Consider the following 57,671-nt stretch of genomic DNA (forward strand, 5'->3'; position numbering starts at 1 on the left):
CTTGGTTCACCCGGAACAATTCAAAGCCAGCAGTAAAAAGACCTGACTTCCCTACTCTACACGCTATTTGGAGGCAGGATGAACTACCTTAAAAAGAGACATTTCAAACTGGGAAATCAGGCAGACACTTTAAATTGGGATAAACAAAAGGTGTGACTCCAAAGCTAAAGTGTCTCTTTTCTGCAAAGTGAAAATGTCCTGTTTTTCCTATGGTGATCAGACTCTGTTCTGGTCTATATGAGATAAACAATCGATGTTGGTAACCATGAATGACAAAGAGATCCTTCGCCTTGGCGCTATTCGTGATGTGTGCGCCAAACGCATTCGACGTGTTGATGCTGCACGTATCTTAGCAATCAGTATTCGGCAGGTTCAGCGCTTGGTAACTCGCTTTCGTCAATTCGGCGCAGCTGGTCTTATTCATCAACGCCGAGGTAAACCGTCTTCAAATAAAATCTGTGATGATGTCCGATACCGCTGCCTGAAACTGCTCAATGAAAAGTATCCTGACTTCGGCCCAACGCTCGCACATGAAAAGATCATTGAGCTTCATGACCTAAACATCAAATTAAGTCGAGAAAATAGCTCACCAGCTAATGAATGACTCTCCTATTTCATTGCTTAATTTGGGAATCCAATGTTGAGTTTGTTGGTATTTTGGTCGAATAATTCACTTTGCTGTGTGTATATTGAGCATGATTGGGCTTTTCACGCTGTTTAACATCCCTTGGTACATATTTATTATCAAAAAAATACCGTGTAGTGACACCGTAACTTATGTCAAATAAGATAAACAGTGGCTTATCTTGTTGCTGCGAACTTCTTTTTGTTAGACATCCATTCCACGGCACCGGCAACCATTAATGCAATCACGCCCGTGATCACATAGCCCTCTGTTTTTGCATTCATTTTTTTTGCTCTCTGTTGGTTTACGTAAAAGTCCCCTACAGAAAAGCAAGTGATTCGGTTTTAAGGCAAACATAAAAAAGCCCGCGAAACCTATAGGCTTGCGGGCTTTTGGAAATGTGATTTGAGACAAATATCAACCTATTTAAAATAATTAAATTTCAGGTGAAAATTCATTTGATTTTCTATCAACGTAATATCCTTTGAGCTTAGGATATATTTCCTTAAGTTTTTCTTCATAGTTAGTTGAATCTAACCCTAGTTTATTGAAATACATACAAGAGGATAAAATAGTTAAGCTTGCAATGGTAAATGGATCAAAATCAAGTGGTATGTCATATGACTTAGATAAATTTTGTGTCCCATGAACCAAATCAGATCTTAATTTATAAATACGCTTTGCGTGTAATTCCCACATATCAAGTTCACCATGATACCCAGCAATAGACAATGAAACCCGTTCACAGAACCTTTTTGTCAACTCCGCATCTTTTTTTTCGATGGATAATGTAACCAATCTTTCCATTGCAGTGACAAGCTTTACAACTTGAGAGTGTTCATTATTGTCTCTAGACGCATCTCCAAACCAGTAAAATGAATCAATTAAACGATCAGCAAGACAACTTTCAACAGTTGGTGTTATTGATAGCTGTATGAGATATTTAATAACTGCACCTAAATGGCTATTCAAATCTTCTTCTAAGCAAGACCAGAATTCTTTTAGATTATTTCCAAATGAGATTGAACTACATACATAGTATTCGTCATCCATACATTCAATATGATGATTACTACTACTCACGCAGGGATTCTTTTTTAAAACCATTTGCCTTGTATCAACATGATAAGTTGCAGCAAAAACTTTGATAACACCATAAATAAAATCAGCCACTTTTTGAGCTCGATTTTTACTTATCTTAATGGAACACTTTGGAATACTAATACATAAAAAACAGTTGTAATTAGACTCCTCATCATAACGAGATAATATTTCCAATCTATCTTCAGGTTTTATTTTTTGCTGTATGTTATTTTTATGTGTAATTTTCACGCTACAATAACAATATCATTAATAGGGGTAACTCCTTCTGCATGAATAGGAAATAAATAATCGACCTCTTTCATATTCATTCTTGCTCTTTTATATGATCTTGACAAAAGAGCATTACATCCTTTTATGTCAAATTTCCCGCTTTCACTTATGTGGATGTATATTGAGTCTTTAATGTTGTCAATATATTCATCAGCCGTCAATTCATAATATAAATTATTACTTTTAATTTGTCGTGTTGCAATATCCCTCAATTTAGCCTTTGCTAATGAAGATAGAAATATCTGAAATGGTTCTTGGCTTTTGTCTTTGTAATAAATATCGATAGGGATGTCGATAGTTGAAAATATGGCATCAAACTTACTATCAAAATCATTTATATACTTATCATATGACTCATCAAATAACTGCCTTAATCTAACAGCCTCACTAATAATAACATTAAAGTCTTCAACATCTTTCCTTGTTGCTGCCATTGTACTTCTCAACATAAATATAAGATAAACATTTACGAACCTAATTTTAAATTAGACTCAATTCAAGCACATAGATATAAAAGCATATAATTTTATATTAATCATTGATTTAGCCAATGATTTCAGTGAAATTCAACCATTCATTACCAGCGGATCACGCCTTTCTTGTACGCTTTCCCATCCTGCAAAATGTATTCGAGTTTTTGCAATGGGATGATCTCACTGGCGGGTATGCCTGTTTTGCGTTGTAGGTAGTGGGCACTGTCATCGGCTTTTTGCTTCATGACACATGCAAATAAACCGTGAAGCTTGCCGAAGAACAAACTTTAAACACTTCAGCATTTTTAACTTTGTATTATCGTGTTCTCGGAGGTATTTACCTATGCGTATTTTATTGATTTTATCGAGCTTGCTGTTATGTGTGCCATCTTACGCAAAATCTGTCGATGCTTATATTAATGACTATTCAAATTTTAGCTGTACAACCCTTGAGATAAAGAAAAAAGACATCAGGCAGAAATTCGGACATGTAAGTAAAGCAAAAAAAAACAAATACAAACGTCAATTAAAAGCTATTTCAATTTTAAACCGTGATAAAAGCTGCTGATAAGCTTTCTCTCAGTTTTTCTTATCTGGCTTGCCTATAAATTTCACTAAATCACTATTTACCAGAGTGAATCAAAAGCCCACTTCCATGGGCTTTCATCATCACTCTTCTTCCAAACACACTTCCTTCACCTCGAATGCGCTTTCTGGTGCAATATGCCCACAGTCGAGGCAAAGCAAATCACCGGAGTACCGTCGCTTTACCTTTTCACAGCAGATGTGGATCGAACGGCATTCTTGTTTTGGGCACTGGTACATAATTTCACTCCTTTGAATTATTGAAGCAAAATTACCATGATCACCCGATGACTAATGTGATTGTTTCTATGCTTCTCAAGATAATGGTTAAGGTGAATGACGTAAAACTACCGGTTTGTAAGGTCAAATTTGATCAGCAAAGTACGCCATAATTTCTGCTCTGGTGAGAGTTTTTGTCTTGTTTGAAAAGCAGTAATAGTCAGGTCGCGAGTCGCTAAAATACTGCATTTCCATTTCTAGGCCAGCCAAGTCAGAAAACAAACCAACGGGCATGTTGTACTCACCCGATACTTTGAATTTGAAGAACAAGTGTGTTCCGCAATTCGAGCAGAATCCACGGGACGCCCAGTCGGATGATTCATACATTCTGACCTTGTCTTCACCTTCTATCTTTACCTTTGTCCCACATTGCACCGCAAAGAACGGTGCACCGCCCCATGATCGACATGATTGGCAATGGCATACTGTGAACTTGGGATTAATCTCTTCTGCGGTGATGGTTACCTGTCCACATAGACAGTTTGCTTGTGAATGTGCCATTTATAATTCCTTCTCTCAATGCATTGACGATGAACATTGAGAAACTAACACACCAAGTACTGTATATAAAAACAGTACCAAGTGGAACTACGATTCCCTTCACATTCTCTTCGCACAGCCAGATTTGAGTGATGTGTGGAACGCTTACTCTACCTACTCCCTATCCTCTTGCTTCTTTCCGGCATTTGTCACGCCAAAGGGAATATGTACTGATGGCAGTACCGACGAGGACTGTAAGTGCAGTTGCTGATCATCAAAGAAGATGTGCGGCTTGAGGATTTCCAACACTTTCGATTTCTTCACCCCTCCCATGAAGAAGGCATCATTCACGAAAATGTCCCATGCGCGCATGGTGTTAATGACCCGTTTATGGGAGGGCGCATTTCTGGCGGTGACGATAGACACATTCAGCAACGGCACATAGGTAGGATCGGACAGTTGCTTTTCCGACTCCAGTTTTTGAATGTCTGCAATGCGTTTTAAGAACGGCATCAAGGGCCCAGGGTTATGTGGCACATCCACTAATTCTGATTCATGAGAATGGAAATCAGCCAACTGACCAGAGCTTTGGTACACCCCTTCAGATTCATCGTCCGCAATCACGCCGTCAAAGTCGAACGCAATACGCAGGTCTAAATCTTCCGTGTCATCGATAATTTCACCATTCAATATTTGTCCTGCAGGATATCCAGCCAACACTGCCTGATGGACATCTTGTGAATTGGCCGATAGGAACAACTCAATATCAAACGCAGGAATGTAACGGTATGGTGACTTGCCTTGCAAGAACACCGCACGTGTAATGCCTAATTCATAATGCGCGATGGTATTCATGACACGCAGACCCGTATCGGGATCATTACGTGACAGTAGAATCACTTCCACGGGTGGATCTTCTGGCCGTAGCTCGTTGAGCTTCAATAATCGTCGAATGAATGGAAATGCGACCCCTCGTTTAAGCGGCTCATCTTGCATTTCTTTTTGGTATTCACGATAGGCTTCTTCGCCTTGAGTTCTGAAAATGCTGTCAGATTCTTGAAGATCAAACAATGCGCTAGATGAAAGCCCAACAACCAATCTTTTTGTTAAATCATACGGCATAAACATTCCTTCTATTGGTGTGTACGGGTAAACAACACTGAGATCTCGCGTGTTACAGCGTCACACATAGCCGCTACACCGCTTATTTAGAGTAGTTAATGGTCACATCGTGTGTACATCATACAGCGTAGCGAGCTGGGTTGTCTTTCTATGTGTAGAACGCTTATATCTTACCAGTTTGTACGATATTTAACCTATATCTATTTGATTTAAATGGATTTACCGATGAAATCGATAAGAAATAACATCGATTTTTCATTATGAAAATTTAAAATGTAAACTTCTTTCAACAGGATGTATCCATAAATGGAGACAGACCCGCATGACCAACTGAGTAATTTATAAAACACTGTCAAATATTTGAACTGCGCCGGATAAATGACGCTGCACTATTTACACTAAATCATAAAATGCTCATTATGCGTATAACCAGACGGAGTTTATGGTTTTATCCACCAAGGAGTAATGATGAAAGATTGTGATCATAAAAGTGTTGTACGAATTAAACGTAATTTTTTTAGTAAATTACTGTTTAAGGCATGCTATCGATGTAATGAATGCAACAAGATAATTCGCCTGTAATTCATGGCTATTTTCTGCTCGATAGAATTCAGTATTTCATTTTTATCCATTCAAATTAACTCAGAGTAAAATAGACATTTCAAACAAATGAACGCCATTGCTGCTAACTAGATTAACACTATGATAATAAAGAAATTATCGATGTTTTTTATATATGCATAAACAGCTAACAATCAATTAGAAGCAGATAAATGGCGTTATTATTTCTCGACACAAAATATTTCTTCCCCCTTCTCTCCCCCTATTTCTTTATCAACGATTCATCACTCGCCATTCCATTTTTTAGCATCAACGACCAGACAAAATAATTGACCTAATTATCATTTAACTCCCATTTACCCTCTTCCCGTCACAATTTAATATGTCAACCCACTTGATCCATACGTATATAACTAAATATTATGCATTCCCTGATGACATACTCCATGTATTCATGTTACCGTGAGTATGTAACAATTTAGAACAAAAAAATTACATTTAATTGGCTGTCACTTTTTATTAGGGGTGGGATATGGATATCAAATCACAAGAGCTAAACAGTTTTGATGCAGACGTTATTCATCTATATCTACAAGAAATCGCGCACAAACCGCTGCTGTCAAAAACAGATGAAGTCCTATATAGCCGTAAAGCCCTGGTCGGTGATGATGCGTCAAAGGCCATCATGATTGAGAGCAATTTGCGTCTTGTTGTGAGTATTGCGAAGAAATACCGTAGCAGTGGCATGCTGCTGAGTGACCTGATCGATGAAGGTAATATCGGTTTGATCACGGCAGTGGAAAAGTTTGACCCAGAGCGCGGATTCCGTTTTTCTACCTACGCAACATGGTGGATCAAGCAAACCATTGAGCGCGCCATTCACAACCAAGCCCGTACTATTCGCTTACCGGTACATGTGTCGAAAGAGATTAATACCATTCTGCGTACACACAAAAACCTGATGAAGAAAACCAATCAGGAACCTACGCACGAAGAAGTCGCCGCTGCATTGGACCGCTCTGTGGATGAAGTCTCTAGCGTGTTAGCTTACGATGCGCCGGTTGTTTCTATTGACCAGCAAATTTCGGAAGATTCGAATTCACAGAGCATTGCTGCTTTCATTGCCGATGAAGCCGGTATGCAGCCAGACAATGAAGTGAATAAGCAAGATATCAGCCGCCTGGCAATTACGATGCTAGAGAGCTTGAATGCGCGTGACAGAGAAATTCTTTGTCGTCGTTTTGGCTTGTTGGGTTATGAAGCACAAACGCTACAGCAAGTAGCAGATGAAGTGGGTTTAACCCGTGAACGTATTCGTCAGCTACAGGTGAGCTCGCTGAAAAAACTGAAAAATACACTCAGCCGCGACAATTATAACATCGAGTTATTGTTCGCCGAATCCGCATAAGGAAGCCCTACCCGATTTGCCGTTCTACCGCACTCAGTCATGCCCCGCTTTAGGGGCTTGATGCTTTTTATATCACGACAAAGCGCTATTTATAGCGTTACCGCTTTATGTGCATCACCTTCATGTAATTGATGAATATCTGTTTCACTCCCTTCTGTTGCGCGTCACCGGTTATTACTTTTCTAAAAACGACAACATCATTTCTTGATATAGCATGGTCACTTCCTCGATAAGTAATCAGGCCAAATTGGCAAGGCTGTATATGATCACGAAGATTTCGACCCGCGTTCTCCACATACTGATCCCCCTGTTTCTCCTTATCTCATTCATCATCATGCCATTGCATGCTGAAGCGGGTGTAAAAAGTAAGGCGAAGCAGTGCAAAAAAGTACAAGCAAAAATCACTAACATTCAGAAAAAGATGCGATCTGGCTACTCTGTCGAGCAAGGGGCTAAGTACCATAAAAAGCTAAACAAATTGTACAAAGAAGAATTTAAATACTGCAGATAAACGTAAAAATAGGGATAACTGACTGCATTGCCTTTATGTCTCATTTATGAACGGGCATAATTGGACGTTTTTGATAATAATCAAAATAAGTCAGATAAGAGATCTCAAAAGTGAAAAAAGTGTATGTAATCCTCGCGGCATTCGCGTGCAGTATGTTGTTATCGTCATGTGCAAGTTACAGTGTGACGGAACAGGATATGCAGCATTATCTTGACGATAAAGCCAAGTTTGAACGCACAGTGGGGATAAAAGGCATTGCGCATGCAAATGTAAAATTTGATGATATTAAAGTCGGTATCGGACGCGTTGCCAATGATCGCGTGAATTTAGAGGCGAAATCGGAAGCCAATGTGACGATTTATGGTCAGAAACCGCAGACAGTGAACCTCAACGTTAACTTCAGTGCGGTACCGTATTACGACAAAGCCGAAGGTGCCATTTTTCTTAATGATTTAAACGTTGAAAACATCGACATTCAACCGAACTCATTGAATTTACCGACAAAACAGTTACTTACACCGGTTATCGAGATGGTTGGGCAGTTCTTGTTAACCCGCCCTGTTTATCGACTCAATGAAGATGACTTTAAGCAATCAGCCCTTAAATCGGCCAAACCTGAACTATTGATTAAAAACCATGCCTTGGTTATTCAAATGTAGAGGGTTTGCTAGCAGGGAAAGGGATCTCCCTGTCTTATCTATTACAAACTATCTGCTACGAATCTAACTGTTATTAACTATCGGGCCGCTATTCTTGCGGCCTTTCTGTTGTTTGTTCCAAAGGGGATTCTTCCATCGAAGGCGACTCCAAATATGCCGGATCCATGAATGACGAGTCTGAAAATGATGGTTTAATAAACGATGAATCCGAAAATGACTGTTCTAAAAAATGCGTGCCGGCGGCTTCATCAATGATCTGCACGGCTTGCTCAGCTTGAAAAGCTTTTCGCATCGCTTCTGCCGCATAGTCTCGCACGACATTGGCATTCGATGATATATACAACACGATAAACAATGTGATACTGACTACGCTGCCAATAGCAATTAACAGTACTTTCCTCAATAGCCTCTCTTCCATCTCGCGGATTTCTTCTTTGATCAGCTTGGCCACATCAAAGTTAGTTAAATTCTGCCTAACGGGATTTTTCTTCACCATATCTGTATTGAGCTACCTATCATTGAATCCGCCATTCTAGTGTTTAGCCCTTAACTTGACCTTAATCGATGGTGTTTATTGATATATGTGCATCTTTGATTTGTTTAACACCGATATAAATTAAATTATAGTGCATTAGATTGTGTAAAAAATACGACCCAAAGGCCGTATTCTTCATTATAACGCTATGTATACCAGTGCCGATTGACGCATTACATTGCCATTTTGTAGCCGACAAAGAGCAAAATCAGCAGCCAGACTGGACAGTTACGGTATTTCAGCAAGTAGAACCCCGCAACTACCGCTACCACATCGGCCACATTGGCAATGGATGATGTCAATACGGGTTGAATGAATGCACTACCCAGCAAGCCAACCACTGAGGCATTCACCAACAGAATGGCACTCTTCAATGTCTGATGACTAAACAACGCGTTCCAAGCCGGTAAGAACGCAAACAACAATAAACTACCCGGTAAGAATACCGCTATCGTTGCCGCTAAACTGCCAAGCACTGGGCTGTCGGTAATCACGGATGCGCCAAGGTAACTCGCCATGGTGAACATTGGCCCCGGCACTAACTGCGCCGATGCGTAAGCACTCAGGAAGGTATCCGGTGCAACCATCCCTTCTAGCATGGGTTCCAACAGCGGCAATACCACATGCCCACCACCGAAGACAAAACTCCCCGCTTGATAGAATATGTTGAATAAATGCGCGTATTCTGAGGTATGTGCAATGAATGGCAAGCCCACCAATAGCAACACAAACAGCACTAATAGCCACACGATCGGGCGAATTGGTGACGTTTCTGCCGGTTGGTTTGCTTGCGTTAACTGCCGTGCCGATAACGCATAACCCAATGCCGCCGCCAATAAAATTGGAACGATTTGCCCCAGTAAACCGGATGTGAAAAATACGCTCACGCCGGTTGCTATCGCAATACCCGCCGTCAGTTTATCGGTAATGTTCTTCTTAACCATCCCCCATAATGCATCTGCAACCACAACGACAGCCAATAATTTGGCCGCTTGAATGAAGGTGTCGATAAGGGTGACATCGTTGTATTGTTGGTTACCAATGGCTAAAAATGTCAGTAGCAAAAACGACGGAAAGGTAAACCCTGTAAATGCCGCCACTGCGCCTTTATATCCAGCTTTTTTATAACCAATAAACATCCCTAACTGGCTACTTGCCGGACCGGGTAGAAATTGGCAAAGTGCCACAGCGTGCGTGAAATCTTGATCGCTTAACCACTGCTTCTTTTGCACAAATTCACGTTGAAAATACCCAATGTGAGCCGCTGGCCCACCAAAGCTATAAAGACCGAGCAGAAAAAACTGCCACATTACCTTGAACATAGATCCTCCTATTGATGGCGTTATCATATCCACAGCAGCAGGATTAATGAAATCGTTAGTTTCAATTTTATATATTGATTACACTGATGATTAGTTGTCTCATTCACCCCCTGCTGAGATTACGCATTACATGCGGCGAATCAATGATATAATCAGCATAATTATCGAAATTTGGTCTTTCTTTATGCTTGAAAACCTGCAGCAGATGGTCATTCTTGCCACTGTCGGTCATGAACAAAACTTTACCCGCGCGGCTGAGCGATTATCGATTTCAAAATCTCAAGTCAGTAAGCAGATCCGACTACTAGAAGAACGTCTAGGCTGTCAGCTGGTACAACGTAGTACCCGTACGGTGGCATTGACGGATATTGGCTTGCAGTATGCGGAATACGGGCAGCAATTGCTGGATACCGTGAGTGAAGCGGAAGCCTTGGTTGCAGGATATCGTAATGAAATTAGAGGTGTATTACGTATCGGTATTGCGCAGTCTTTTGGCAACGTCAATATCACATCAGCCTTAGCCGAGTTTCAAAAAGCCCATCCTGATTTAGAGCTGGAAGTCAGCTTGTTTGACCATCGCCCTAACCTGCTTGAAGAAGGCTTTGACTGCTGGGTAGCAATACATGAACACCCGCCGGAAGGCATGGTGGCACGAAGACTGGCAAACTGCCATTTTACCGTTGTTGCTTCGCCTGAGTATGTCGATGCACACGGTGCCCCTAAAGTCCCAGGGGATCTGCGTCAGCATAATTGCATCACTTATCAAAGTCGTGAGCGTAAATACGAAAACTGGGAGTTCACCCGAGACGGTCTGCATCAATCAATTCGCGCCCGTGGTAATTACCGGATCGATAACGCACCTGCGGTGTTGGATGCGGCAAAATCTGGCTTAGGTATTGCCTATTTGGCCACGTACTTGATCACAGATGAATTTAAAACAGGCCAGCTCATTGCGTTGCTGCCTGAATGGAAAGCCGATTTGGAGCTCCCTATTTATGCGGTTTATCCACGTCGTAAATACCTTGCCCCCAAAGTCCGCTGCTTCATTGATTTTATGGCCGAACGCATGGCAACGCCTCCTTACAAAAACGCGTCGCCAATTGCGTATTAAGCGCCAAATCTCACTCTTGCCGTTGTGATTCATGCGGCTTCAGCTAAACCTTAAAGTAACACTGTCACTTTAAGGTTGGCTGGTAGCTATCATGACATTTCTACAGCGCTTCTTCTCTTCGTTATTTCGTGTCTCCACGCTTCAGCCCTGCCGTTTTCGTTGTCAGCACCGCCCTTTTATGCCGTTCACGTTAGCCGCAATCTTGCTGATGACAGGCAGCTTACTCATGGGGTGTGGCAATGGAAGTGACAGCGTCACTAACCCATTGCTTGATGGTGGTAATACGCAACCCGCCGCTAACCGGTCGGAATCCCTCTATGTGCCGGACGCGAAGCTGCTGCTGTCGAAACTGCCAGAAGTCCGTACCACGGTGCATTTCCCCAAAGAACAAAGCGCATTAACGGTCGCTGATCAGCTCGATATAGACCCCATCGCCGTGCGATTACGGCAACATCCTGACAGCTATGTGTTGGTGATTGGCCATGCCGATGACTTCACCGATGAAAACGACAATATTGCCCTGTCGTTTGAGCGGGCCTTCAGTGTGGCTATCTATATATCATCCGTCTTTGGGGTTGAAGAAGAACGGATTCAACTTGTCTCTGCAGGCAGCAGTGAGAAAGGATTAACGGATGCGACTGCGTTTCGTCGAGTGGATATCATTAGCCCTGAAGCCATTGTCAGAACGTTTAACCCGCACCCCAGGCCGTCATTTTAAGCTTTAGGCAATGATTGCTGCATGGTTTCATACATAGCGTTAGTTTAGTACCAAATAACAGACATAAAAAAGCACCACGCTGTCAGTGATCGTACCTCGCATTATACAAGGTCATCGCTGCCAAGGTGGTGCTTTCTTATTAAACGTGTCTACGACAGCTTTTTCAGTGCCGGCGTCGCGTACATCGTTTTAAGAATGTCGATCACGCCCAAAGGAAGATCCGCCGCTTTCTCATTAAAACGGGCTTTCTCAGCGTCTGTCACTGACTCATGCTCGATACCCGCAGCAATGTAGTTCGCAGGGAACAGATGGTAGTTCTGCGTGATTTGGCGATCAATTTCAGCCGCCAACAAATCCGGCGTTTCGAAATCATCACGGATCACATCACCAAAGCTCACATGAATGCGGCGTTTATGCCCCACGATGCCCTGAATGATGCTTTCGATATCTTCAAACTCACCTTTTTCATAACTGCCCTGCGTCTGCTTCTGGTAAAGCTCTTTCGCTTTGGCTACGTCACAAGGGTCATTTTCATACGAAATGGACACCGGAACAATGTTCAACTGCGACATGAACTCAGGGAAAGACAGTTTACGCTGGCGGCCTTCCATGAAGAACATTTTCAAAATCGCAGGGTCGGTTTTATCGTTACCGTCTTTTGCGCGCCCTTCTTTTTGCGCGATCCAGATTGAATTGCCCGTTTCAAGCGAATGTGAAATGTAACTCGACAGCAAACCCAGCGCTTTAAGCATTTCACGGGGGGCTTTCGCCGAACGACGAACAATGAAGCTCTTATTCAGGCGCATCAACTCTGTCGCACAAGGCTTTTTCAGCAGGTTATCACCAATAGCAATGCGTACCGTGTTGAAGCCATTGTTGAACATACACCAATTCACCATGGCGGGATCCATGGCAATATCACGGTGATTGGAGACAAATAAATAAGACTGCTTAGGATCAAGTTTCTCTAACCCTGTGTACGTGACGCCGTCACAAGAATGATTGATGGTGCCGTGCATGTACTTAGCCACCTGACGCTGTACGTCAGTCACGGTTTTCACATTCGACCATTTTTTGATCAAGAAACGTTTGATCAATGGCGTCAATACCCAGCCCAATACGCCGGATAACTGAGGAAAGCGATAATTCAAAATCGCATTAATGAAATCTTTATCATTGATCAGGCGTTCAATCGCCCCGCTGACTTCGTCATCATTGTACGGACGAATATCTTGGTAAATGTCGTTATCTATTTGCACAATTTGGCTTCATTAATTAAAAAACTGCGGTATTTTACGCAGAATTTAGAGTGATCCCAATGAGATAAATCTAAACCCTACAATGGTTGGAGGTCTTACCAGAAAAAACTGCGACAACTTTCGCCACTTTACCTAAGATACAACCAAATAACCGTGTATTATTCGACATTCCTACGGCATCCTCCAATAGTTTTCACTCTAGTGACGTGCTTCAGTTGACGCTAAGTGGAAAAAATAACAATATGTGTGGGCATTTTTGCTAGAGATTCACTATGAAACAAGCCATCGATTTTTCTACCCATCAACAATCTTTTCTCCATGTCGGCGCACGTCGAAAAAGCCCGCACGCTTTGATGTTGATCATCAGCCAAGGCTGTGTGCTGATTCGCTTAGGGCAGCAAGAGTTTACGGTAACGGCTGGCCAAGGCTTTTTTATTCCTTTTGACTGCTTACATGCCGTTACCATCCTGCCGGGCACGCACTACCACTCGTTGGCATTTTCTGCTCGCTTAACCACGCCGTTATGCCGTGAAGCGGGCTATTTCACCGTGTCACCGTTAATCGCGGCGGTGGCAAATGAGTTAGCATCGGCACAACAACGCGGCGATACACTACCGTTGAGTGGCGAATCTGGCAACTTGCTGCGTGTGCTCGGTGATCAAGCCACTAAGCTAAAAGTGAGAAGTGCATCTATCGCCCCTGGGCTGGCTGCCGATCACATCGGTGTATTGGCACAGCTGCTAAAAGGTGACAAGGTCACAAATGCCCCTGCCGCGACGACCATCGCCAAGTATATCGGTTACTCGCTCAAAGAAATTGAAACATGCCTGTTAATGCGAGAGGCCGCACGCTTGTCTCGCTCGGGTCGCAAAGTAGAGCAAATCGCTGAGGCGCTACACACGACACCAGAATTGCTGAACGCGATGGCGAATCCTATTTTGGGTGAATCACTGTAGTCTTCATCTTTCTTCGTTTCGACGCGGAGAGAGACAAACTGCGAGCGCCAACAAACTGAGCGCATGTGTACATCTATTCTGGCACAGTGAAAAATAGATGCGCAAAAAACAAAAAGCGACGATGATTATCGTCGCTTTTTGTTATTCATGATCCGTACTTTGTTTATGCTGTTACCGTGACGCTTGAACGAACAACGTGCCTATTACTGAAACGGGATCTCAACTTGGATGAAGACATCATCTAAGTCACTCTCTTCGTGCCAGCGGTAATCAAAACGCACACGTGGTGATTGGTTGTCTTCCCCTCCCACCCCAAAGCTCATCTGCAATCCGTACTTTTTCAACCAGTCTTTGGTGTTTTCGAATTCCATGTCATCATCTTTGGCATAACGATCAGGCAACCAAAAGCCCAAGCCGTAAAAGCTCGAATCCGAATTTGACGATACAACGGGAGAATCCAGTTTTTTCGCCCAATTATCCCAAAAGGTACCACGCGTCTGCGCGCCCTTATCTGACCATTCCATACGTAATACTTCGTCTCGTTGAGACGTTGAAGCCGGAATGGTGCTTTTTCCCGCCCCTGATGGCATCAGTGCGAGTTTTTCACTGGAACACGAAGCGAGGTGTGCCTTCTGCTGCGTTGCCGACAGTGCCGCAAACTCCCCATCGTCAAGGGAGACGCACGCGTTAACGTCAACAGGCATAATCGTTAAAGACAAACCCGCTAGAAAGTAAGAAAACAACATCTTTCTACTGCTACTACATGTCATGTAAATGGATTGACAAATCATCAATCTAAACAAAAACCTATTCAGTGTACCAATTATTATCACGTAACATTTTAGCAACCTTTTCGGTTGTTAAATGTGAGACAGTACGACTATTGACAATATGTTCACGAATATCACTGCTTCTCACACGGACGGTTTCAGGACAAGCCAACACTTGCCAACGCGTCATGATCGCATCCGCTTTGTAAAACTTACTAAAGTTCAGGAAGTTATCCGGCCCCAACACAAACGTGAGGTTCGCTTCCGGATACGCTTGCTGTAATGCTTCTAACACGGCAAACGTGGTAATGGCTTCTGTGCCCACCGCAATGTCCGACTCAATGCGTGACAACGTCACATTGGGCAATTGAATGTCTTCGATAAACGCTGACACCAAGTCACAACGTGATGAGTAATCTAACATTTGTTTTCCCCACGCATGGCGAAAACTGGGAACCAACAGTACCTTGTCAAAATGGCGAAGCCGTTCCAGCACAGAGCGATGACCAATACTGGGTGGGTTAAATGCGCTACCAAAGACGGCGATTGATGTTGTCATGTCTAGAATGCCCCTTTTTTAAGCCGTTTTGTTGATAATTCCATTTTATTATCACGAGAGGATTGATCCTGACATAGAGTTATCGCATGATTTTGCAAAAGGTTTAATGCATTTCACTTTTTTTTTGCATTGCATTACGTCATGTGGTTACAAAGCGGGCAATGCCCGGAGGATTCATTGACTATGGAAGAGATCATTCTTCAAGAAATGCGCGTATTGCCAACGATTGATGTCGAGTTTGAAATCGCGCGCCGTATCGCATTCATTCAGCGTAAACTCAAGCAATCACGTTGTCAGTCGCTGGTATTAGGTATCAGTGGTGGTGTGGATTCAACAACTTGTGGCCGTCTGGCGCAACTTGCCGTTGAAGCGTTGAACCAACAGGAAAATACTGACGCTTATCAATTCATTGCCGTTCGCCTACCTTACGGTGAGCAGCAAGACGAAGATGAAGCACAATTGGCGCTGTCCTTTATTCAGCCATCACACTCTGTGAGCGTGAACATCAAAGACGGTGTTGACGGCAGCCATGCTAGCACCCTATTCGCGCTTGAAGGCACGGGGTTAATTCCGGCTGATGCAGGCAAGGTTGATTTTGTAAAAGGCAATGTAAAAGCGCGCATGCGTATGATTGCACAATATGAAATTGCCGGCTTAGTGGGCGGATTAGTGCTGGGTACTGACCACTCAGCGGAAAATATCACGGGCTTCTACACCAAGCACGGTGACGGTGCGTGCGATCTCGCCCCTCTCTTTGGTCTGAACAAGCGCCAAGTGCGTTCATTGGCCGCAAAATTGGGCGCGCCGGATCAGTTGGTCTATAAAGTACCCACTGCGGATCTGGAAGAATTGGCACCGCAAAAAGCCGATGAAGATGCGCTTATGGTCACTTACGATCAGATCGATGACTTCTTGGAAGGCCGCGAGGTTGAGCAAGCAGTGACGAATCGTTTGGTGGGTATTTACAAGGCGACACAGCACAAGCGTAAGCCGATCCCGACCATTTACGACACAGAATAACGGTGTGATAGCACAGCATGTGAATACTGTGATTGGGTGAGCATACCAATCGTAGTCTTTCACGAAAGAAAACGGGCGCAATGATAGCGATATCATTGCGCCCGTTTTGCGCTATCTGATTACACAACCTTGTTGTAACTGTTCTTGAACTGTCCTTGAATTGTCGATGTAGAGTCGATATCGACGTGACTTTATGAGGCTTCAGAATGGCGTAGCAAATTATCCAGCTCCCACCACAATGCTTCACACAAGCCTTGACGATACACGGCCTTTTTAAAGGCGGCATGTTCCATTTGGTATTGTTCGTAGTAATTTTCTTTGCTGGATAAACTCGCTCGTACGTTGGCTAGCCGATCACAGGTTTTGACAATAAGCGCAAGTCGCGCGGATTCTTCATCGGTACTCAGCATAGACAAACGGTGGTTAATTTCATCTTTACGCGCCTGACGGTTGTCTAATTGGCTGTCTGATATGTACTTCACCGCATCTGCCACTACAAAGCCAAAATCAGCGATCAATTCATTGATGCTGGTTCCTGTATCTTCAAGCACGTCATGCAGCTGCGCGACAATCATCGCATTTGAACCAAAGGGACTGGCTAAGCGAGAAACAGCTTCGAGATGGACATAGTAAGGCAGGCTGCCATACATCTGCCCTTTATGCTTTGCCCGTGCCAATGTGCACGCCTTGAGATATCGGTTATTCATCTGCCCCCCAATCTGTTCAATGCCAGCCTTTCACTCTGTCCTTACTTTCCGTATGGATTCTCAGAGGATGTATAGGGTTGATTGTACCCAACCGACATGAAACATCTGGGATTTACGGCACGATTTGACGAAAAAACGGCCATCTTTCGATGACCGTTGGGGATTTTTCTAAAAGCGGAGCGAACAATCTTACTGATCGTTATTTTGCGCTTCTTGTTTTTGTGCTTCTGCTTCTCGGATTGCGTTCGCGACCATCATGATGGCTTCGCCGCTGCTGAACCCTTGCGCCATAAGCTCATGAATTTTATCTGCCGCTTCTTGTTGCTGGGCATGGGTCAGTGTCGGTGTGTTGTTAAACATAAATCATTTATCCAAGAAAAAAAGCCAGTTTAGGGATTTTGTCCCCTATTGTCATCTGCTTATTAACCCGGACGGCCATCAACGCGTGGGCGTGTTAGCACCGGATAATAGACAACAGTAAAGATCGCGTATGCCACGGCCCATAAACAGGCCGAAATCACATAACCGGATAACGTCAAACTTGGCCATAGCGCAATCATTACTGTGCGCACTAAGGTGGCCAATACAAGCATCACAAAAGCGACTTTCATCATCACGCCAATCTGTAGGCTGCGTCCGGTATGCCCTAACGAGACACGTGCAATCATGGCCAATACCATGCAGCCAATACCGCCGACCGTCAGGCTGTGGAGCGCAATACTTTCACTGACACCGCCCACCGTGTAATGCATCGCCAATAGGAACAGGCCGATAATCATGGCCGCATAGGCAAAATGCAACAACCACAGCAATGGCACTCGACAAGTAGAAAGCGTACGCCAACGAAGAAAACGCAGCAAATGACAAACGGCCGTTACGGTTAATAACAGTGGCAACGAAATGCGATTAATGGCGTCTGGAATAGGAAGCAGCACATTCAGCAGCAGTAACCAACTGGGTACTAACGCTGCTAATTCAAGCCCTTTAACACGGGTGATTTGTTCGGTATTCGTTCCGCGCCAGGTAAAGAATGGAATGACCCTGCCACCCACAATCAACACGATCAGGCTGATCACCATCACAGTCATCATCGACAATGAATGGGTCGAGGTAATAGGCAACGCTTGACCCACCCCCAAGGCATTGAGATGAAATAACGCATTCAGTACCGTCATCAGAATAATTAACGGTACAAAAAAGAGGTTGTTCCATTGCTTGCGGATAAGAATGGGGACAGCAAGAAAGTAAGCCGCAAGTGGCATCCAAAGTAGGTCAACCAACATCCATACCCAATGTGGGCTGCCAACTAACAAGGCAACACGCGCAATCAGCCAGCAAACAAAAATCGCGGCAAGCTTAGGCCCTCTCACGCCCGGATTTCCCGTCCAATTTTGTACGGCCGTTAGCAAAAAACCGATAATAATGGCACCGGTAAAGCCAAACAGCATTTCGTGACTGTGCCACCATATCGGGTTGCTATACATCCACCCCACAGGGTGTAACCGGCCCGCCCAAAACAACGCCCAGACCAGCATGGCAACAACAGAAAACGCACTGGCCGCTAAAAAGAAAGGTCGAAATGCGAGACGAAAAAGGGGCAAAATTTTCTGTTCTTTTTCATTATCAAGAATTTGCATCATGGCTCACTACACCGCACTTATAAGATGCATATATAATACAACTTATAAGATGCAAATGAAATGCACCTTATGGATATTTTACTCAGTGAGGCTATAGCCCTGAGTGATCAATCGGTCTGGTGATGCTCTGAATATCTAAAATACCTATCTCACCTTGCCAGCGGCTTTCAATCACGCCCACACTTAGCCAATAACGGCCATCGGGTAAATCTAGCTTGGGTAGCGTAGTGGGTAATTTACCGTCCACGTTTTCCGTCCAAAGCGGTGTCCATGAGGTGTCTTCTAAATCATAGACATTCATTGACAATACCGGCGAAGGACACGCGCGATCAGGCAGGCCGTTACGCTCAATGCGCCAACTGTTACTGTCTATCCAGCCTATTTGTTGCTTGCTCTGCGGTCGTGTCATCAATATCCAGGTTTTAAAGCTGACATCGCCATCGGCATTAATCACTAATTGATATAGCCCTTCACTGCTGGCCTTTTCCAACCGCCGAGTTTCCAATGAGAAGTAGCCGCCATTGTTGATTTTCGGTGTCGCTGACAGCACGACTTGATCGGGCCAGTGAATGAATTGGATCTCGGTAATACGTCGATCTGCCGTGCCGTTAATCGCCAATCGCGGTAAGACTTGGTTTTGATTCTGCACCATTTCACGCTGGATCACTAAGCTGGTAAGCCATGACGGTAATACCGCACGATCAAGGCTATGGCCGCAATCTTCTGTGATGGCCAGTTGCAAGAGCGCATTGAGGTTGTTTTGCTGATCAGCAGAGGGGGTTTGCTGCCAAGCTTGCACCATGGAGTCAAAGCTCTCATTGGTGTGCCCTTCCAGCAGTTTTTGATGCGCGACAGTAAAGATATCTTGGTTCATAAACCACTTCGCCGTTGCAGTCGGCACCAGAAATGCTGACTGCAACAGAAGTAATGAACACGTTAATGACAGTTTTGACATTATTACGCTGATTTCATCCGGTAGCCCACACCACGGAGGGTTTCGATTTCAATGCCCGGTAATTTTTGACGCAACTGCAAAATGTGAGTATCAACGGTACGTGTTGTTGGGTAGTGGTTATAGCCCCACACCTGATCCAATAGTTCATCACGCGTAAAAACGCGACCGGCATTTTTCGCCAGAAACACCAACAATTCAAATTCCGTGCGGGTGAGCGTAATACTGGATCCCGCCAACAACACTTCACGGCTATCCAGATCAATGCTGATCTCGCCCACTTTCACCACGTTGGTCATCGGCATATCCGGTGCCCCCGTACGCAGGTGAAGGCGAATACGCGCCAGCAGTTCTTCCTCGGCGAACGGCTTGGTCAGGTAATCTTTAGCCCCTGAATCAAGACCAATCACTTTGTCTGACACTGACACCATGGCGGTGAGCAAAATCACCGGTACATGTTTTAGGCCAAGCCAAGTATGTAAGAAGCTTAAAGAGTCCCCTTCAGGCAATTGGCGATCGAGGATCACGAGATCCGCATTCGGCCATAATGCCGCGACATTTGTTGCACAGTCAGCGTACAAGCAGTTGTAGCCAGCTTCTTTCAAGCTCTCGAGTAAACCATCGGCAAGGTTGCGGTCATCTTCAACCAGAAGCAGAGTTTGATTCACACGGTATCTCCAATATAAAAGTGGTTGGGGGACCGATGAGTTTCATTCGTCCTCCCATTCTACATATCATCGATTCAACGATAGTAAGACCAAGCCCTAGACCTCTTTCACTTACGAAGGGCTTTCTTAATCTGGCCCAATCTTTTGAGCCAAGCTGTCCTTTATCTGAAACGCTTACAATCAATTTTCCGTTATTGAACGATGATGTTAATGTTACGGGCTTTACGCCATATTTGTTGGCATTGGATAGCAAGTTATCAATACAAGTACCCAACCAATAGATGTTCACATCGACGGGGCGATCATCGGCTAATTCCAATGTCACCTCGTACGGTTCACTTAAATATTCAACCCATTCATTAAATGATTCAACGTGTTGAACACTGAGTTCTTGCTGATTGGCCTGTAAGTAGTCTTTACTGGCTTCAGCCAATTGCCGTAATCGGCGTGAGTCTTCGGTTAAACGTCTGAACTCATCATATAAGGTTTCGGGCAAAGCATCAAAGTTACGGCGAAAACCTTCAACCGTCATGGCCAAGCTGGCAATCGGTGTACGCAATTCGTGCGTAAGAATTTGCAGGACAAGCATGCGTTCTTGCATAGCACGTCGACGAATACGCCAACGGTAAAAGCCCCACCCGAACAGCAAACCCACATTCACAACCAATAACCCGACTAATAAATAGAGGGTTAAGTGCGATTTATCTTCTTCTTCCCAACAGATGTTGCCGCTTTTCAGTACACAAAAACCACTTTGATTCAAACGGGTAAAATGCACATCGAATTTCCCCATAACAGGCGACCACGTCGGTTGGCTGTATATATGGTATTCGTTACCGTTTCTTATCCATAGTTCGCCATTCGAGACAAACGTTTCTGCACCAGAGGTAAAAACCTCAATTTCTTCATGGCTCATGCGCTGCAATCGCCCCAAAATGGTATTGGTTGGTGCTAATTCACGTTCTTGGATATGCAAAAACGGGGTCAGCTTTTCCGCCATGTCCGGGTACTTTTGCACATAACGCTGCGCGTAACTGCCACCACCTGGATGAATATAGCCGGCACGGGCAAACCATCCCATGGGTAAAATCGTACGGTTACATACGGCGCGGGTAAACACCAAGGGCTGAGTCAGTAACGGGGTGACAGGCCAAGGTCCTTTACACGTCATTGAGCTTTTATAAAGGCGTTGTAAGGCTTTTAACGGGTAATCCGCAGATTGTGGCAACAAAGAGGAATGCAGAATCAACACGCTGGGGAACTGACTTTGTAATTGCCTGAAATCATAGGTCGCGATTGGTTCACTCGCCAATAGTTCAGACCGAACGGCATTGAGGCGCTCTGGTAAATTTTCCGCAAAGGCCGATGTGGAGCCCAGCAGTAGCAGTGAGATCAAAAGGACGTATTTTTTCATGGGTGCAGTCTATCATTCAAATCCCTACTATTGTCAGGGAAGTGTCATTCGCTTGCTGGTTAAGTAATCGAATAATATCAAGCAATAACGTAATTATCCTACTCGCATCTTACCTAGCTGCGCATCTTCGATGTTCAATCGCCCCCTTTTTAACCAAAAAAAGGGAGCCGAAGCTCCCTTTCACTCTTGCGCCCTATTATTTATAGATGCTCAAGGATCTTATTACACGTTTCTTTCGCATCACCAAACAGCATCTGAGAGTTCTCTTTGAAGAACAATGGATTCTGTACGCCTGCATAACCTGTGTTCATTGAACGCTTAAACACGATAACATGCTTAGCATTCCACACTTCCAATACTGGCATGCCTGCGATTGGGCTGTTTGGATCTTCCATTGCTGCTGGGTTAACGGTGTCATTCGCACCAATAACCAGAACAACGTCTGTTTGTGGGAAATCGTCATTGATTTCATCCATTTCCAACACGATGTCGTACGGGACTTTCGCTTCAGCCAACAGCACGTTCATGTGACCAGGTAGACGACCTGCTACTGGGTGAATACCAAAACGGACATCCACACCCTGCTGACGCAGTCTGTCTGTGATTTCATGTACTGGGTACTGAGCTTGAGCAACTGCCATGCCGTACCCTGGAGTGATAACCACTGAACGTGCATCTTTCAGCATCTCTGCAACTTCTTCAGCAGACGCTTCACGGTACTCGCCTTCTTCTTCGTCACTTGATACCGTCACGGTTTGACCGAAACCACCGGCAATAACACTGACGAAAGAACGGTTCATCGCTTTACACATGATGTACGACAGGATAGCACCTGAAGAACCGACCAATGCACCCGTTACAATCAACAGGTCATTTGCAAGCATGAAGCCGGCTGCAGCCGCTGCCCAACCAGAGTACGAGTTCAGCATTGATACAACGACGGGCATGTCTGCACCACCGATGGATGCCACCAAGTGGTAACCAAATGCAAATGCAATCAACGTCATCACAATCAGCGCAAACATGCTGCCGTCTGCTTTCACGAAGTAAATCATGAGAATCGTAGAGATCACGATAGCAGCAAGGTTCCACTTGTGCTTGTGCGGAATGTTCAATGCAGAAGACGAAATGATACCGCGCAATTTACCGAATGCGACGATTGAACCCGTAAAGGTTACCGCACCGATGAATACACCCAAGAACACTTCAACCATATGGATCACATGCTCAGCATGCATGTCCGCTGGATTAGCTAGACCCATTGCAGGTGGCTCGATAAAGCTGTTGTAACCTACCAGTACCGCAGCCATACCCACGAAGCTATGCAAAATAGCAACCAGTTCTGGCATTTCAGTCATTTCTACGCGTTTCGCATAGTAAATACCAATACCACCACCGATAACCATGGCGACAATGATCCACGAGATACCTTGCGCATCAGGACCAAAAATCGTCGCAACCAGCGCAATGGCCATACCGGCAATACCGAAGTAGTTGCCTGTGCGCGCAGACTCTTGCTTTGACAGACCAGCCAAACTCAAGATGAAAAAGAGAGCAGCTACAATATATGCCGCTTGTGTTAAACCTTCAGACATTACTGACTACTCCTACTTATCCCTACGGAACATTTCAAGCATGCGCTTGGTGACTGTGAAACCGCCAAATATATTGATACTCGCAATCAACACGGCAATAAACGCAAGGACAGAAACGACCCCGTTGCCATGACCGATTTGAAGCAGAGCACCAACAACGATGATGCCAGAAATGGCATTCGTTACTGACATAAGAGGCGTGTGAAGCGCATGTGTTACGTTCCAAACCACGTAGTAACCAATGACACAAGCAAGGATAAATACAGTGAAATGAGACAAGAATGCAGCAGGTGCAACAGAAGCGACCCAACCAAACGCACCAACCGCTGCGGCAAGCGCCACCACTTTCTTCACGGGTGATGTCGGCTCTTCAACTTTCTCTACTTTTTCAGCAGGCTGTGCTTGTTGCTTCGCTTGCGGCTGAGCAGAGACTTTGATCGGTGGAGCAGGCCACGTTACTTCACCTTCTTTGATAACGGTCAGGCCACGTAGCACTTCGTCATCAAAGTTAATGTCGATGTTACCGTCTTTCTCTTTGCAGAGCAGTTTCATCAAGTTAACAAGGTTAGTACCGTAAAGCTGAGAAGACTGGGTCGGCAAGCGGCCAACCATGTCGGTATAACCGATGATTTTTACGCCGTTTGGCGTGGTAATCACTTTGTCGGCTTCGGTGTAGGCACAGTTACCGCCGTTGGCAGCAGCAAGGTCAACGATCACACTGCCTGACTTCATTGAGTCAACCATTTCTTTGGTGATCAGTTTCGGTGCTGGACGGCCTGGGATCAGTGCCGTTGTGATGATGATATCGACATCTTTTGCTTGTTCAGCATAAAGACGCTCAGCGGCTTTATTGAACTCGTCTGACATCTCTTTGGCGTAACCATCGCCTGTTGAAGTGTCTTCTTTATAGTCGACTTCAAGGAAATGAGCACCCATTGATTCGACCTGTTCTTTTACTTCAGGACGAACATCGAAAGCGCGCACGATAGCACCAAGGCTACCAGCAGCACCGATTGCGGCTAGGCCAGCAACACCGGCACCCGCCACCAACACTTTCGCAGGGGGTACTTTACCCGCAGCGGTAATTTGACCCGTAAAGAAACGGCCAAATTCATGCGCGGCTTCAACGACAGCACGGTAACCTGCGATATTTGCCATTGAGCTCAGTGCATCCAGTGCCTGCGCACGTGAAATACGCGGAACAGAGTCCATCGCCATGACGTTAATATTCTTACTAGAAAGTTTTTCTAGTAATTCAGGGTTCTGTGCAGGCCAGATAAAGCTAACAAGACTGGCCCCTTCTTTAATCAAGGCAAACTCATCAACACCGGTCTTTTCACATACCGTGGGAGCATTGACCTTAAAGATCACATCAGACGCCCAAACGTCTTCATGACTCACTACTGTCGCACCCGCAGCTTCATACGCTGCATCGTCGAAACTAGCACCAACACCAGCATTGCTTTCTACTGCAACACTGAACCCCATTTTTAATAACTGCTCGACCGTTTTAGGCGTCGCAGCCACTCGCGTTTCATGGGCGAGTATTTCCTTAGGCACACCGATTTGCATTATTATTCCCTAAATTTTGGCAAATAAGTAACAATTTTTTATCCAACCATACGCGTAATATCAAGCGTTTTGTAGTAAAAAAACAAAAACAACCGAATCAAGCATTCTTTTATGCAACAAATGTTACCTTCTAACGGTAAGAAAATAACGTCTGAAACTCGTGGACAGAGGTCAGACCATGCTAAAGTTGAATAATTGAGCTTATGCCTAGTAAACAAAGTCACTCTTTTAGGCATGAAAACCCGATTAGATCGCTATTAAAGCGAATTTTTAGCGCAGAAAGATCCGGTATGCAGCAAGGAATAAGAAGTGTTGAGGCTTTTGTTGCCAGAAGAAACATCAATCCTTGATGAATACTCGCAATAACGCGATGTCCAACGTGTAATAGCAATACGTGCATGGCCTTCACTCACTGTAAATAACCATGTCACGTCTTTGTTTGATCAACGGAACATACTGTCGCCGTTCTGATCAATAAACATTTTCGCTTTGTTTACCATGAAGGTTTCTGCGTCGACTTTTGATCCCATCAAGTCCGATCGAATAAACGTATGAGTTTGTGTTTCATTATCACTGGTTTTACAAATTCGGCCTGCAATACGAAACTGTCCCCCTTCCGCCTTAGGTTCTGGGTAAATCAAAAAACCTTTATATTCGACAGGCTCTACATCGGGTTGTTTAGGTGTTGATCGATTAAAACCAAACCATTTAGAAAAAAAGCCCACAACAAAATCTCCAAGCTTATGTTTATGCCTTATCAGTATCACGCCGTTGCGTTATAAACAAGTTGAAACGCATGTAAATCATTAAAAAACGTAACGAAACTGTGCTGTTCAATGACGGCCGATAAGATTCAATCACGCTCAGCAGACACACGATTACGCCAGCGAAAGGCGAAACTGCCGCTCCATAATGCCGCTAACGTTAAGGTCACTGATAATTCATTGATATTTCACCCAGCATAAACGCAAAACGCCGGCCTAAGCCAGCGTTTTTATGTGAATTTTCCGTGCGTTACCCAGCAGTATTAACGATAGACGCCAATATCTTTTTGCAAGTGCACCGGTAGGTCTGAAACATTGTATTGTTTTGTCGGTTTTTTACTGACGGTGAAGATGTCTAATGCGTGAGCAATCAATCCTTTGATGTTAACCGCATAGGCTTTTTGGTCCAGAGCGGTAGACGGTGCTGCTATGGTGTCAAAATTCATTGCCTGTGCCATGATTGCCTCTTGATGTTTGTTTGACTGATGGGTGAAGTGTTTTCAATGAAATCATTCTAACCCGTTCATTTAGCAGCCAAAAGAGACAAAATTTAAACTCGCAATATTAGTTTTTATAATGTGTTTATTTTTTGTTAAAATCACATAGCAGCGACGATATATCATTCATGCCATCAGCATAAGCGCGCCTATTTTGCGTTTTATTATGAATAGTCATTTAATTGTTGCTTTACCCATTCGATAGATTAACAATAACGCAACACACTTATCATTAATTTGTCATTCAATGATCCCTATGCTCGCTTTTATTCAACGCCATTCTGCCGGATTACTGATTATCGCTGCACTTTGCGGTTTTATTTTTCCTGACGCCTCCGCCTCCGTTTTTCCTTATTTACCGTATATCTTATTTTTTCTCATGCTTTTTACGCTGGTTGGCATACAACCGCGTGAATTGATCCGCACCCTCAGGAAAGGCGCTATTTGGGGTTACGCGCTATTGCACAGTCTTGGATGTACAGCATTGGGAACAGGGTTTGGCGTTTTGTTTCATGCTTCCCCCTCCGTTGTATTAGCCATCGCGGGTGTCGCGGCAACGGGATCCCTTTTTGCAACACCTGCCATTGCGCGATCCGTCGGGTTAGATCCCCAACGTGCCATGGCAATGACCATTGCGACCACGCTGGTTATGCCTGCAATGCTTTATCTCAACCTGTATATTTTTCAAGATCACGCTTTCAGTTTACATCTCTCTGAGTATGTACAGCGCTTACTGATTTACATTGCTGGCCCTATGGTTATTTCTGCCATTATTTTCCGGCTCATATCACCGCATGCCTTACAACGTGCCCATCAGCGCTTATCCTCGATAACAATCTTGTTAGTCTTTACCTTTCCCTTCGGTTTAATCGGCCCATTTCGACAAGCCTTCGACCAAAGTGCACAAACGGCCCTCACCTATTTATTTATCGCTTGCATGTTGTGCCTGATATTTTTTGCGCTTGCCTTCATTGTCTATCGGCAACAAGCACTGAATGCCGGTTTATTGGCTGCACTGACCGCCGCCAATCGTAACGTATTACTGACTTATACCGTAGCCGGGAGCTATTTGGGGTCTGATTATGTGTTTCTTATGGCCGCCATCCAATTGCCGACCTATACCTTGCCGCTGATTGTGCGTGCAATCAGTCGTTATCACGCCACCTCGTCCGCTTCTTCGTCATGACAATCTGACAAAGCACATTGACGCCACCAGGCCGCTGTTTTCTTCATCAATTATTTGTCAACATCAAACTAATGATGACAAAAAACCAGTTTATCTTGCACCTTTTCAACAGTTTCTCTATATTCGCGATGAATTCTCAGGGCGGGGCGAAACTCCCCACCGGCGGTAATCCATGTATTTGGGGAGCCCGCGAGCGCTTATTACGTTGATTGAATCACGCAATAAGGTCAGCAGATCTGGTGCCGTATGTGCCTTACATACTATTCCAGAGCCGACGGTCATAGTCCGGATGAAAGAGGATTTCAGTAAAGTGACGTTGTTATTCATCTCGTCAGCATCACGCTGTCAGCACACGATGAATTAACGCACGGCGCATCACCCTCTCCATTTTTTGAGGGGTGCGCTGTTGTATCTGTACACCTGTACACATCAACTTTGCTGACTTTCCATGCCCTGATTCTGGTAATTATTATGAATTGGAGTGTCTTACCATGAATCAGTCTCTACTTACCCCTTACGGTACCCCTTTTGAGCGTGTTGAGGCGGGCCTTGATGCCATTCGTCGCGGCCATGGCGTATTGGTTGTTGACGATGAAGATCGTGAAAACGAAGGTGACATCATTTACGCCGCTGAAACCTTAACGGCTGAGCAAATGGCGTTAATGATCCGTGAATGTTCAGGCATTGTTTGCTTGTGTTTAACCGATGAGCGCGTTGAGCAGCTTGAACTACCAATGATGGTAGAAAACAACACCAGCGCCAACCAAACGGGCTTTACCGTTACCATTGAAGCGGCACACGGTGTCACAACCGGCGTTTCTGCAGCAGACCGCGTAACAACCATTAAAGCTGCCATTGCTGATGATGCAAAACCGTCGGATATTTGCCGCCCCGGTCATGTTTTCCCGCTAAAAGCCAATCCAAATGGCGTATTGGCACGCCGTGGCCATACAGAAGCAACGATTGATTTGATGCGATTGGCGGGGTTGAAACCTTACGGTGTGCTGTGTGAACTGACCAATCCTGACGGCACGATGGCACGTCTGCCTGAGGTTATTGCCTTTGGTGAGCAGCACGAGATGCCCGTACTGACGATTGAAGATCTTGCGGCTTATCGCCTTGCAACAGAAGTGGCTAACAGCGAATCAGCGGAAGCGGTTACGGCTTAATGCTTAATGCTTAATGCTTAATGCTTAATATAATGAACGTATTATTGCCTTTTTAGTGACTGTCAGACATTGATGTCTCTGCTAAAAAGGCAATATTTTCGTGTTTGGATTACCGTCTGATTATTGTTGATGTCCACCAGCATATTGATGCGGCTTAAATCGCTGGCATCAAATAAATCAGTACACTCCATGCGGCTATCCAGCCCATCACAACGGCCATGTCTACCCAATCTCTGGTCATTCCTTTTCCCTCTTGTTCGGCTTTTTATTTTATTCTATTCTTCATGTTATTTTCTTGTTCGTGTCTTCGTTAAAAGAAGACAAACCTGTTATCGCCCAAAACATCCATACCTTTAGGTCTTTTTTTTGCTCTCTAATAATCATAGACAACACGGTATAGAAAATTGATACAACGATATGGGCGACAAAAATAAAGGATAAACCGTCATCGAGCGCGGCAAGATAAAGCAGAAAGGTAAGGCCGAAGGGGTAAGAGGCAGCACATAGTCTGTGTGTCCTCGGGGGCAGTAAAAAGCCGGATCCTCAGACCCAGCTTAATGTCATGTATTCGCTACCGATTAAGCCACACTTTCATGTGTGCAATCACACGGATGGTAATCCACCAGCGATTCTACAGGCGCAGAAAGTTCACCGTGATAGCGAGCAAACGCTTCAAAGGCATCAGCCATCGTCACATTCAAAGGAACCGGTTCTTTACGGCTATCAAGCAAGGCGTCATACCCTTCTTTACCCGTTGCGGTATACCCCGATGATACGGACACGTACAAGCTCTCATCGTTAACATCGATCCATTGCCCGTCGCGTTTCAGCTGCAAATGCTCAATACGTTCGCCTTGTGGGGCGCAACATTGATAGGCATAACGCAAATGCGAGGTATAAGGAAAACTGCCGCTCCCCGTCCCTTCTACGCCATTATCAATCGCATTATTGATAGCGCCTTCTAATGCCATACGGATCTGCTTACCCGTCACTTCATACGTCATCAAGCCAATGGCAAACGGCAATAAGCGCCCTGCAATATCGGCAGCGGTCAGTGGACCTTGATGTAAGGATGCGCGTACGCCGCCTGCATTATGAATACCAAAATCAACCGGTACGCCCAGTTCGCGTGCTTGCCAAACAAAGCTATCAACCACCAGCGGTGCAATTTGACTTGGCCCTTTACTGTCTGGGATGCGGGTATGACGCAGTGGCTCGCTGATCTGCGCGACAAGTTGTGTTTGTAACTGACGCACGGCCGGACGGTAATGTTCGTTCAGTACGTTTTCAACCAACGGATCTTTAATACAGAAACGCACCGAAGGTTCCGCCAGCAAGTATTGCTTCACGGCGTCGTGACTGGTTTCATCAAGGTGCTGACTACGACTGGCATCAAGCGTGAATTGACGCCCAAGCAGCAGCTGATTGATCCCACCGGCACGTGCTACGCTACCATCGGCATTAAAATCAATCTCTAGCTGCCCTAATGCCAACGCATTACAACCGGCTTGTACCACGTAAGTATTATTAACTTGCTGCGGATAGTTGTCTGTGACGCCGTAACCGATACGACTAAAATCCCCCAGCATGGTATGGGTATGCCCGCCAATAATGGCGCCAATTCCGCTCACCTGTTGTGCCAGTTCGAGATCGCGATCATAACCAAGATGGCTGAGTACGATAATTTTATTGATACCGGCCTGATGAATCGCCGCGATGGTTTTGGTTGCAACATCAATGACATTATGAAAATGGGTATCGGGATCTGGATTCGCAATCCCCGCCATGTTTTCAATCGCCAGACCAAAGAGTGCGATGGACTCGCCATCAACGTCTTTGATCAGATAACGAGCATGATCCTGTTCGGTATCATAGGCAAGTACATTGGCTTTATGAGCCAATGGATTGGGTTTATTCGGGTTCTCTTGTGACAAGTCCCAATTACCCGCTAGTAATGGAAAAGACACCTGATCCATAAAATCGGCAACCACACCATTACCCATATCGAGTTCATGGTTACCCAATGCCATGGCTTCTACCCCCACCGCATTGAGTAAATGGGCATTCGCTAACCCTTTGTAGAGAGAAAAATACAACGTTCCCTGAAAGCAATCTCCCCCATGTACAAACATAAACTCACGTCCTTGAAGGTGAGCCTGCCTTTTAACATCTTTAACGGCAGATGAGACGCGCGAAAAACCACCACAACTGGCAAACACAGACATATCCGCATCCAACACATCACGCGGTAATTGCAGTGAAACCGAAGAAGGCTCGAAATGTGAATGGGTGTCGTTAATATGTGCAATCGTAATTTTCGCGGAGCGGTGCTTTGTCATATACGTTTCAGTCTCTCCATGAGTACATTGACGCCATGATATATCAAGATGCGTTAAATCTCAGTCTTTACCTTAATTTTGTCATCTTGTTACATCGTTTAGTGATAACAATCATGCAACTTATTCCATGTTAACGTGAAAGGCATGACCAAATGATGTCAGTTACGGGCCGATTCTTATCCCTATTCCTGTCCCTGTAAGCGTTATCGCAGAAAAGAAAAACCACGCAGCAAGGCGTGGTTTCAATTGGCCGGCAGTCTTACTTATACCCGTTCTACACGCCACACATGCATCATGCGCAGCCTGTTCGGGCACAATGGCTTACTGGTAACGACCATGACGTTGCAAGAACTCAATCTTGTAACCGTCTGGGTCTTGAACAAAGAAGAACTTCGCCAATAATTGGCCGTCTCGGAAAAATTCTTTGATCTCTGCAGGTTCATAGCCCAACGCAGTCAATTTTTCATGTTCCGCTTCAAGGTGTTCAACGGCAACAGCCAAGTGACCATAACCCGTACCGTGCGTGTAGGCTTCCGCGCCTTCGTTCCACGTCAATTCTAGCTCCATGTCGTTTTCTTCATTGCGAAGATACACCAAGCTAAAGCCATCGAAATCTAAGCGCTCTGCCACATCCAAATCAAGTGCCGCTTTGTAAAACTGCAAGGACTTATCCAAGTCAACAACACGTACCATAGAATGAATAATTTTAGCCATCTGACATCTCCAATTTGTCTAACGCCAAGGTATCAACCCTCGTATCAACCCGCACCACAACACATTTTCTATCAATTATTTATCGTGGTTTTTATCGCGCGCACTATAACAACTCCCTTACCGGTCAACAAGGCACTCTATCGTGATTTTCGACGACCTGCTTTTCAATATTGTGACAAATACAGCGTCCCTTCCCATCCGTGTGCGATAGGCTTAACGATGTGGGGAAACCCCAGAGGAAAACGGCGAGGCTGACTATGAAGCTACAACGTATCGAAATAGCAGGATTCAGGGGCATTAAGCGTCTGTCATTATCTTTTGATGAGTTAACCGTGTTGATTGGGGAAAACGCCTGGGGTAAATCGTCCCTGTTGGATGCGCTAGATATCGCCTTATCGCCCCATGCCACTTTCCATACCTTTTCCTTTAATGATTTCCATGTCGACTACAGTGCAGGCCACGCCAAAATGCAGCATCTACAGATCGTGCTCCATTGGCAGGAAGATTTTCCGGGTGAGTGCCACGCGAGGCGTTACCGTGCCTTTGCCCCCGTATGGATACAGACGCACCACGCCGATAAGACACCGAATTCCCGCACGCTGCTTTACCAAATTTCCAGCGCCATTGAAAATGACAAAGTCACCACCCAACATGCCTTTCTTGACCACCATGGCGAAGTGATCCCCATAGAAAACAGTGAGAAGTTAGCTCGACAATTGATGGTGCTCCATCCCGTCGTGCGAATTCGAGATGCGCGCCGGTTGCGGGATGAACGCGTCGCGTATGACAGTACTGAGCTCAGCCATGCCCAAGCGGATAAGCGTAAAACCGACAAGCAACGTATTGAACGCCGTTTGGATAACACCTGTCGTCGCTTAATGACGCAACCCGGTCATGTAAGCCCAGCTGAAATCAAAAGCAGTATTAATGCCCTGCATACCTTAGTGGATCATTACTTCGCGTTTACGCCGCATAACCGCCATCACGATTTTGACCGTGCGCACTTTCCGGAGCGTGCTCACTATGCCATGAACCCGTTAGAGCAATTGACGCAACCGGAAACCAGCCGCCAGAGTCGCTTGGTGCTGATGGGGCTATTGAATGCGTTTATTCGCGCCAGAGGGCCTGTTGAGTTAAAGCGGCTATCGCGTCCGATTATGATTTTGGAAGATCCCGAAGGGCGTTTACACCCCACCATTTTGCATCAAGCATGGACCTTCATTACCAAAATGCCGATGCAAAAAATCTTAACGACCAATAGCCCTGATCTCACCTCTGTTGTCCCGCTCAATAGCATCAAGAAGCTGATCAGAAAGCCCGCCAAAACACAGGTCTACGCCATAAAGGATCACAACATCAGCAAAGATGAACAACGGCGTATTACGTTTCACTTGCGCGTCCATCGGCCAAACGCGCTCTTCTCCCGTGCATGGCTGTTAGTCGAAGGTGAAACCGAAGTCTGGCTCTTTAATGAGTTGGCGCGGATCTGTGGGTATAACCTAGCAGCGGAAGGCGTGCAGATCATTGAGTTTGCCCAAAGTGGTTTACGGCCGCTGATTAAAGTGGCCCGCAGTTTGGGGATTGAATGGCATATGATTGCAGACGGTGATATGGCAGGAAGACGCTACGTAGACACAGTTCGCCATCTTTTAGGGGCTGAAGCGGAGCGCCACCGCATCACAATGCTCCCAAAACGCGATATTGAGCATTTTCTGTACTTTAATGGGTTTGAGCCGCTGTTTCGTGAATTAGCCAACATTCCAACCGACTCCCCCATGCCCGCAAAAAAGATCATACACCGGGCCCTTAAACGCCATGCCAAGCCCGATCTGGCGTTAGCGATGGTGAAATACATCGATGAAGAAAACGTCGACAATATTCCATTACTGTTACGCTGGGTGTTAAAACGCGTTGTCGCCATGTCACGCGGGCAAAGTTAACGCATACCGACAGACGATGCTACAACGTTGTCTTTTTACACGGGGACGACCGGTTTCACCGTTACCGTATGCAACGCGCCGAAACGCTCAATATCAACCGCAAAGGTCGTGATGGCCTCATTTAAATGGCAAGCCTGTAACGGTTTAGTCAACACGCAGTGCGCCCCGTTCGCCATGAACGCATCATGCGCGTCTTGGGACACATCAGCCGTACAAGCAAAAATGACGGTATGAATGTGCAGTTCTTGTCGAATGATCTTGATGGCGTCACTCCCTTGCATCCCAGGCATATGGTTATCCATCAAAATCAAATCAAAACGGGTCTGCTTCAGTGTGTCTATCGCTTTAATGGCATCAAGGCAATGCGTCACCTTATGGCCGGCTTTTTCACAATATCGCCTCGCAACCATCGCATTCACGGCATTGTCTTCCACCAGCAACACATGCAATCCGCGTCGCGTCGCCTGATTTTCATTCTCGGTTTTTGCCGCTACCGTGTCAGGCTTTGCGACAAGGTGCAGGGCAAAAGGCAACGTCACCACAAATTCACTGCCCACATTTTCTTCACTCGTGACGTGGATACGCCCCTGCATCAGGCGGGTGATTTCTTTCACAATCGATAACCCTAGCCCCGTTCCTCCAAATCGGCGGGTCGTAGAGTTTTCAGCCTGTTCAAACGGTGAGAAAATAGTATCAAGCTTATCCGTCTGGATCCCGATGCCAGAATCTCGCACACTCACGGTAAGGTCGCCATTGGCGTGATTAAACGCCACCTCCACCCGTCCTTGCTCCGTAAATTTGATCGCATTACCAATAAGGTTAAACAAGATTTGTCTAAGCCTTGCTGCATCACCATACAAATGAGTATGGGGCGGCAAAGCATTCGTTAACTGAAAGGTTAATCCTTTATTGCGAGCGAGTGGACGCAGCGTCGAATCCAATTGCACGATCACGCGGTCTAATGAAAACTCAACCTCTTCTAAGGTCATTTTGCCTTCTTCAATCTTAGAAAAATCTAAAATATCATTCAGTAACGTCAGTAAGTGTTGACCCGAATCTATGATCACCTTCACTTGCTCTTGGGTATCTGGCTCCTGTGTTTCGGATTCGATGAGCTCCGCGATTCCCAACACCCCGTTCATCGGTGTGCGTAGCTCATGACTCATGGTGGCAAGAAACACACTCTTTGCGCGACTGGCCGCTTCTGCTTTGTCTTTGCCTTGGGCGATTTCGAGGTTAATACGCGTTAACTCACGCAAGCGTGCTTTTGTCAGGAGAAAAATCAGCAAAAGCATCAAAACAAGAAAACTGACAACACTAAAGGCATTCAGATCACGATAGAAGGCCTGCATTTCACCGACTTTTCTTTCAGAAGCTTCCACAAAGCCAACGCTGTCTTCTGACAGTAATAAACGATACAGCCTGCGTTGCTCAGCATTCAGTTCGGTAAATATCCGTTTGAACGGGTAATATTCCGCTTTTTTATCATGCAATGACTGATTAACCATATCGGCCAGTAATGCGTTAGACGGTTGTTCATCCAATGCCACATCATTTTTTTCATCAAGTACCACACGCAATGACAGTAACGTTGATGATTTGGCCACACTCACGCCCACCAGCTTATCAAGTTGCCCAGTCAGAGCATTCGCAGCAAGGCTGAAGTCTTCAACAACCGTGTTCATTTGATCATGAAACACCCAATCAGGCAGCCACTCATAACGCGTGCCGTGCTGCTTAATGGTTTCAACTTCGTGTTCAATCGTAACCAGTTCCGACGTTAACGCATAAGGCTGTGCAATGCCTTGGTTGGCAGCCAGAATAATGTCATCCCGCAGATGGATAAGATGGTGCCCTAAATCGGTCAAGCGGAGTAAATACGCGTTTAATTTCACATTTTGCACATAGGCATACAATGACAGCGGCAGCAAGATAAGTGACAGACCAAGGAAAATCAGGCCATAGCGCTGGGTCAGTGTATATTTGAATGGGTTGTATTTCGTCTGATTATTGTTCATTTTCAAGCACCTCCAATATGGCCGGTCGTTCGCCGGTAAGGGCCTGCAAAAAGGCTTCAATATCACTCAGCTTCTGTTTATCGAGATCTTTACCCAATTGGCTTTTAGCCATGATTTGAATCGCCTCTGACAAGGAGGTGGTTCGCCCATCATGGAAATACGGAGCAGTGATCGCAACATTACGCAAGCTGGCCACACGAAACAGATTCACATCGTGTATGTCTGCCGTTAATTCATACCGCCCCTTGTCTTGGCTGTTGCGTTCTTTTCCGGTTGCCTCGATGCCAAAAAAGCCAAATTTCATGACCATACTGCCCCCGACGTTAACGCCTTGGTGGCAGCTGACGCAGCCTTCTTTTTGAAAAGTCTGCCAGCCGCGTTTTGCTTCAGGAGAGATGGCAACGTCTTCCCCGCGCAAGTAGCGATCAAACGGGGCATTAGGGGTGGCTAACGTGTGTTGAAAATCCACTAACAAGGTACGAATGCTATCCGCACTGACAGGACGGCCTAATTGAGCAAAGGCCGTCTTGTAGCGCGATGAACGAGAGACGTAATCCACAATGGCTGGCCAATTGCTGTCCATTTCCAGAGGATTATGAATAGGGCCATCCATTTGATCCCCCAGGCTGTTGCTTCGGCCATCCCAGAAAAAACGCACATTATGGGCGACATTAAATACTGTCATTGAATTTCGACTGCCCGCACCCTTTACACCGATGGATACCGGTATACGCTCAGCACCGTTCGTATTGAGATCATGGCAAGTTGCGCAACTGACTTTTCGATTGGAAGACAGATTGGGATCATGGAAGAGTTGCCACCCCACTCGGACGCTGTCGAGATCATAGTCGGTAGCAAGGGGAATGGGTTGGATCAAAGCCTGTGGGTGCGGTATTACAGAGGGGTCACTGCCAACAGAGGGATGGCGATGCAATGCCGAAGCAGAATGTCCTTGTTTAAGGTTTCCATTGGCATCGTCGGTATGCGGTGATGAACGAGAATGGGGATCAGCCTTTTGTAGGATAATCCCGCCGATAGCAACACAAACCAACAGGCCGAGGCTGGCACCCAATACATATTTATTTACTCTCACAATGCACCTAGTTTTATAATCTCCATTGTAAACCTAGGTGTATAGCACGCGAGATAACAAATTAATTTCGGGTCTATCTGTCTTTCATGTGACGCAGACGGAGGAAATCACGTACTAGGGTGTGTCTACTTACGTCTTGGGCACTTTTTCGTGTTAATTTCTAGTTTCTTAGTCTCTCGTCTCTTAATTCATGGCTTTATGGCTTCATGGCGTTCAAAGAACAAGGTCACTTGGCCGACGTCAAAACCAAACTTGGTCATTTTCGCTACGTTGAACATTCGCTTATCATCTTGCAGGTACATCCAATCATTAAACGTAATATCATAGGTTGAATCCCCTACCGGAACCCGTAAGACGTATTGCCAATTCAGTGCATTGCCCACAACCCGCCCACTGGCTTGTCCCACCACATCCCCGGCTTCGCCAATGTAATGGCCTTCTTGTGTTTCCGTAATGATCCATACTCGACGCTGCTTTTCACCATCATCAAACACAAAGTCTTCTTCTAAGGTTAATTGCTTCCCTTTCACCGTGCCTTTAATGGCCACCTCAAAACGGCGCGTTTGCTTGCCGCTTCTATCTTGTAACATGCCCCACGCACTAACGTCTCCCTCAAAATAGTGGAATAAGTCCAATTGGGGTCTTGCATATTTATAGTCATCAATTGATGCTGAGCAACCAAATAAACTGAGTCCCATAATACCTACCCAACACCATTTAATGAGATGCACTTTAAACGAAACCATAGTCCTGCCTTTGTTTCAGTGTGTTACTTCTTCATGCCAATGAGTTGCTGACGAATCGTGGGGTATGACGTGTTGGGTGACAGCCAGATATGCATGAAAGACTGTGACATTTCTTTATCGTTTAGGACCCCAATTTGGCGGTTATCACGGTAGAAACGCCCTTGCTCTTGCTGTAACACATAGATCAACCGATCACCTTTTTTTACATCCGGCCAGATTTGATGCAGCGTCCGCAACCACTTGGTGCGTTTCGCTTGGCTGATACCCAAGTGTCGCCATTGATCATCTGTCGCCTCAATCAGATCGTCTTTATCAATATCCCTTTGATATTTGATCACCAAAGCGAGATCGTGATCCTGACTGCGATACCTCCCACTGGGTGAACGCAATTCAGAATCGTAAATGACCCACGGACCCCACGTTAAACTGGCATCACCAATGGCTGGCCATGCTTGCCACGTAGAGGTTGCCGAAGCGGGCGCCGACAGACAGGAAGCAACAAAGAGCACCACCGCACAGCGCGCTGTTGCACTTTCAATGCGAGGGTTCATGACACGCTTGGTTAGCTTGCGCATGCCATTATTCATGCGATGAGTGAGATAAGTGAGCATGGTTATGCCTCCGGGCGAACCGTTCTGTTAACCAAATCAACACGGCGCCTATGGCCGTCCAAGTCACCAGCAGGATGCTGAACGTGATCCCCGCACCATAAGGCCACTCCACAGCACCCAGCCGGTATCCTGCAAAGTAACTCAAGGTGCCACCAATACCGAAGACCATCAGCACGAGCACCTTGGGATAACCCAGTACCGTTTCACGCACAACCCAGACAAACGAGCCAAACCCAATCCAAAGCGCCATCAACCATAACGGGATCGCCTTCGCTGTTAAGGTTTCCGCCGCCTGAGTGAGCGCAGTCATTGGCGCTTCACCGTGGCTGTCAAAAGCAAAGATCCCCACATGCAGCCATATGCTGTCAATGGCTATGCCTAATACGCCAACCCATAATCCAAAGGAAGCCGAACCGGTGTAACGCCACCAGCACAAGACAATCAACGGCAAGGTTAACCACAGTGTTTGGTTTTGCCCCAATACGGCCAGAAACCAGAACACATTAAACACCAACCCAACAAGGAGCCATTCTTTCACTTTCATGTTGTTCTCCTTGTCGCTTTTGGCTTTTGGCTTTTGGCTTTTGGCTTTTGGCTTTTGGCTTTTGGCTTTTGGCTACTAGTACAACAGGTCTTACTCTGTTCTGTCTCGCCAGCCTTGACGACTTGCAAGCAATTGCACTGTGCTGATACTGCGTTCACGGAACCCGCCTTCGCAGTAGCAGAAATAAAAGCGCCACATCCGAATAAATCGTTCATCCAATCCAAACGTTGCCATCTGATCGATCTGCTGCTCAAAGCGCTGGTGCCAGTCAGACAAGGTTTTGGCGTAATCCATCCCGATGTCTTTGATATCTCGGATAACAAAATCCGTGTGCGCGGTTAACTGTGATGACAACACGGTGATCGAAGGCAGAAAGCCGCCAGGGAAAATGTACTTCTGAATAAAGTCGACCCCTTTGCTGTAACTGTCATAACGCTGATCCGCGATTGTGATTGCTTGAATCGCAATCAACCCGTCTGGCTTCAATAGCGACTGACACTTTTGCAGATAGGTCGTCAGGTACTCTTTACCCACCGCTTCAATCATCTCAATGGACACAATCTTGTCGTATTCCCCACTGAGATCCCGGTAATCTTCCAGTAACAGCGTGATTTGATTGTTCAAGCCGGCGGCTTCAATTTTTTCCTTTGCCCACGCATGTTGGGCGTTGGAAATCGTGGTGGTGGTGACACGACAGCCGTAATGTTTCGCGGCATGTATGGCCATTGCGCCCCAACCGGTGCCAATTTCCAGTAAGTGATCAGTCGGCTGCAAGTCAAGCTGCTGACATAATCGGTCCATCTTATTGATTTGCGCTTGCTCTAACGTGGTTGCTTGGCTGTCGTAAATGCCCGCCGAATAGAGCATATTGGTGTCTAGAAAGGTACGGTAGAAATCATTGCCGAGATCATAATGGGCGAGGATATTTTTCTTGGCGGCCGTTTTATTGTTTCGACGAGAACGGTGCAGCCATTTTTCGCTTAGCTGGGTTATCCACCCCACTTTGGCTTCAATGTTATCCAGCACAGGCAAGTTACGCGCTATCACGCGGATCACTTGGGTTAAATCTGGTGAATCCCACCAGCCATCAATATAGGCTTCCGCAGCGGCAATACTGCCCCCGCGTAATACGCGCTGATAAAAACCGAGATTATTAACAATGATATGCGCCTGACACGCCGCCTCATGATTGCCAAATTGTATGGTTTCACCGTTATATTCCGCGATGGTAATTCCGACGCCGTCTAATTGTGTCAAAATACCAAAAATCACCTTCTTGGCCACATTGTCAGCAACGGTCACGTCGAGCGGTAAAGTATTTGCTTCACTTTTCAGCATGGGAACATCCTCGTTTCTTCTCGTTATCGTGATGCTTATCTTATCCGGCGCTATCGCGTTTCGTGGACGATAGCGGGTGGTCATAAAATGGCGCTTTCTTTCGCCATAACTTTAAGGCTTGCCAATAAATGCCAATGACGACACTGGCCGTTTGCACCGGCGTTTTTGCTAGCAAGCGCCATAACACTGCCGTGGTGAACGGCTGACGCTGCATCGCCATTGTGGCATCCAGCACTTTGCGGTCATCCCCCTGATCATGAATATCTAAATGCACCAGTAGATGGTTCAGTGGGGCTTTCAGTTGCCACTGGTAATACTGTTCCATCGGATTAAACGGCGAGACATGAAACTGCTTCTCCCCCCGCCATTGCGGTGTCACCCATGTCGCTTTTGCCGGCAGCGTATAGTAATGGCGGCCATTCCAAGGCGTATTACTCACTTCCACCAACACGGTTTTCCATTCATCCTGTTGGTCATACAGGTAATACAAATTTATCGGGCTGAAATACATCCCGGCATAGCGCAATTGGCACAACATCATCACTCGCCCATCAACGACCTCTCCCGTCAAACTGGCGGCTTTGTTGATGACGGCCTGTTTCAATGTCGCGGTCTGTTGATCATCACGCAGGTAATCGCCGACATTCAGACGGGCAAAATGCCACCACTTTTGCCCAAAACCTGTAACGGTCTGCTCTAACGTCTCTAGTTCATCCAGATCAATGAAAGGCATAAACATTGGGTAATTAAACTGGTGCTCGACGGGATGAAACCGCCGATGCCGCACTGTTCCCACAAACAACGCACTGTTCATCGTTTTCCCCTCCGCCTTATTTCGACGAAGACGCAGATGACGTCATGGCCGCCGCGAGTGAATAGCCCGCAATGGCCTCTGCGCTATCTGACCGTGATTCAATCGCCGCGGATTCAATCCCTGCAACCACATCAAGCGCACTTTTCACCCCGTCCTCATGGAAACCGTTGTACCAGTACGCCCCGCAATACCACGTCTGTTGCTGGCCATTCACGAGATGACGGGATTGCTGCGCTTTCAAACTGGCCGTATTAAACACCGGATGTGCGTAAACAAAACGGCGTAAGATCTTTTCCGGTTGAATGTTTTCCGTTTGATTGAGCGTGACACAGAAGGTTTCTGGGGCATCAAGTCCCTGCAAGATATTCATGTTGTAGGTCAAACAAGCGAGTTTATTGTCGCGCTGACCGTCATCATCTTTGCCGAGAAAATAATTCCATGCCGCCCATGCCACTTTTTTCTCAGGCAATAAACGCTCGTCGGTATGTAAAATCACGTCATTACGCTGATAGGCAATATCCCCCAATACCACACTTTCGTTTTGCGTTGGGTCAGCCAGCATGCCAAGAGCTTGATCACTGTGACAGGCGAAAATGACCTCATCATACGTCTCCGACTGACCACAAGATGTCACAATGACTTTCCCATCAACACGGCGCACTTCATCCACCGGTGAAGACAAACGGATACGATCATTAAACGGCTGGACTAAACGTTTAACATATTCACGGGAACCCCCAGGAATAACAGCCCATTGCGGACGATTGGTGATGTCTAATAAGCCGTGATTGCGGAAGAATCTGACGAAAAAGCCCAATGGGAATCCTCGCATGTCAGACAGTGTCGAGGACCAGATGGCTGCTCCCATTGGTAAAATGTAGTTTTCGCAGAAGTAAGCATTGAAGCGATGTAGCGTAAGAAACTCCCCTAAGGTACGGGATGGCGCTTGGTCAAGATCAACCTGTTGTGCCAATTTATTGAAGCGGAGGATATCGGCAATGAACGCGTAAAACTGTGGATTAAGCAGGTTACGTTTCTGAGCAAATAGCGTCGACAGGCTGCGGCCATTATATTCCAACTGGTTTTCGGCATTCTGAACACTGAAGCTCATTTCCGTCGGCTGTCTCTCGATCCCCAGCTCGGCCAATAACCGCTCAAAATTAGGGTACGTACGGTCATTAAACACAATAAAACCGGTATCAATCGCATATTGGCCGCTGTCGACATCCACATCGACGGTGGCGGTATGCCCACCAATGTAACTGTTGGCCTCATACACGGTAATGTCGTGCGATGAATGAAGATAATGCGCGCAAGTCAGGCCGGAAATACCTGTTCCGATAATGGCAATTTTCATGCAGAAGTCCTTGTCATTTTACTTACTGCCCATAACTGAATTCGCAAAGGCAATAAGGCGAGGGTTTTTAAAAATATACTGAACGTGAGCGGGAAATGGATTTCAGGCCGTTGAGCGGCGATCCCGTTTCTGATTTTTTCTGATGCGAATGCCACAGGCACGCACATCGGCATAGGGAAATCGTTTTTGTCGGTAAGCGGCGTTTGCACAAACCCCGGGCTCACCAGTGACACCTTCACACCTTGCGAGGCCAGATCTAACGCTAAGGTTTTCGCCAAATAAGCCAGCGCCGATTTAGACGCACCGTACGCTTCGGCACGGGGCAATGGCACATAAGAAGCGGTCGACCCCATGATCACAAGGTGCGTGTTCTGATCAAACCGATCTTGCAGGGCCTGTAAACAATGCAGGGTGCCAAACACATTGGCTTCAAACACCCGACGAAACAGCGCCACATCAATACGTCCTTGGTCGATATATTCACAGGTGCCAGCATTAAGAATAATGAGCGATGGCATTATCGGTAACGTATTGAGCACGGTTTGTGTCTCATTCAAATCCGTCATGTCAAAACGCAAAGGCGTGATATTGGCGTGTTCTGCCGACAATGCCTCTAACCGTTCGGCATGTTGCCCGCACGCAAACACCGTCCAGCCTTGATCGGCATAATCCAGCGCCAATTGACGCCCTATACCGGAGCTGGCACCGGTGATCAACACGTGGTGTGTGCTTGTCATCCTCACCTCCCTCGCTATAAGCTCGCTTTGATATGGCGAATCACCGGCCCCATCAGGGGCACGCCTTCATAGATCATTTCACCCATATCGAAATAATCACGATGCTGGATCACTTTACCATCGCAAAATTCAAGCCGAGAACAGCCGTTAACAAGGCGCTCTTGCCCTTTGGCAATTTTGGGATGGCTGAATAACATGGTCCATTGCACATAAGCCACTTGGCCAGCGGTGATATTTTCATGGATTTGAAATTCGCAATGCGTCACAGATTGGAATAAGCGGGCAAAATATTGCGTGAGCTGCTCGATCCCCTCAACACGGTGCGCGGGATCCTCAAACACCACATCGTGATGATAAAGATCCGCGAGGATCGACAGGTTATCTTTCTTCAATGCTCGGTAGGTTCGCACAAAGTCATCCGTGATCTGGGCTGTTTTAGATATCTCCATCCTCTTCTTCCTTCTGTTAACGCCGTCGCGATGAGGCCTGCCTAGATTCGCACCTGAATGTCGGTCTTATTTCGTCGCTTCATTAAGCTCTTGGTGCATGTCTTTGGCTGTTTTAAACAAGTCAATGGCCCGCAACCGGGCGTGTTTGTGATCAACAATCGGCAAGGGATAATCCAGCATCGTTAACCCGTTAGCAGCATCAGGCCAAGCATGCGGCTGATGAATGTATTTATCCGGCACGTCTTGCAATTCATGCACCCAGGTACGAATAAATTCTCCTTTTGGATCAAACCTTTCACCTTGTGTGGTGGGATTAAACACGCGGAAATACGGTTGTGCATCTGTCCCTGTTGAGGCTGCCCACTGCCACCCGCCGTTATTCGACGCTAAATCCCCATCAATCAAATGGCGACTGAACCATTGTTCACCCGCTTGCCAGTGGATCAATAGATCTTTAGTCAGGAAACTGGCTGTGATCATGCGCAAGCGGTTATGCATCCACCCCGTGTGCAGCAACTGGCGCATGGCGGCATCAACAATGGGAAAACCGGTTCGTCCTTGTTGCCATGCGGCCAACAGTTGCTCATCGGTCTGCCAAGGCAGTAACGTGCTCCACGGTTGAAATGACTGGTTACGGCTTAACGCAGGAAACGCCACCAGCAAGTGCCGGTAAAACTCGCGCCAGATAATTTCGTTCAACCAGGTGAAGGGGCCACTTTTGTCTTCCTGTACCCCATCCGGGAATAAGGGCATCAGCGCTGCAATACATTGGCGGGGCGATAACATACCCGTCGCTAAATACGGCGACAGTCGACTGGTACCGTCCACAGCGGGGGTATCTCTGTCTTTATGGTATGCTTGCACCTTGTCTTCACAGAACATCACTAACCGCTGACGAATCGCTTCTTCATCCACCGGCCAGGCCATGCTATCCACGGCTGGATAAGTGAATGTGATCGGTTGAGTGAGATCTGACAACGTGGATGTCGTCGCTGTCTCGGCCGCACTCTCAGCCTCAGTTTGGATCTCAGGCAAGGATGAAATGGGCGCCAATGGCGCTGCATCGGTTTGACGAAAGACCTTGAGCCACTCTCGGCGAAACGGGGTGAACACTTTATATGGGTCGCCTTTTTGCGTGAGTACATCACCGGGGGCAATGACGCATTGATCATCCAAGACGCTGAAAAGGATTTTGTTGTTAAGCAGGATTTGACCCACACGGTGATCACGCTGGCTTTCATTCCATTCATATTGCTTGTTGCAATACACGTGATTAATGCGGTGTTGGTTGACAAACGCGAGCAACGCATCCGGAACCGACGCATAGTCATCCACTTCTAACACCGTCAAGGGGACGCCCAACGTTGCTAATTGTTCTCGCAAAACAGTTAATCGACGGCGAATAAAATCAATTTGTATTGGTGCAACGTGATGCTCGTGCCACTGCATGGGTGTCGCAATGAAAATGGCCTGCAATTCGTCACTCCGAGTACATGCCGTGGATAACGCAGTATTGTCGATGGTGCGTAAATCGGCACGAAACCACATTAATCCTCGGCGTTTATGTCGGTTCATCCTGCCCCTCCCGTATGTCTGCGTGAATTGAAGCAATGCTGCCAGATAACGTGATGGTACAATTAAGCTCAGTATAAAATGGCTGAAGTTGTGCTATCACTGAACGATCAAGCTTGTTATCGCCGTCTAAAAATATCTCTTTGTTATCCCAACATTTTATCAATGCCATGAGCGCGGTTAACTTGCCACTCATCGACGTCAGGATAGTGACGTTGTAACTATCATTCGCCAATGCATAGGCTTTTAACCACACGCGATAACTTGGAATGGGGTCAAAGCTGAGCAACATGCCGGTCTTTTTGTTCCGCTTCCGATTTCCCGCAACTAACGTTAAACACCGCTCACTGAGCACACTGCGCCACATGGCGGCCTGGATATTGGCTAACGGGTTATCAGAGTGATTCACCGCACTGTCCACCGCAGACGCAATTTGCTTTTCAAACAATTCAACCGGATATTCCTTCATCAGCTGATTCAGCCGTTTATCCAGCGCGATGGCATCCAAGTCATTCAGAGCGATCAGTAATTGATCCGCCGCTTTTTGGCTGTCGCTAACCGTACCGGTGACCGGCGTTATCGACATGGGTGAATGGCCGTCCAATAACGGACGTACCTTGCCAATCGCTACCCCTTTTTCTAGCCAGCCCAAAATGTCATTAATCGTATCGATATCATCTTGGCTGTATAAGCGATGGCCTTTTTCCGTTCGCATGGGGTTTAATAAGCCATAGCGACGCTGCCATGCACGTAACGTCACAGCGTTGACCCCTGTCATTTCCGACACGTCTTTGATCGCATAATGGCCCATCGCTGTGTCTTCTTCACAGTCCATAGCGCAGTTTTAACTCCTCTGGATACGGGTCAATAAAGGTTTGGATTTGTAAATACGGATCGGGATATTCACGGATGTAATGCTTGATCAGAGCCAGTGGGACGAGCAATGGCTGGTGGCCTTCTTTATAGCTCATGATCAGACTCGCTAATTCTTGCTTCTGCTCTTTGGTTAACGAACGCTTGAAGTAGCCTTGCAGATGCATCAGCACATTGGTTTTATTTTTGCGGCTGGCGCGCTCTTTGATCGCATCCATAAATTGTTGGCGATAGAGGATATAAAATGCGTCAAGATCCCACTCTTTGATGTTGGCCACTAACGGGCCCATACTTTTGTAGGCTTTCGGAGAATGCGCCATAAGTACAAGCTTGTAGCGCGAGTGGAATTTCACAAAGGCATCCACCGACAAGTTATCTCGAACGCTGGTGTAGAAGTCATTTAACGCAAAGACACGGAAAACGAAGTTTTCACGCAGAACCGGATCATTCAATCGGCCATCTTCTTCCACGGGTAGCCACGGCATGTTGGCCATGAGGGCTTTGGTGTACACCCCAACCGCACCGCCAGGGACCGTATTGTTGTTAGCAAGGTGCAGTTTCACCCGCTCCATGCCACAGGTGGGTGATTTTGCACACACCACATACCCACACAGCCCATCAAACTGGCTGATCTTTTGTTTCGCGAAGGTCGCCATCTTGTCTGTATAGTCAATATCGTTTTGTTTGCTATCGACAAGACGCTCTTCACCGGTTGGCAATTGTAGCAAGCGAATAGCAGGCCGCGGTACAGGCATGCCAATCCCCACTTCAGGGCACACGGGTTTGAATGTCATATATTGCGATAATTCATCGACCACAAAACGGTTTTGCTTATGTCCGCCATCAAACCGTACTTTGTCACCTAACACACATGCACTGATACCCACATTGATCGTCATACTGCCTCCCTACATGTTGTACAAAACATGCTTCTTGTACAACCAAGGTAGTGTATTCGATCACTTTGTACAAAAGTTTTTTATGTACAACCCTCTCACAAATGAAAAAAGGGAGCGCAACATCCCCTTTACTTTTGATTACATAAACAACGAATCAGTGATATTGCCCTAGTTGCATTTTGACACCATGATTTGCTTAGGTTCTCCACGCTCACTAAAGGTTAAGCTCCACACGTATTGACCCGCTTGCGGTAAGGTTACGGCGGTATCTTTACCGTAACCGCCCGCGATGAGCGCCTCAGTCACGCCCGCCTTCAGCGCCATCCCCTCTGCGGTATACTGTGGATTCCAATCTTTGCTGGCGTACTGCATCTTAAATGCACCGGCTTTTTCATCAACAACAACCTGATACACGTAGTTTCCGTCGATGCTCCCTTTGTACTGATAAGCTCTATGCGGTTTCTGTTTCCAACCTGCATCCGCAAAATCACCCACCACATACAATATCTCGCCAACAGGGCCACTGCCTTCAACGGTCGGGTTATCACATTGTGCCATGACCCCTTCGCCCACCAGCGACACGGATGCCACAGACTGCTGCGCAACACCCGCATCCGTTGGCGTTTCAATGCTGAGGAAGCGAGGAGCAAAACCCGCTAATGGAATCGTGTAGTCACCGTTATGTAACGTGAATACGTCACCCGTTAGCAGATCACGGAGGTTGCCTTGCGATCCAATAGCGTTAGCATCAAGCGTGATCGTCGCTGCGTTGTCCGTGGTACTCACCATGTACAGTAGCGCTTCATCATCGGCTTGCTTGTGATCCACATACACGCTTTCTGTCGCCATCACATTGGTACGCACCCCTTTTGATAATGCGGGGTGCTGCGCGCGCAATGCCATCAGTGACGACACGTAGTGTTTCAGGTCAGCTTGTCCTTCTGTTAGTGACGCCGTCACGCCATCAATATTGGCACTGGTACGGGCGACATGGTCATCACACAATCCATCAATAGCACAATCTTCTTTGATTTTTTGGGCAAAACCGTCCACTTGATCACCGATTTCCTCCCCGTAATACAAGGTAATGGGGCCGGTATACGCGGCTTGGAATGACAGGGCTGCCTTATGCCGTTGCCAATATTCCGCTTGCTCAGGTGAAGCAATACCGCCGCGTTGTAATAGGTCCCCAAAACGCACAACATCATGGTTGCCCAGCATCAAGTTCGGCTTGGCATGCTCTGGATACTGGCTATGTAGCGCCATACCGTCGTTCAGCCACTCACCGCCTTTACGACTCACACCGCTTTCGTTGACCGCAAAGGTTTCAACCACACGAAAACGCACCGGGAAATCAAACGCTGAACACAGTGCTGGATCACCTTCTGGTCCGTAACCTGTTTCTGTGATGTACTGTTCGTTATTCCAAATTTCCGCCACCATGTAGCCCAGCGGGTGTACCGTTTCCCCTTTATCATTCACATAGGTCACCGACTGAGAGGCTTCATCCACACGCTGACGGATCGTTTTCCACGCATCCGTCGGGACTTGATAGGCTTGATCCAGACGCCAACCATCAATCTTCAACTCTTTCACCCAGTAACTCGCCACTTCTTCATAGAATGCAAGACTTTCTGGGTAGCTCACCGGATTATTTTCACCCACAGGCAAATGCCCTTGCGGTGATGGAACCACGTTGCCTTTGTGATGACCAAACACCCCATCAAAGAACACATACAGGCCTTTAGCATGTGCTTGCTCGACCAATTCGCGGGCTTGTTCTAGCGTGCCAAAACGTGGATCGATCTTGAAATAGTCACTGGCAAAATAACCTGTCGCATCCAAGCGATCTGCCCAGTGCGCTTGGCCTTCAACCGGAATAGATTCAAAAATCGGCGTCAACCAAATCGCATTCACACCCAGCGACTGAATGTAGTCCAACGAATCAATGATCCCTTGCAGATCACCACTGTGATGGCTCATGCCATAACCCGTACCATGGCCCACCGCTTTATCGCCATCAACAAAGCTTTCCACCATGATCTGATAGATACGCAAATCGTCTGTCTTCGCTGTCATTTGGCTATCACAGGCGTAACGGTCACTGCTCACGCTGGTGCTTGTCGGGTTGGAAGTGGCATTGCTTGGTGCTTGGTCTGTTTGGCTGCAAGCCGTTAACGATGCGGCGATGGCCAATGCAATATACGAACGTAGATTCCGTTTCACGATAAGGTTCTCTGAATAGTGGGGATACCGCCATTATTCATACGGCCTACACATGCAAACCCTCCTCCCTTCGCGGCGGCTAGGCGTAGACAGGGGGCGTAGAGGCTGGCGTAGTAAACAATATCGATGTCATTTGCTGATCGCGGTTATTTCGCGCCCTTACTCCACCTACAAAATGCGACTTAACCCTGTGTTATCGCCGTTGCTAGCAATGATAGCCGCAACATACTGTTATGTATTTCATGCTTTTTCTTTAAGCGGATAACCAACAGGTATGTTTGCGATATCGCGAGCAATTTTGACAATTTCTGTATACGTGAAGAACAGCGGGCTTCTTTCTGGGATTAATTGCCCTCCCCATGAATGCGCAATAAGCGTGCAATAAACCAACAACTGGCCTATTTATTTGAAAGAATCCTGCTTCAGCGGTTCTTTCCGCTGGTACAATAACTGTTCATACCAATGGGTATTTTTGAGGTAAATGAAATGCAACATGATCAATTTGAAGCGCTGGTGAAAACACTGTGTGAAATGCAAACCATGCCTGAAGTGCTAAATGCACTAAAAGCGTGTGAAGATGCAGATGTCGTAGAAGCGGCTGAATCACTAACAGGTCAGTTTAACCTTGCTGAAATTGACGGCGAACAACGTATCTACCATGTTTCGATGGAAGAAAACGACAACGGCGAACAAGAAGAATACGTCGAGTGGATCATGAATGTCGGTGACGATGTGATCAAATTTGTCGCTTGGTTCTTCTCATCAATGTTTGATATGAAGCAAAAAGACGTGTATCAAACCGCTGGCCGCACTTACCAACAGCCTAAGCGTCAATAAGCCCGTCGTAAGCCAGTGCGAGAAAAAGCCGGTCGCGTTAAACGTGACCGGCTTTTCTTTAGACAATTAGCCAATACGGGATTGCGCTTGCTCAGCTCGGTTAACATGGCAAGATAAGAAGGTCACACCCAATGTGATCACAGCACAAACGATAAGTACACTCCCTAACGCTTGTACGCTGCCTGCTAAGGTTAATCCAACACCAATTAACACGTAATACATCAAACCCAATATCGCCCCCGCACTGCCCGCTTGCTGCTTATACGCCACCAAGGCTTGGCTCAATACATTCGGGATCGCCATACCAAATGCAGCAACAACACATACCATGGGGATTAAGAACACAGGCATACAGCCCATTAACACCGCCTCACCCACAGCGTACACCCCTGCGGCACCGATCATTAATAAGGCCGCAGAAATACGCAGTAATCCCTGTTGTGGCACATGCCTAGACAGTAACATCCTATTGAGTTGACTGCCTGCAAACGTACCGCCGCCCAAAATAAACCCACTATAGCCAAATTGCTCTACATTCAGCCCCAAATGGGTAAACACAAAAGGGCCTAATTGGTAGTAGGCAAACAAGGCTATGTTATACAGAGCAACTAACCATGCAGATTGCCAAATATGGCGATCACGGAGCATTTTCAGGCCTAATCCCCAGAGCCCCATCGTCTGTGCAGACCGCTGTCTCTGCGTCTGTGTTTCAGGCAACATAACGACGTTATACAGCAACAAGATCACAGCCATTACCAGAAGTGCCGCGAAGACATAGCGGTACCCGCCCGCTTGCGCCAACTGCCCCCCCAGTAACATACCGAGCACAGGGCTGATCGCAATGCCCATCCCCATCAGGCTAAAGACTTTCCCTAAAGCTTTGCCCTCAAACACATCACGCAACATGGTTTGAGTAACCACCGATCCCACAGCGATACCAAAAGCACTCGTAGCACGGGCCAGCAGAATAATCGCAAAACTGTCCGTGTACATCGCCAGCCCCGCGGCACAGCCGTAAATCAACAGCCCTAGCAGCATGGTCGGCCGGCGTCCCCATTTATCCGCGGCAACGCCCCACACCACCACACCGAGAGCAAAGGCAAAAAAATACACCGACAGGGTTTGTGCCGCTTGGGCATCACTGACGGCAAAAGTGTGGGCAAGGCTGCCTAATGCCGGGCTGTAAATCGTCTCGACAATTTGCGGAAACATCAGTATGACGACCATCAACCATAAAGAAGGCATTCGCTTCATTGTGTCCTCGTTTCTTCATGAATAAGCTTGGCGTGCAGTATAGGGGGCGTTATGCTTTACCCATTAACAACATTAAAACCAAAAACATCAAGATTCGGACAAATGGCTCTGATTAATGCACATACCCCCTTCGATGCCGACGCCATTTCTGCCTATGTGGTGGGAATCGCCGCCGATGTTGGCCAACATGACTCTGGCATTCACCAACACAACAAAGGCCAACTGCTGTATGCGCCACAAGGGTGTATGCACTTTGAGTTAACGGATGCGATTTGCCTCTTGCCGCCGACAAAGGCTGTGTGGATCCCACCCCATACGCCACATCGCGCAAAAATGACCAACGTGGTGGCCTACCGCTCACTGTATGTTGACTGTGCGGATTTCACCTGTCCCGACACACTGACAATGATTGAGGTGGATGATCTGCTGAAAGCCTTGATCAACAAAATGGCGATGTGGCCGTGGAATAAGCCGAAAGAAACCATGATAAAAACCGTGGCGCTATTCTGGGAAGAATTCGATGCGGCGCAACGTCAGACTTTTCAGTTGCCGTTACCTACCAGCAAACGTTTTCACACGTTTCGCGAGCAACAGCGTAACGAGGCATTTCTTCCGCCGCCGATCACCACGTTGGCGAATTCTGTCGGGGCGAGCACAAAAACTGTCACACGACAGTTTAAAACAGAAACGGGGATGTCATATCAAGACTGGCGACAGCAGTGGCGATTGCTCAAAAGCATCGAATTGCTATCGCAAAATAAACCGGTTGGTGAGGTCGCCCATTGCCTGGCATTTTCTTCTGACAGTGCGTTCATTGCGTTCTTTAAACAACACACCGGACAGACACCACGAAGCTTTATCCATGGCAAATAATGTTGGCATCCAACGTGAAAACAATCGGATGCCAACGTTTCTTTAACCAAATAAACGCTTACGGTACTCGCGGGGCGAACACCCGTGATATTGACGAAAACGATGAGTAAAATTAAACGGGTCTTGGTAGCCCAATCGCAACGCCACCATGCCGACCGTCCATTCACGGTAATGCAGCAAATCGACCGCTTTTTCCATGCGTAATTCGATCAATTTTTGCTGTGTCGAACATTGGTAAAGCTGCTTGGTAATTCGATTCAACTGTTCCGTACTTAAATAGCACTGCTTCGCAATGCCTTTTACGGTCCAGTTTAAATGCAGCTGAGATTCAATGTCATTGAAGATGCTTTGCACCCGCAGCGCCGAGTTAGACGGTGCCAGCGTTGCTGACCCCAGCAGCAACCGCGACAGTTCACTGGCAAATAGTTTACGGTAACTCGACCGCCCGCCCACTTCACTGTGTAGCAGGTTCATCACCGACCACACTTGCTCGCACACCCGTGATTGTTCGACCCGCTGACCATTGGCTGCTAGGGGTTGCCATTTTTCACTTGGCTGCAATAACACCCATGCCATCTTCCAACTTTTATCGGCATCTTTAAGTTCAAATCGGAACGGTTTGCCGACTGGCAATACGGTTAACGTATTCGGCGTCAGAGAATACTCCCGTTCGGGGGTCGTCAATTTTCCCATGCCTTCCAAGGTAAACAGCAGAGTATGATGAAAGGTTTGTACCCGTTCAATCTCATACCCTTCTGACAAATCAGCCAGTCCCGCCATGAAAAATTCATTATCCACCAGCTCTGGCAAATCCGATTGTGTGAGAAAGCGTTCTTTACACGCCTCAGCAAGATAAACCACTTCCTGCCATTGGGTTCGTTGTGCCGGAAGCGCCAAACCCACAGTGACAGATCCGCACAGGTTTTCTGGTTTTTCTAACATGTCGCTTCATTCCCTGCTTCGTTATAGTTGCCGCATTAAATCAGTAAGCGTTTCTATCCCTTTTTCTGCACATTGTTCTGATCTGTAGGTAATCATGACCACACCACGTAACACACAAACCGCACTGCCTATCGGGCTATTTTCCCGCGTGGCAAAATTGGCTTTTCCCGTTGCCATTCAAAGTGCATTGGTTGCCATTTTGGCGCTCGCCGATGTATTGATGGTAAGCGATTTTGGCCAAGCAGCCACGGCCTCTGTCGGTATCGCCTCTAAATGGCATTTCGTCGCTATCATGATCATGGCGGGCCTGGCATCGGCGAATGGCGTACTTGTCTCCCAATACTGGGGCAAAAATGACAAGGTGCATGCGAAAACAGTGACCTTACAAGCCATGAAATTCGGTGCCATCATTATGGTACCCGTGACGTTTGCTATCACCTTTTTTGCACCACAAATCATGCAACTGCAAACTAATGATTTTCAGGTTATTGAACAAGGTGCGCAATACCTTTGGTACAGTTTCCCGGTACTAATCTTGACCCACGTCATTATTACAACCGAATCTAGCCTGCGTTCAAGCGGCGATGCAATGCTGCCTTTGATTTTGGGTGCCATTACTATCGCGATTAATATTTCGCTGAACTTTTTGTTGATCAAAGGTGGCTGGGGAATTCCTGCAATGGGTGTCGCTGGTGCAGCACTGGCTACCACCATTGCGCGATTTTCACAGGTTCTACTGATGTGGGGTGTATTGGTGTACCGTCAACACTGGTTGTTGACCAGCCGTGCGATTCCACGTCACCAAACGCTATGGATGACTTACCGTAAACTGGCGATCCCACATTCGCTGAATGCACTGTTATGGGCGTTGGGCACCCTGACCTACCAGATCATTTTTGGTCACATGGGCACGACAGAACTGGCCGTTTACAGCATGATTGGGCCATTTGAATCCTTGCTTTATGCTATTTTCATGGGTATTTCGGTGGCTTGCTCTGTGTTGATTGGCCAGTCTTTGGGGCGTGATGAGTTTGATACGGCTCAGGCAATGACCAAGTTCTTCATCAAGTTTGTCCTGATCATTGGTATTGGCGTGGGATTCTGCTTGTACATTAACCACACTTACGTGTTGGCGTGGCTAAATTTAGACACCACGGAATACCTGCCGTATGCACAACCGGCGATGCTGGTTATGTGTGTGGGGATCAGCTTGCGTATGCTCAACATGATCATCATTAACGGTATTTTGCGTACCGGCGGTGAAAACCTGTTCTGCCTGCGTATGGATTTCATTGCAATGTGGCTAATTGGTATTCCTGTCACCGCCTATGGGGCGTTTATCGGTGAATGGAGCTTTGGCATGGTGTACTTGGCGATGCTCGTGGAAGAAGTGGTGAAATTGTCACTGTGCTTTAATCGCTACCTCAAGCAGCGCTGGCTGAATAACCTGACTGTTCAGGCACAACCCGCTATTTGATCGAATAAGCGATATCACGTAGACACAACAAACTGAAAAACACACCAACAGGCGACTTGATAATATCAGGTGGCCTGTTTTTCTTTCCCGACAACCCGCTATGTGTCTTTCACCGCCAGATAAAACCCAACATCGCCCATGTGTGTATCCACATCATAGCTATGATACAGCTCAAAACAGGGACGGTTATCCACTTGTAAGCCCAATTCCTTCACTGTTTTTTTCAACGATCCCCAAAGCGTTTTATACTCACTTTTATGTTTAACAATCTTTCGCATGACCCAATACTTGCCCGCGGGTAGTGACTGTAAATGAATATCCCCCTCCGCGGTCGTGTCACTCGGCACAGTCAAACACAAATCAGTCGTGCATTGCTGCGCAGGGACAAAATCCGGATCGTCATGATAAATAAACAGACACTGACCATTTTGTAAGCCGCGCTCACCTGCCCACTGATACAGATTATCCAGCGCCGATTCATAGTTTTCGCCGTAAGGGCCGGTTACTCTCACGTACGCCAACGTCTTTTCTGTAATCACTTCACTCTTCATCAAGATACCTAACTACACTTCAACCACTACAATTAAATCGTACCTTCACAATACACGGTGACACTGTCACTAAGGGTAGACTATGTTTGAATGGCTTAAGAACATGTTCAATGGAAAAAACGACACGGCGGATAACTTGGTCGATCAAGCCCAAGAGGCATCCCCTGTTGATGACGATGCAGGCGCCAAATATGCCAAAGGGAGTCCCGCGGATGATGACATGAGTGGCAACGACAGCCATAACGATGGCGACGGTGACTAAGTGCAATAAAAGCACAGACCACCAGCAACAAACGCCAAGGCGTGCTTAAATTTTCATACCTCGTCTTTCTTTAAGTGCTGATTATTCGGCACTTATCGACAACACACAGCCCTCGGCCTCTTTTAGCTATCACGTTGTGACGTGATATACTCTATGCCTTATTTATTCACTCATATCACGCATACCCCATGGCTAAATCAAAACCTGTCGTCAGTATGGACACCTATGGCATTCACTCCACGTGGGATGCTCAATCTAAACACTTACCGAAAATTCAAACCTTCACCACGGATATTCCGGCCGAGATCGATATTGAATTTGGCTTCACGGTTAATATCAAAAATGCCCGCGGCGAAAAGATCCGCTATTGCATCTACCATCCCGGCATTTTGGATGACAGCGGTAATGAGCAGACACCGTTTGACGGTGAGATCCACGTTCGCACGAATGATTGGGATTTCTATCTGGGTGATACCATCTGGGCGCCGATCAGTGACAAAGTCGGGGACTGGCGCATGACGCTAGAAATGCACGGCAAAGTGATTGCGGAGAAAACCTTCACCGTCTACGAAAGAAACGAAGGGGATTTTTGGAAGCGACGCGGCTTCTAGTGCTTCATTACTTCACTTCGACCATATAAAAATGCCCAAGTACGCAATCGCACTTGGGCATGTCTATTCATCAATCAATAATCTGATTATGCTGGCTTCTTCGCCATTGATGCCGGACAAGCAGAAGAACTGATTGCTAGCTTTGGCTTAATTTGTTCGGCTTTGCTGTCGTTCCCGATACTGTGTACAGAAATGGAGATAGAACGACCACAGTAAGTACCGATACCAATGGTTGTGGCTTTACCCACGCTTAGGTTGTTATCAATAAATACCGTGTTTTCATTTTCAGTGATGCTCAGCTGAATGCTGTTTGAGCTGTCGTCTGCAACCGCAAACTTATCACCGCCCAAAATACCCACAACACCAATACCATTTTCTGGAATGTACAAGTGGATCACTGAACTTTGCGCTTCATTTTCCGTAATTTCATACGGACCGGCCAATTTCACCACATCCTGAATGGTTGGAATAACATTCGCAAATGCAAACGATGGAATAAGTGCCAGTGCTAATAGTGATTTTTTCATATTTCCCTCCAAAATCAGCATATTAATCTGCAAGGAAGAACAATGTCTACAAATTGGAATCAAGATCACTCTTACTTGCATCTAACCGCGTAAAAACACAGCAAGCCATTCATTTTATTGGCTTTATTATGTAACCATACGCAGACGTGTCTATTTCATATTATCGCATTCCCATTGCGATTTTATTCAGCACGCCACCTTACTCGATACAACGCATTGGCGACATTTCTTCTCATCTTGTGAGAAAAAAATTCTCATAATAAGAAAAACCCTCGGTGAATTTATCGCTTCGCTCCCTTTTTTAATGACTCAACAGAGGATATAGCGCGGTCTTGGTGGTGTTTACCTTTATATCCTACGGTTGAGTTTGGTATTAGTCAGACGATTAACCGTGGATCATGTAACAATAACGCAATATCCCCCGCATTCTCTCATTGTGAGAATGTATGGTTTCCTTCCTGCAAAAATAGACTTACATTCAATGCGTAAATAGGTAGTTAATCAGTTATATCAACCCGTCATAACAACACAAACTGATTAACCCACCATCGACAAACCGCAAACACAAAACAACGATCAGACACAAAACACACACATACGCACACACAACGTGCACGCGACGTGTACAAATCGTGGGTTAACCCAACGCGTTACCCCATCACACACGATAAAACCGCCTCTACACATCATTAAGAGGTCTCTCATTCACCATTATTTCAATATGTAGATTGGACAGGAAAGGAAGTATGAAAGGACTAACACTTGTAGCCAGCATTATCGCCGCTACCGCATCATTCTCATATAGCAAGAACGCAACTGCTGCTGAGCAATTCATTACCATTGGTACCGGCGGACAAACCGGCGTTTATTATGTTGCAGGCCAGTCAATTTGCCGCTTCGTCAACCGTGGCGCTGATGCCCATAATATCAAGTGTAACGCGCCAGCCAGTGGCGGTGGTGTTGCTAACGTAAACGGCATTCGCACCGGTGAATATAACTTCGGCGTTATGCAATCGGATCATCAATACAAAGCCCTTTACGGACAATCCCCTTTTAACAGCCAAGGCAAGATGGCTGATATCCGATCTGTGTTCTCTCTACAAAGCGAAATTTTCACCATCCTTGCGCGTAAAGACGCCAAAATTTCTGACTTTGAAAGCCTGAAAGGCAAACGCGTCAACATCGGTAATCCAGGCTCCGGCCAACGCGATACGTTCGAGCAATTGATTGATGCGAAAAACTGGGATCACGATGTGTTTGCGTTGGTCTCTGATCTGAAGCCGGCGGAGCAAGCCTCTGCGATGACCGATAACAACATTGATGCCATGAGCTATTTTGTCGGCCACCCAAATGGTGCGATCCAAGAAGCCACTACAACCGTTGATGCCGTCTTCGTACCCGTCACTGGCGATATCATTGACGCATTGGTCGCGGAAAAACCGTATTTCACCAAAGCGGAAATTCCTGGCGGCATGTACCGCGGTAACCCGGATCCGGTGCCTTCCCTTGGCGGTAAAGCGGTACTTTCTACCCATGCCAACACGGATCCTGAACTGGTTTATCAACTGGTTAAATC

Annotated in this window: 58 protein-coding genes and 1 riboswitch (1 of these 59 running past the window's edge); of the genes, 18 read left to right on the forward strand and 40 right to left on the reverse strand. The window is 46.4% G+C overall.

Going from position 1 to position 57,671, the window contains the following annotated elements:
• The first annotated feature begins 265 nt into the window (after positions 1-265).
• Positions 266-604, forward strand: a complete 339-nt coding sequence (locus ACSF8W_RS00005) for a helix-turn-helix domain-containing protein (RefSeq protein ID WP_500844023.1) — start codon at positions 266-268, stop codon at positions 602-604.
• Positions 605-1,060: 456 nt separating this feature from the next.
• Here ACSF8W_RS00005 and ACSF8W_RS00010 read toward each other — a convergent pair whose 3' ends face one another.
• The 3 genes from ACSF8W_RS00010 to ACSF8W_RS00020 form a co-directional block, all read right to left on the reverse strand.
• Positions 1,061-1,957, reverse strand: a complete 897-nt coding sequence (locus tag ACSF8W_RS00010; RefSeq protein WP_500844024.1) for a hypothetical protein — start codon at positions 1,955-1,957, stop codon at positions 1,061-1,063.
• Positions 1,954-2,433, reverse strand: coding sequence for a hypothetical protein (locus tag ACSF8W_RS00015; protein ID WP_500844025.1), 480 nt, complete (start codon positions 2,431-2,433; stop codon positions 1,954-1,956). The genes ACSF8W_RS00010 and ACSF8W_RS00015 overlap by 4 nt, the downstream gene beginning before the upstream one ends.
• A gap of 143 nt (positions 2,434-2,576) precedes the next feature.
• Positions 2,577-2,717, reverse strand: coding sequence for a hypothetical protein (locus ACSF8W_RS00020; protein WP_428480121.1), 141 nt, complete (start codon positions 2,715-2,717; stop codon positions 2,577-2,579).
• Between the two features lie 98 nt (positions 2,718-2,815).
• On the opposite strand from ACSF8W_RS00020, the gene ACSF8W_RS00025 reads away from it, so the two are divergent.
• Positions 2,816-3,040, forward strand: a complete 225-nt coding sequence (locus ACSF8W_RS00025) for a hypothetical protein (protein WP_500844027.1) — start codon at positions 2,816-2,818, stop codon at positions 3,038-3,040.
• 380 nt (positions 3,041-3,420) lie between these two features.
• Here the strand turns inward: ACSF8W_RS00025 and ACSF8W_RS00030 are convergent, their stop codons facing one another.
• Positions 3,421-3,837 carry a GFA family protein gene (locus tag ACSF8W_RS00030; protein WP_500844028.1) on the reverse strand — a complete coding sequence of 139 codons (417 nt, stop codon included), beginning with the start codon at positions 3,835-3,837 and terminating at the stop codon, positions 3,421-3,423.
• A gap of 153 nt (positions 3,838-3,990) precedes the next feature.
• Complete coding sequence (locus ACSF8W_RS00035; protein WP_500844030.1) at positions 3,991-4,938, reverse strand: 5'-nucleotidase; 948 nt, start codon at positions 4,936-4,938, stop codon at positions 3,991-3,993.
• 1,093 nt (positions 4,939-6,031) lie between these two features.
• Between ACSF8W_RS00035 and rpoS the strand changes: the two genes are divergently transcribed.
• From rpoS to ACSF8W_RS00050, 3 genes are all read left to right on the forward strand, one after another.
• A complete protein-coding gene (gene rpoS / locus ACSF8W_RS00040) occupies positions 6,032-6,907 on the forward strand; it encodes an RNA polymerase sigma factor RpoS (protein WP_500844032.1) in 876 nt (291 codons plus the stop codon).
• A gap of 262 nt (positions 6,908-7,169) precedes the next feature.
• Positions 7,170-7,418, forward strand: a complete 249-nt coding sequence (locus ACSF8W_RS00045; protein WP_500844034.1) for a hypothetical protein — start codon at positions 7,170-7,172, stop codon at positions 7,416-7,418.
• Positions 7,419-7,570: 152 nt separating this feature from the next.
• Positions 7,571-8,077 (forward strand): YceB family lipoprotein, encoded by a 507-nt coding sequence (locus ACSF8W_RS00050; protein WP_500844955.1) that lies wholly within the window; start codon positions 7,571-7,573, stop codon positions 8,075-8,077.
• A gap of 88 nt (positions 8,078-8,165) precedes the next feature.
• Here the strand turns inward: ACSF8W_RS00050 and ACSF8W_RS00055 are convergent, their stop codons facing one another.
• Positions 8,166-8,573 carry a hypothetical protein gene (locus ACSF8W_RS00055; protein WP_500844035.1) on the reverse strand — a complete coding sequence of 136 codons (408 nt, stop codon included), beginning with the start codon at positions 8,571-8,573 and terminating at the stop codon, positions 8,166-8,168.
• 212 nt (positions 8,574-8,785) lie between these two features.
• Positions 8,786-9,934 carry a chromate efflux transporter gene (chrA, locus tag ACSF8W_RS00060; protein ID WP_500844036.1) on the reverse strand — a complete coding sequence of 383 codons (1,149 nt, stop codon included), beginning with the start codon at positions 9,932-9,934 and terminating at the stop codon, positions 8,786-8,788.
• A gap of 184 nt (positions 9,935-10,118) precedes the next feature.
• Here chrA and ACSF8W_RS00065 point away from each other — a divergent pair, with 184 nt between their 5' ends.
• Positions 10,119-11,045, forward strand: coding sequence for a LysR family transcriptional regulator (locus ACSF8W_RS00065; protein WP_500844038.1), 927 nt, complete (start codon positions 10,119-10,121; stop codon positions 11,043-11,045).
• 91 nt (positions 11,046-11,136) lie between these two features.
• The gene (locus ACSF8W_RS00070; RefSeq protein ID WP_500844040.1) at positions 11,137-11,763 is read left to right on the forward strand and encodes an OmpA family protein; all 627 of its coding nucleotides are present in this window, start codon (positions 11,137-11,139) and stop codon (positions 11,761-11,763) included.
• 149 nt (positions 11,764-11,912) lie between these two features.
• Here the strand turns inward: ACSF8W_RS00070 and ACSF8W_RS00075 are convergent, their stop codons facing one another.
• The gene (locus tag ACSF8W_RS00075) at positions 11,913-13,022 is read right to left on the reverse strand and encodes a 1-acyl-sn-glycerol-3-phosphate acyltransferase (RefSeq protein ID WP_500844041.1); all 1,110 of its coding nucleotides are present in this window, start codon (positions 13,020-13,022) and stop codon (positions 11,913-11,915) included.
• Between the two features lie 272 nt (positions 13,023-13,294).
• Here ACSF8W_RS00075 and ACSF8W_RS00080 point away from each other — a divergent pair, with 272 nt between their 5' ends.
• Positions 13,295-13,978, forward strand: coding sequence for an AraC family ligand binding domain-containing protein (locus ACSF8W_RS00080; RefSeq protein ID WP_500844043.1), 684 nt, complete (start codon positions 13,295-13,297; stop codon positions 13,976-13,978).
• A 203-nt stretch (positions 13,979-14,181) separates the two neighbouring features.
• On the opposite strand, the gene ACSF8W_RS00085 is transcribed toward ACSF8W_RS00080, so the two are convergent.
• Entirely contained in the window at positions 14,182-14,724 is a 543-nt protein-coding gene (locus ACSF8W_RS00085) for a hypothetical protein (protein WP_500844045.1), read from the reverse strand.
• Between the two features lie 61 nt (positions 14,725-14,785).
• Positions 14,786-15,307, reverse strand: coding sequence for a nicotinate-nicotinamide nucleotide adenylyltransferase (locus tag ACSF8W_RS00090; protein WP_500844046.1), 522 nt, complete (start codon positions 15,305-15,307; stop codon positions 14,786-14,788).
• A gap of 183 nt (positions 15,308-15,490) precedes the next feature.
• Here ACSF8W_RS00090 and nadE point away from each other — a divergent pair, with 183 nt between their 5' ends.
• Positions 15,491-16,327: an NAD(+) synthase gene (gene nadE, locus ACSF8W_RS00095; RefSeq protein WP_500844048.1), complete on the forward strand. Its 837-nt coding sequence runs from the start codon at positions 15,491-15,493 to the stop codon at positions 16,325-16,327.
• Between the two features lie 191 nt (positions 16,328-16,518).
• On the opposite strand, the gene ACSF8W_RS00100 is transcribed toward nadE, so the two are convergent.
• The 10 genes from ACSF8W_RS00100 to ACSF8W_RS00145 form a co-directional block, all read right to left on the reverse strand.
• Positions 16,519-17,034 (reverse strand): phosphohydrolase, encoded by a 516-nt coding sequence (locus ACSF8W_RS00100; RefSeq protein ID WP_500844050.1) that lies wholly within the window; start codon positions 17,032-17,034, stop codon positions 16,519-16,521.
• Between the two features lie 189 nt (positions 17,035-17,223).
• A complete protein-coding gene (locus tag ACSF8W_RS00105) occupies positions 17,224-17,394 on the reverse strand; it encodes a YoaH family protein (RefSeq protein ID WP_500844052.1) in 171 nt (56 codons plus the stop codon).
• A 62-nt stretch (positions 17,395-17,456) separates the two neighbouring features.
• Positions 17,457-18,674 (reverse strand): NnrS family protein, encoded by a 1,218-nt coding sequence (locus tag ACSF8W_RS00110; protein WP_500844053.1) that lies wholly within the window; start codon positions 18,672-18,674, stop codon positions 17,457-17,459.
• A 91-nt stretch (positions 18,675-18,765) separates the two neighbouring features.
• Complete coding sequence (locus ACSF8W_RS00115) at positions 18,766-19,548, reverse strand: DUF2861 family protein (protein ID WP_500844055.1); 783 nt, start codon at positions 19,546-19,548, stop codon at positions 18,766-18,768.
• Between the two features lie 83 nt (positions 19,549-19,631).
• Positions 19,632-20,294 carry a response regulator transcription factor gene (locus ACSF8W_RS00120; RefSeq protein WP_500844056.1) on the reverse strand — a complete coding sequence of 221 codons (663 nt, stop codon included), beginning with the start codon at positions 20,292-20,294 and terminating at the stop codon, positions 19,632-19,634.
• Positions 20,269-21,708: a sensor histidine kinase VxrA gene (gene vxrA, locus ACSF8W_RS00125; RefSeq protein WP_500844058.1), complete on the reverse strand. Its 1,440-nt coding sequence runs from the start codon at positions 21,706-21,708 to the stop codon at positions 20,269-20,271. The genes ACSF8W_RS00120 and vxrA overlap by 26 nt, the downstream gene beginning before the upstream one ends.
• A 200-nt stretch (positions 21,709-21,908) precedes the next feature.
• On the reverse strand, positions 21,909-23,303 hold the full coding sequence (pntB, locus tag ACSF8W_RS00130) for a Re/Si-specific NAD(P)(+) transhydrogenase subunit beta (protein ID WP_500844060.1): 1,395 nt from the start codon (positions 23,301-23,303) through the stop codon (positions 21,909-21,911).
• Positions 23,304-23,315: 12 nt separating this feature from the next.
• Positions 23,316-24,875, reverse strand: a complete 1,560-nt coding sequence (locus ACSF8W_RS00135) for a Re/Si-specific NAD(P)(+) transhydrogenase subunit alpha (protein WP_500844062.1) — start codon at positions 24,873-24,875, stop codon at positions 23,316-23,318.
• Positions 24,876-25,318: 443 nt separating this feature from the next.
• Positions 25,319-25,600, reverse strand: coding sequence for an HlyU family transcriptional regulator (locus tag ACSF8W_RS00140; protein ID WP_500844064.1), 282 nt, complete (start codon positions 25,598-25,600; stop codon positions 25,319-25,321).
• A 302-nt stretch (positions 25,601-25,902) separates the two neighbouring features.
• A complete protein-coding gene (locus ACSF8W_RS00145; protein ID WP_500844065.1) occupies positions 25,903-26,097 on the reverse strand; it encodes a hypothetical protein in 195 nt (64 codons plus the stop codon).
• 544 nt (positions 26,098-26,641) lie between these two features.
• Between ACSF8W_RS00145 and ACSF8W_RS00150 the strand changes: the two genes are divergently transcribed.
• Both ACSF8W_RS00150 and ribB read left to right on the forward strand, forming a co-directional pair.
• Complete coding sequence (locus ACSF8W_RS00150) at positions 26,642-27,322, forward strand: hypothetical protein (protein WP_500844066.1); 681 nt, start codon at positions 26,642-26,644, stop codon at positions 27,320-27,322.
• Positions 27,323-27,450: 128 nt separating this feature from the next.
• Positions 27,451-27,627: riboswitch (FMN riboswitch) on the forward strand.
• 186 nt (positions 27,628-27,813) lie between these two features.
• Positions 27,814-28,491 (forward strand): 3,4-dihydroxy-2-butanone-4-phosphate synthase, encoded by a 678-nt coding sequence (gene ribB / locus ACSF8W_RS00155; protein ID WP_500844067.1) that lies wholly within the window; start codon positions 27,814-27,816, stop codon positions 28,489-28,491.
• A gap of 578 nt (positions 28,492-29,069) precedes the next feature.
• On the opposite strand, the gene ACSF8W_RS00160 is transcribed toward ribB, so the two are convergent.
• Together ACSF8W_RS00160 and ACSF8W_RS00165 are read right to left on the reverse strand one after the other, a co-directional pair.
• Complete coding sequence (locus ACSF8W_RS00160; protein WP_500844069.1) at positions 29,070-30,830, reverse strand: bifunctional metallophosphatase/5'-nucleotidase; 1,761 nt, start codon at positions 30,828-30,830, stop codon at positions 29,070-29,072.
• A gap of 321 nt (positions 30,831-31,151) precedes the next feature.
• Positions 31,152-31,544 (reverse strand): VOC family protein, encoded by a 393-nt coding sequence (locus ACSF8W_RS00165; RefSeq protein WP_500844071.1) that lies wholly within the window; start codon positions 31,542-31,544, stop codon positions 31,152-31,154.
• A 257-nt stretch (positions 31,545-31,801) separates the two neighbouring features.
• Between ACSF8W_RS00165 and ACSF8W_RS00170 the strand changes: the two genes are divergently transcribed.
• Positions 31,802-33,484 (forward strand): DUF2813 domain-containing protein, encoded by a 1,683-nt coding sequence (locus tag ACSF8W_RS00170; protein WP_500844073.1) that lies wholly within the window; start codon positions 31,802-31,804, stop codon positions 33,482-33,484.
• 35 nt (positions 33,485-33,519) lie between these two features.
• Here the strand turns inward: ACSF8W_RS00170 and ACSF8W_RS00175 are convergent, their stop codons facing one another.
• The 14 genes from ACSF8W_RS00175 to ACSF8W_RS00240 form a co-directional block, all read right to left on the reverse strand.
• Complete coding sequence (locus ACSF8W_RS00175; protein WP_500844075.1) at positions 33,520-35,502, reverse strand: ATP-binding protein; 1,983 nt, start codon at positions 35,500-35,502, stop codon at positions 33,520-33,522.
• Positions 35,492-36,595, reverse strand: coding sequence for a cytochrome-c peroxidase (locus tag ACSF8W_RS00180; protein ID WP_500844076.1), 1,104 nt, complete (start codon positions 36,593-36,595; stop codon positions 35,492-35,494). Before ACSF8W_RS00180 ends, ACSF8W_RS00175 begins: the two co-directional genes overlap by 11 nt.
• 188 nt (positions 36,596-36,783) lie before the next feature.
• Positions 36,784-37,341 (reverse strand): DUF3833 domain-containing protein, encoded by a 558-nt coding sequence (locus ACSF8W_RS00185; protein WP_500844077.1) that lies wholly within the window; start codon positions 37,339-37,341, stop codon positions 36,784-36,786.
• 23 nt (positions 37,342-37,364) lie between these two features.
• Complete coding sequence (locus tag ACSF8W_RS00190; RefSeq protein WP_500844078.1) at positions 37,365-37,952, reverse strand: chalcone isomerase family protein; 588 nt, start codon at positions 37,950-37,952, stop codon at positions 37,365-37,367.
• Complete coding sequence (locus ACSF8W_RS00195) at positions 37,921-38,496, reverse strand: DUF2878 domain-containing protein (protein ID WP_500844080.1); 576 nt, start codon at positions 38,494-38,496, stop codon at positions 37,921-37,923. The genes ACSF8W_RS00190 and ACSF8W_RS00195 overlap by 32 nt, the downstream gene beginning before the upstream one ends.
• A gap of 90 nt (positions 38,497-38,586) precedes the next feature.
• Positions 38,587-39,834 (reverse strand): class I SAM-dependent methyltransferase, encoded by a 1,248-nt coding sequence (locus tag ACSF8W_RS00200; protein ID WP_500844081.1) that lies wholly within the window; start codon positions 39,832-39,834, stop codon positions 38,587-38,589.
• Positions 39,835-39,874: 40 nt separating this feature from the next.
• The gene (locus ACSF8W_RS00205) at positions 39,875-40,648 is read right to left on the reverse strand and encodes a DUF1365 domain-containing protein (RefSeq protein ID WP_500844083.1); all 774 of its coding nucleotides are present in this window, start codon (positions 40,646-40,648) and stop codon (positions 39,875-39,877) included.
• A 16-nt stretch (positions 40,649-40,664) separates the two neighbouring features.
• Complete coding sequence (locus tag ACSF8W_RS00210) at positions 40,665-42,005, reverse strand: NAD(P)/FAD-dependent oxidoreductase (RefSeq protein ID WP_500844085.1); 1,341 nt, start codon at positions 42,003-42,005, stop codon at positions 40,665-40,667.
• On the reverse strand, positions 42,002-42,742 hold the full coding sequence (locus ACSF8W_RS00215; protein WP_500844086.1) for an SDR family NAD(P)-dependent oxidoreductase: 741 nt from the start codon (positions 42,740-42,742) through the stop codon (positions 42,002-42,004). Before ACSF8W_RS00215 ends, ACSF8W_RS00210 begins: the two co-directional genes overlap by 4 nt.
• 14 nt (positions 42,743-42,756) lie before the next feature.
• Positions 42,757-43,191: a nuclear transport factor 2 family protein gene (locus ACSF8W_RS00220; RefSeq protein WP_500844088.1), complete on the reverse strand. Its 435-nt coding sequence runs from the start codon at positions 43,189-43,191 to the stop codon at positions 42,757-42,759.
• A gap of 66 nt (positions 43,192-43,257) precedes the next feature.
• On the reverse strand, positions 43,258-44,766 hold the full coding sequence (gene phrB, locus ACSF8W_RS00225) for a deoxyribodipyrimidine photo-lyase (protein ID WP_500844090.1): 1,509 nt from the start codon (positions 44,764-44,766) through the stop codon (positions 43,258-43,260).
• Positions 44,753-45,598, reverse strand: coding sequence for a MerR family transcriptional regulator (locus tag ACSF8W_RS00230; RefSeq protein WP_428477954.1), 846 nt, complete (start codon positions 45,596-45,598; stop codon positions 44,753-44,755). The genes phrB and ACSF8W_RS00230 overlap by 14 nt, the downstream gene beginning before the upstream one ends.
• Positions 45,588-46,535: a YbgA family protein gene (locus ACSF8W_RS00235; protein WP_428477955.1), complete on the reverse strand. Its 948-nt coding sequence runs from the start codon at positions 46,533-46,535 to the stop codon at positions 45,588-45,590. Before ACSF8W_RS00235 ends, ACSF8W_RS00230 begins: the two co-directional genes overlap by 11 nt.
• Positions 46,536-46,703: 168 nt before the next feature.
• Positions 46,704-48,614, reverse strand: coding sequence for an alpha-amylase family glycosyl hydrolase (locus ACSF8W_RS00240; protein ID WP_500844957.1), 1,911 nt, complete (start codon positions 48,612-48,614; stop codon positions 46,704-46,706).
• A gap of 633 nt (positions 48,615-49,247) precedes the next feature.
• Here ACSF8W_RS00240 and ACSF8W_RS00245 point away from each other — a divergent pair.
• Entirely contained in the window at positions 49,248-49,598 is a 351-nt protein-coding gene (locus tag ACSF8W_RS00245; protein WP_500844092.1) for a hypothetical protein, read from the forward strand.
• 66 nt (positions 49,599-49,664) lie between these two features.
• Here the strand turns inward: ACSF8W_RS00245 and ACSF8W_RS00250 are convergent, their stop codons facing one another.
• Positions 49,665-50,852, reverse strand: coding sequence for a multidrug effflux MFS transporter (locus ACSF8W_RS00250; RefSeq protein WP_500844094.1), 1,188 nt, complete (start codon positions 50,850-50,852; stop codon positions 49,665-49,667).
• A 102-nt stretch (positions 50,853-50,954) separates the two neighbouring features.
• Here ACSF8W_RS00250 and ACSF8W_RS00255 point away from each other — a divergent pair, with 102 nt between their 5' ends.
• Positions 50,955-51,725, forward strand: coding sequence for an AraC family transcriptional regulator (locus ACSF8W_RS00255; protein ID WP_500844095.1), 771 nt, complete (start codon positions 50,955-50,957; stop codon positions 51,723-51,725).
• 42 nt (positions 51,726-51,767) lie between these two features.
• Here ACSF8W_RS00255 and ACSF8W_RS00260 read toward each other — a convergent pair whose 3' ends face one another.
• Positions 51,768-52,667, reverse strand: a complete 900-nt coding sequence (locus ACSF8W_RS00260; RefSeq protein ID WP_500844096.1) for an AraC family transcriptional regulator — start codon at positions 52,665-52,667, stop codon at positions 51,768-51,770.
• 94 nt (positions 52,668-52,761) lie between these two features.
• On the opposite strand from ACSF8W_RS00260, the gene ACSF8W_RS00265 reads away from it, so the two are divergent.
• A complete protein-coding gene (locus ACSF8W_RS00265; RefSeq protein ID WP_500844098.1) occupies positions 52,762-54,144 on the forward strand; it encodes an MATE family efflux transporter in 1,383 nt (460 codons plus the stop codon).
• A 98-nt stretch (positions 54,145-54,242) separates the two neighbouring features.
• Here ACSF8W_RS00265 and ACSF8W_RS00270 read toward each other — a convergent pair whose 3' ends face one another.
• Positions 54,243-54,695, reverse strand: a complete 453-nt coding sequence (locus tag ACSF8W_RS00270; protein ID WP_500844099.1) for an AraC family transcriptional regulator — start codon at positions 54,693-54,695, stop codon at positions 54,243-54,245.
• A gap of 82 nt (positions 54,696-54,777) precedes the next feature.
• Here ACSF8W_RS00270 and ACSF8W_RS00275 point away from each other — a divergent pair, with 82 nt between their 5' ends.
• Together ACSF8W_RS00275 and ACSF8W_RS00280 are read left to right on the forward strand one after the other, a co-directional pair.
• Complete coding sequence (locus ACSF8W_RS00275; RefSeq protein WP_500844100.1) at positions 54,778-54,957, forward strand: hypothetical protein; 180 nt, start codon at positions 54,778-54,780, stop codon at positions 54,955-54,957.
• A 188-nt stretch (positions 54,958-55,145) separates the two neighbouring features.
• A complete protein-coding gene (locus tag ACSF8W_RS00280) occupies positions 55,146-55,568 on the forward strand; it encodes a DUF3859 domain-containing protein (protein WP_500844101.1) in 423 nt (140 codons plus the stop codon).
• A gap of 86 nt (positions 55,569-55,654) precedes the next feature.
• Here the strand turns inward: ACSF8W_RS00280 and ACSF8W_RS00285 are convergent, their stop codons facing one another.
• Positions 55,655-56,095, reverse strand: a complete 441-nt coding sequence (locus ACSF8W_RS00285) for a hypothetical protein (protein WP_500844102.1) — start codon at positions 56,093-56,095, stop codon at positions 55,655-55,657.
• 746 nt (positions 56,096-56,841) lie between these two features.
• Here ACSF8W_RS00285 and ACSF8W_RS00290 point away from each other — a divergent pair.
• A protein-coding gene (locus tag ACSF8W_RS00290; protein ID WP_500844103.1) for a TAXI family TRAP transporter solute-binding subunit crosses the window boundary here: on the forward strand, positions 56,842-57,671 show its 5' portion. 142 nt of this gene lie beyond the right edge of the window; 830 of the gene's 972 nt are visible here — the first part of the coding sequence; its start codon is at positions 56,842-56,844; its stop codon lies off the right edge, out of view.

Source organism: Photobacterium sp. 270122K (assembly GCF_059941365.1).

What these genes read in the sequence shown, in the direction of transcription:
- ACSF8W_RS00005 (WP_500844023.1), top strand. Translation starts at nt 266, where the DNA reads ATGAATGACAAAGAGATCCTTCGCCTTGGCGCTATTCGTGATGTGTGC.
- ACSF8W_RS00015 (WP_500844025.1), bottom strand. Translation starts at nt 2,433, where the DNA reads ATGGCAGCAACAAGGAAAGATGTTGAAGACTTTAATGTTATTATTAGT.
- ACSF8W_RS00020 (WP_428480121.1), bottom strand. Translation starts at nt 2,717, where the DNA reads ATGAAGCAAAAAGCCGATGACAGTGCCCACTACCTACAACGCAAAACA.
- ACSF8W_RS00025 (WP_500844027.1), top strand. Translation starts at nt 2,816, where the DNA reads ATGCGTATTTTATTGATTTTATCGAGCTTGCTGTTATGTGTGCCATCT.
- ACSF8W_RS00030 (WP_500844028.1), bottom strand. Translation starts at nt 3,837, where the DNA reads ATGGCACATTCACAAGCAAACTGTCTATGTGGACAGGTAACCATCACC.
- ACSF8W_RS00035 (WP_500844030.1), bottom strand. Translation starts at nt 4,938, where the DNA reads ATGCCGTATGATTTAACAAAAAGATTGGTTGTTGGGCTTTCATCTAGC.
- rpoS (WP_500844032.1), top strand. Translation starts at nt 6,032, where the DNA reads ATGGATATCAAATCACAAGAGCTAAACAGTTTTGATGCAGACGTTATT.
- ACSF8W_RS00045 (WP_500844034.1), top strand. Translation starts at nt 7,170, where the DNA reads ATGATCACGAAGATTTCGACCCGCGTTCTCCACATACTGATCCCCCTG.
- ACSF8W_RS00050 (WP_500844955.1), top strand. Translation starts at nt 7,571, where the DNA reads ATGTTGTTATCGTCATGTGCAAGTTACAGTGTGACGGAACAGGATATG.
- ACSF8W_RS00055 (WP_500844035.1), bottom strand. Translation starts at nt 8,573, where the DNA reads ATGGTGAAGAAAAATCCCGTTAGGCAGAATTTAACTAACTTTGATGTG.
- chrA (WP_500844036.1), bottom strand. Translation starts at nt 9,934, where the DNA reads ATGTTCAAGGTAATGTGGCAGTTTTTTCTGCTCGGTCTTTATAGCTTT.
- ACSF8W_RS00065 (WP_500844038.1), top strand. Translation starts at nt 10,119, where the DNA reads ATGCTTGAAAACCTGCAGCAGATGGTCATTCTTGCCACTGTCGGTCAT.
- ACSF8W_RS00070 (WP_500844040.1), top strand. Translation starts at nt 11,137, where the DNA reads ATGACATTTCTACAGCGCTTCTTCTCTTCGTTATTTCGTGTCTCCACG.
- ACSF8W_RS00080 (WP_500844043.1), top strand. Translation starts at nt 13,295, where the DNA reads ATGAAACAAGCCATCGATTTTTCTACCCATCAACAATCTTTTCTCCAT.
- ACSF8W_RS00085 (WP_500844045.1), bottom strand. Translation starts at nt 14,724, where the DNA reads ATGTTGTTTTCTTACTTTCTAGCGGGTTTGTCTTTAACGATTATGCCT.
- ACSF8W_RS00090 (WP_500844046.1), bottom strand. Translation starts at nt 15,307, where the DNA reads ATGACAACATCAATCGCCGTCTTTGGTAGCGCATTTAACCCACCCAGT.
- nadE (WP_500844048.1), top strand. Translation starts at nt 15,491, where the DNA reads ATGGAAGAGATCATTCTTCAAGAAATGCGCGTATTGCCAACGATTGAT.
- ACSF8W_RS00100 (WP_500844050.1), bottom strand. Translation starts at nt 17,034, where the DNA reads ATGAATAACCGATATCTCAAGGCGTGCACATTGGCACGGGCAAAGCAT.
- ACSF8W_RS00105 (WP_500844052.1), bottom strand. Translation starts at nt 17,394, where the DNA reads ATGTTTAACAACACACCGACACTGACCCATGCCCAGCAACAAGAAGCG.
- ACSF8W_RS00110 (WP_500844053.1), bottom strand. Translation starts at nt 18,674, where the DNA reads ATGATGCAAATTCTTGATAATGAAAAAGAACAGAAAATTTTGCCCCTT.
- ACSF8W_RS00115 (WP_500844055.1), bottom strand. Translation starts at nt 19,548, where the DNA reads ATGAACCAAGATATCTTTACTGTCGCGCATCAAAAACTGCTGGAAGGG.
- vxrA (WP_500844058.1), bottom strand. Translation starts at nt 21,708, where the DNA reads ATGAAAAAATACGTCCTTTTGATCTCACTGCTACTGCTGGGCTCCACA.
- pntB (WP_500844060.1), bottom strand. Translation starts at nt 23,303, where the DNA reads ATGTCTGAAGGTTTAACACAAGCGGCATATATTGTAGCTGCTCTCTTT.
- ACSF8W_RS00135 (WP_500844062.1), bottom strand. Translation starts at nt 24,875, where the DNA reads ATGCAAATCGGTGTGCCTAAGGAAATACTCGCCCATGAAACGCGAGTG.
- ACSF8W_RS00145 (WP_500844065.1), bottom strand. Translation starts at nt 26,097, where the DNA reads ATGGCACAGGCAATGAATTTTGACACCATAGCAGCACCGTCTACCGCT.
- ribB (WP_500844067.1), top strand. Translation starts at nt 27,814, where the DNA reads ATGAATCAGTCTCTACTTACCCCTTACGGTACCCCTTTTGAGCGTGTT.
- ACSF8W_RS00160 (WP_500844069.1), bottom strand. Translation starts at nt 30,830, where the DNA reads ATGACAAAGCACCGCTCCGCGAAAATTACGATTGCACATATTAACGAC.
- ACSF8W_RS00165 (WP_500844071.1), bottom strand. Translation starts at nt 31,544, where the DNA reads ATGGCTAAAATTATTCATTCTATGGTACGTGTTGTTGACTTGGATAAG.
- ACSF8W_RS00170 (WP_500844073.1), top strand. Translation starts at nt 31,802, where the DNA reads ATGAAGCTACAACGTATCGAAATAGCAGGATTCAGGGGCATTAAGCGT.
- ACSF8W_RS00175 (WP_500844075.1), bottom strand. Translation starts at nt 35,502, where the DNA reads ATGAACAATAATCAGACGAAATACAACCCATTCAAATATACACTGACC.
- ACSF8W_RS00185 (WP_500844077.1), bottom strand. Translation starts at nt 37,341, where the DNA reads ATGGTTTCGTTTAAAGTGCATCTCATTAAATGGTGTTGGGTAGGTATT.
- ACSF8W_RS00190 (WP_500844078.1), bottom strand. Translation starts at nt 37,952, where the DNA reads ATGCTCACTTATCTCACTCATCGCATGAATAATGGCATGCGCAAGCTA.
- ACSF8W_RS00195 (WP_500844080.1), bottom strand. Translation starts at nt 38,496, where the DNA reads ATGAAAGTGAAAGAATGGCTCCTTGTTGGGTTGGTGTTTAATGTGTTC.
- ACSF8W_RS00200 (WP_500844081.1), bottom strand. Translation starts at nt 39,834, where the DNA reads ATGCTGAAAAGTGAAGCAAATACTTTACCGCTCGACGTGACCGTTGCT.
- ACSF8W_RS00205 (WP_500844083.1), bottom strand. Translation starts at nt 40,648, where the DNA reads ATGAACAGTGCGTTGTTTGTGGGAACAGTGCGGCATCGGCGGTTTCAT.
- ACSF8W_RS00210 (WP_500844085.1), bottom strand. Translation starts at nt 42,005, where the DNA reads ATGAAAATTGCCATTATCGGAACAGGTATTTCCGGCCTGACTTGCGCG.
- ACSF8W_RS00215 (WP_500844086.1), bottom strand. Translation starts at nt 42,742, where the DNA reads ATGACAAGCACACACCACGTGTTGATCACCGGTGCCAGCTCCGGTATA.
- ACSF8W_RS00220 (WP_500844088.1), bottom strand. Translation starts at nt 43,191, where the DNA reads ATGGAGATATCTAAAACAGCCCAGATCACGGATGACTTTGTGCGAACC.
- phrB (WP_500844090.1), bottom strand. Translation starts at nt 44,766, where the DNA reads ATGAACCGACATAAACGCCGAGGATTAATGTGGTTTCGTGCCGATTTA.
- ACSF8W_RS00230 (WP_428477954.1), bottom strand. Translation starts at nt 45,598, where the DNA reads ATGGACTGTGAAGAAGACACAGCGATGGGCCATTATGCGATCAAAGAC.
- ACSF8W_RS00235 (WP_428477955.1), bottom strand. Translation starts at nt 46,535, where the DNA reads ATGACGATCAATGTGGGTATCAGTGCATGTGTGTTAGGTGACAAAGTA.
- ACSF8W_RS00240 (WP_500844957.1), bottom strand. Translation starts at nt 48,614, where the DNA reads ATGACAGCGAAGACAGACGATTTGCGTATCTATCAGATCATGGTGGAA.
- ACSF8W_RS00245 (WP_500844092.1), top strand. Translation starts at nt 49,248, where the DNA reads ATGCAACATGATCAATTTGAAGCGCTGGTGAAAACACTGTGTGAAATG.
- ACSF8W_RS00250 (WP_500844094.1), bottom strand. Translation starts at nt 50,852, where the DNA reads ATGAAGCGAATGCCTTCTTTATGGTTGATGGTCGTCATACTGATGTTT.
- ACSF8W_RS00255 (WP_500844095.1), top strand. Translation starts at nt 50,955, where the DNA reads ATGGCTCTGATTAATGCACATACCCCCTTCGATGCCGACGCCATTTCT.
- ACSF8W_RS00260 (WP_500844096.1), bottom strand. Translation starts at nt 52,667, where the DNA reads ATGTTAGAAAAACCAGAAAACCTGTGCGGATCTGTCACTGTGGGTTTG.
- ACSF8W_RS00265 (WP_500844098.1), top strand. Translation starts at nt 52,762, where the DNA reads ATGACCACACCACGTAACACACAAACCGCACTGCCTATCGGGCTATTT.
- ACSF8W_RS00270 (WP_500844099.1), bottom strand. Translation starts at nt 54,695, where the DNA reads ATGAAGAGTGAAGTGATTACAGAAAAGACGTTGGCGTACGTGAGAGTA.
- ACSF8W_RS00275 (WP_500844100.1), top strand. Translation starts at nt 54,778, where the DNA reads ATGTTTGAATGGCTTAAGAACATGTTCAATGGAAAAAACGACACGGCG.
- ACSF8W_RS00280 (WP_500844101.1), top strand. Translation starts at nt 55,146, where the DNA reads ATGGCTAAATCAAAACCTGTCGTCAGTATGGACACCTATGGCATTCAC.
- ACSF8W_RS00285 (WP_500844102.1), bottom strand. Translation starts at nt 56,095, where the DNA reads ATGAAAAAATCACTATTAGCACTGGCACTTATTCCATCGTTTGCATTT.